Here is a 56,746-nt window from a genome sequence, read left to right as displayed (position 1 = left end):
GAGCCGGGGGCCGAAGCCCGCATCCACGCGGACCTCCGAGGTCACCCCGGCTTCACCGACCAGAACCGGAACGCCCTGCCGTCGGTGCCGCGCACCCCAGGTCCGAGAAGTCGGACGCCCGTCGAAAGCCGCCCGTCACCGACCTCACCGCCCCGTGAAGAAGTCCCGCACCCGCCGCGCCCGGCGGCCGTTCTCGTACGTGTCGTCCGGCTCGTCCGAGTCGTCGGGGCCGTGCAGGACCGTCCAGCTCACCGCCGAGACCGTGGGCTCCAGGGAGAGGCGGCTGACCGCTTCCTCCAGGAGGCTGTCGTCACGGCGCTCGGTGGTGAGTTCGGCGGCGACGGTGACCTTGCCGGCGGCCTCCGCGTCGACGCTGTGGACCGAGCGGAGACGGAAGCCGGGGCGGGCCAGGGACTGGACGACGAGGGTGCGGACGTGGGCTTCCTCGGGTGCGGTGCAGACCACCTCGAAGTAGTAGTCGGTGGCCACCTCCGAGCCGCCGCGCGGCTTGCGGTCGAGGCCGCGGGCCAGGGGGCGCAGCAGGGTGTTGGCGCCGACGACGCCCGCCGTGCCGAGCCCCGCGACCACGTACAGGCCCGTGCCGGCGAGGGCGCCGATCGCGGCCGAACACCACAGCGTGGCCGCGGTGTTGAGGCCGCGGACGCTCAGCCCGTCGCGCATGATGACGCCCGCGCCGAGGAAGCCGATGCCGGAGACGATCTGTGCGGCGACCCGCGAGCCGTCATAACCGGCAGTACTCGTCGCGTCGGCGAAGCCGTACTGGGAGAGCAGCACGAAGAGGGCTGAGCCGGCCGCGACCAGCGCGTTCGTACGGAGACCCGCCATCCTGGAGCGCCACTGGCGTTCCAGGCCGATGATCGCGCCGAATCCCAGTCCGGCCGCGATGTTGGCCGCCATGTGCCATTCGTTGACGATGACCATGTTTCACACCCTCCTCTTCACTGTCCTATCGGCTGCTCACAGCCAGGTGCTGAACCGCCGGATGTACCACGTCTTCACCGCCTGCGTGAGCACGCAGTACGTCAGCAGGATCCCGATCAGCCACGGGAAGTAGCCCATCGGCAGCGGCTCCATCGACAGCGCGGACGCCAGCGGCGAGAACGGCAGGAAGATGCCGAGCGCCATCACCAGACCGGTCATGACCAGCACGGGAGCCGAGGCCCGGGACTGGATGAACGGGATTCTACGGGTGCGGATCATGTGCACGATCAGGGTCTGGGACAGCAGGCCCTCGATGAACCAGCCCGACTGGAAGAGCGTCTGATGTGCCTCGCTGTTCGCCCCGAAGACATTCCACATCACCAGGAAGGTGATGATGTCGAAGAGGGAGCTGATCGGGCCGACGCAGAGCATGAAGCGGGCGATGCCCTTGGCGTCCCAGGTGCGCGGCTCGCGCAGGTACTCGGGGTCCATCCGGTCCCAGGGCGTGGCGAGCTGCGAGATGTCGTAGGCGAGGTTCTGCACCAGCAGGTGGATCGCCAGCATCGGCTGGAAGGGAATGAAGGCACTCGCGACCAGCACCGAGAAGACATTGCCGAAGTTCGAGCTTGCCGTCATCTTGATGTACTTGATGGTGTTGCCGAACGTGGTCCGGCCCTGCTCGACGCCCTGCTCCAGGACCATCAGGTCCTTCTCCAGCAGGATGATGTCCGCGGACTCCTTGGCGATGTCGACGGCCGAGTCGACGGAGATACCGACGTCGGCGTCGTGCAGCGCGGCGGCGTCGTTGATGCCGTCGCCGAGGAAGCCGACGGTGTGGCCCTCGGCCTGGAGCGCCCGTACGATACGGGCCTTCTGGACGGGGTTGGTCTTGGCGAAGACCGTGGTCGTGCGGGCCAGGACGCGCAGCTCCCGCTCGTCCATGGCGTCGATCTCGCGGCCGGTGACGACGACTCCCACGTCGATGCCGACATCGGCGCAGACCCGGGCGGCGACGAGTTCGTTGTCGCCCGTGACGACCTTGACGGCGACGCCCTTGTCGGCGAGGGCTCCGAGGGCGGCCGCGGCGTCGGCCTTCGGCGGGTCGAGGAAGGCGAGGAAGCCGATGAGAGTGAGGCCCGTCTCGTCGTCGACGGTGTAGGCACTCCGCTCTCCGGTGAGCCTGCGGGTCGCGACGGCGAGGACGCGCAGGCCCTGCCGGTTGTTGTCCTCGGCCGTGCGGGTCACCTCGCGGCGCAGCTCGCGGGTGAGTTCCACCGTCCTGCCCTGCTCGGTCATGTGCGTGCACAGGGCGAGGACTTCCTCCACCGCGCCCTTGGTGATGAGGATGTGCTCGTCTGCTCGGCCGGTCGCCCCGAGGCTGTTGCGGCCGAGGACGACGGACATCCGTCGGCGCGCGAAGTCGAAGGGGATCTCGTCGACCTTCGTGAAACGGGCGTCGACGACAACCTCCTCGGCCTCGAGCACCCGGTCGATGACCGCCTGGTCCATGAGATTGCGCAGCCCCGTCTGGAAGTGGCTGTTGAGGTAGGCGTGCTCCAGGACCTCGCTGTCCTCCTGGCCGCGCACGTCGAGGTAGCGGTCGAGGACGATGCGGTCCTCGGTCAGCGTCCCCGTCTTGTCCGTGCACAGCACGTCCATGGCGCCGAGGTTCTGGATGGCGTTGAGCCGCTTGACGACGACCTTGCGCCGGGACATGGCGACCGCGCCGCGCGCCAGGTTGGTGGTGACCACCATGGGCAGCATTTCGGGGGTGAGCCCGACGGCGACGGCGAGCGCGAACATGAAGGCCTCGTCCCAGTCGCCCTTCGTGAAGCCGTTGACGGCGAAGACGACGGGGACCATGACGAGCATGAAGCGGATCAGCAGGAAGCTGACCTTGCGAACGCCGGTGTCGAAGCCGGTCTGCGGGCGCTCACCGGTCAGGGAGCCGGCCATCGAGCCGAAGTAGGTGTCCTGGCCGGTCGCGACGACGACGCCGGTGGCTGCCCCGGAGGTGACGGAGGTGCCCATCAGGGCGAGGTTGTCGGCCTCCACCGGGTCGCTCGTCAGGGTCTGGCCGTAGTCGTGCAGCCGGGTGTCGGCCTTGGCGACGGGCAGCGACTCGCCGGACAGCGCGGCCTGGCTGACCATGAGGTCCTTGGCGGTCAGCAGCCGCAGATCGGCGGGGACGAGGTCACCGGCCGCGAGCCGGACGACGTCGCCGGGGACGACCTGGTCCATGGGGATCTCGACGGTGGCCGGCGCGTCACCGCGGCCCTCTCGGCGCGCCACGGCGCAGGTCGTGGTGACCAGGGCCCGCAGGGCGGCGGCGGAGCGGCCCGAGCGGTACTCCTGCCAGAACCGCAGCAGCCCGCTGACCAGCACCATCGTGCCGAGGATGGCGATGCCGGGGTCGAAGGGCTCCTCATCGGCGACCTGGAGCCACTGCCAGAGCATGACGGCGTCCAGGACGACGAGGACGAGGATGAAGGGGTTCCAATAGGCCTTCGCGAGCTGGACGAACCAGCGCGGGGCGCGCTCGTGCGCGACGACGTTGGCGCCGTGCCGCTCCAGACGGTCGGCGGCCTCGTCGTTCCGCAGCCCCTGGGCGGTGGCGTGTACGTCCTGCAGGACCCGGGCGGCCGGGCGGCTGCTGACGTCGGCGAGGTGCTCGCCGACGAGGCGGGTACGCGCCTCCATTTCGGCGGCCTTGCGGTCGCGGCGGGTACGGCCCGGCGGTGCGAGCTTCTGGGGGGTGAGGGTGCTGTTGGTCATGCCGAAACCTCTCTCCGGGCACACGGGCACGAGGGCATGGCGACATGTCGGGACGCCGGACATGACCGCATGACGGCATGCCGAATTCGCGGCATGGCACAGCCCGGCCGTGGCACGGAAAAGTGCGGGTGAACGCGCAGCGGAACGCGCGGGAAGGATTTCCGGCAGGCGGGGCGGAATTACCCCGGAGTGCCGGTGAAAGGAAATGGCGAAACGCCGGAAAGGCCGGTAGAGGGAGTTACCACGCGACAGCGCCCGCGGCAAGGGCCGAAGGGCGGCGGTTCACCGAAGGGCCCGGACGGCCGGGCCGGTCCGCACGATCGGTGCTCAAGTCAGCAGGTCCGAAGTCAGCGGTTCGGGGACGCGAACGGCATTCTGTGGCGAGGACTTCCCTCGGGACTCCGACTGGTCATCCCGATCACCTCCTCGCTCGTACGGACACAGCGCAGGTGCCGCGGCGGATATCCACGCGAATTACGGCCGGGGCGGCACCTTCGGCACCCAGCTTGCCATACGTCACGGGTGTTCTGTCCATGGGGAAGTAATAGGAGGGCAAATTCCGGCCGAACGGCCGGGGGATACCGAGGGACACGGAGCGGGGAATGCGACGGGGCGGCATCGGTCACCGCCGTAGCGGTGACCGATGCCGCCCCTGGGGCAGGAAGGCCGGGCTCAGGGAGTGAGCAGCGGGTTCCAGGTGCCGAGGGCCGAGCCCGTGGTGTTGTCGTAGAGCGAGGACTCGCCGTCGGACCAGCGGACGACGAGGTCGTCCCGGCGACCGCCGGTCGTGAAGTCACCGGCGGCCATGACGGCGGGCTGCCAGGAGGCGTTGGGGGCCTGGAGGCGGGTGCCCGAGAGCGCGGAGCCGGAGAGGGCGAAGCTGCCCAGCGAGCCGTCGGCCCAGCGGACCATCAGGTTCGAGCGGTCCTGGCCGGAGGGCTGGGCGCTCGTGAGGGCGATGGAGTTCCGCCAGAACGAGCCCTTCTCCGCGAGGCGGCGCTCGGTGCCGAGACCGGAGGAGCTCACGCCCGAGTAGAGGCTGAGTCCGCCGTCGGCCCAGCGGACCACGAGATCCGAGGCCTTGGCCGTGGAGTTGAACTTGCCCGCGGTGATCTGGGTGGCGTTCTTCCAGGTGGAGGAGCCGGCCGCGGCGAGGGTGTACTCCTTGCCGAAGCCCGCCGGGTCGCCGTCCGCGAAGAGGCTGACCTTGCCGTTGCTCCAGCGCACCACCAGGTCGGAGCGGTTCGAGCCGGTGAAGTCACCGCCGGTGACGGCCTCGGCGCGGCTCCAGAAGCTGCCCGCCTTGGCGAGCGTCTTCTCGGAGCCGAAGCCGCCCTTGCCGTCGCCGGGGTAGAGGCTGACCTCGCCGTCGCTCCACAGCGTCAGCAGGTCGTCGCGCCCGTCGCCGGTGTAGTCGCCGGAAGCGAGGTGCTTGGCGTGCCGCCAGGTGGAGGCGGCACCGGGCAGCCGGTTGGCCGTGGACTGCGGCCGGTAGGCGCCGCCGTCACGGACGGGCGTACGGTCGGCGACCGCGTCCTGGTAGAGGGCCTGGATCTGGCGGTCGTAGACCGGGGAGTAATTGACCCAGTCGTCGCCGTTGATGTTGCCGCCGCCGTTGTAGCCGCCGAGGTTGCCGATGACGTCGCCGGTACGGGACTTGGCGTCGTAGTTGGCGATCCACGGGCTGCCGGAGACGCCGCTGTAGAAGCCGCCGCACCGCATCTCGACCTGGCGGTAGCCCGCGAGCCGCTTGGTCGGCACGGTGCAGCTGATGGCCCGCTGGTCGGGGTTGTTCGAGACGGGATAGCCCGTGACCGTGACCGTGCTGTTCCAGCGGGGCGTGGGGGTCAGCCGGAGGGCGCCGGTGAGATCCTGCACCCGTGCGCCCTTGGCGTTGGTGCCGACGCGGATGATGCCGAAGTCGAGGTCGGAGTCGGCGCCGGTGCTGTTACGGCTGTAGCGCGGGTCGGTGAAGACGCGCTCCACCGGGAAGACGCCGAACGGCTGGTGGGCGGCGTCCTTGCCCTTGCGGTACTGCGGGATGAAGATGCTCTTGTCTTGCACCCTCTTGCCCAGGGCGCAGTGCCCGGCGGTCAGGACGAGGTTGCGGCCGGCGCTCTGGACGACGCTCGCGGTGCAGTAGGTGTTGCCGCTCGGGCCACCGGCGGCGAAGAACGTGCCGACCATGGGTATGCCGTCGCCGTACTTGCCCTGGGGGGTGCCGGAGGGGGCCGCGGCCGTGAGGCCGGGCGCGCTGAGCGCGGGGGCGGAGGACCGGGGAGCGCCCGCGATCTTGCCGGCGGAGCCTGCCGCCTTGCGACCCGTCTCGACGGGCTGTGCGGCGGCCAGCCGCTCGGCGGTCCAGTAGTTCTCGACGCTCGTGTCACGAGGGGCCGGAGCCGCGGTCGCCGCGGTCGCGACGGCGGTCGTTCCGCACGCGGCCATGCACAGGGCCACGGCGAGGGTCCGGGACCATCTGGAAGATGACAAAGTGACTCTCTGGGATAGAGGAACGAAAGGTGTGGGGCATGTTTTCACACGTCCCACACACTCCGCTCCGCCGGTCCCGGAACCCTTAATTCCGATCCAGGAACCGGCCGGGAGCGCCTTTCGGCCACACCCGAGCCATGCATGACTTCTCGTCAGTTCCGTTGCGCAGGGCGCTTTCAGGCCACCGAATCCAGCCGCTCCGGCCCGCTCCGCGGTTCGTGGTGGATGGGGGTGTGCGCGCCGGTGAGCGGCACGCCGGAGCCGCCCCGGCGGCTCGCGACGATCTCGGCGGCGATGGACAGGGCCGTCTCCTCGGGCGTGCGCGCCCCGAGGTCGAGCCCGATCGGCGAGCGCAGCCGGTCCAGCTCCCGCTCGCCCATGCCCACCGCGCGCAGCCGGTCGAGCCGGTCCTCGTGGGTGCGCCGCGAGCCCATCGCCCCGACGTAGGCGACGGGCAGCCGGAGCGCCCGCTCCAGCAGCGGTACGTCGAACTTCGCGTCGTGCGTCAGGACGCACAGGACGGTACGGGCGTCGAGTTCCTGCGCGTCGAGGTAGCGGTGCGGCCACTCGACGACGACCTCGTCCGCCGCGGGGAACCGCCCGGCGGTGGCGAAAACCGGTCGGGCGTCGCACACCGTGACGTGATAGCCGAGGAACTTCCCGATCCCGGCCAGGGCGGCGGCGAAGTCGATGGCGCCGAAGACAATCATGCGGGGCGGCGGCACGCTGGACTCGACCAGCAGGACCACCGGCTCCCCGCAGCGCGAGCCGTCCGTGCCGATCTCGACCGTGCCGGTGCGGCCCGCGTCGAGCAGGGCGGCCGCCTCCTCGGCGGCGGTGCGGTCCAGCATCGCGTGGCCGCCGAGGGTGCCGGTGCGGGTGCCGTCGGACCGTACGAGCAGCGCCCGGCCGACCATCGCGGCCGGACCCGCGACCACGCGCGCGAGAGCAGCCGTCTCACCACGGGCGGCGGCGGCCAGCGCGGCGCCGAGCGTACCGACGACACTCTCCGCGGCGCTCCCCTCTTCGGCGCACACACCGGACGACCGGACCGGGGTGATGAGGATGTCGATGACACCACCACAGGTCAGGCCCACGGCGAAGGCGTCCTCGTCCGAATAGCCGAAGCTGCTGAGGACGCTCTCACCACTCACCAATGCCTCCTGGCACAGTTCGTAGACCGCGCCCTCCACGCACCCGCCGGAGACCGACCCGATCGCCTCGCCGTCGGCGTCGACGGCGAGGGCGGCGCCGGGCGGCCGGGGTGCGCTGCCGTGAGTGGCGACCACGGTGGCGACGGCGAAGTCGCGGCCCCGCTCGCACCACCGGTGCAGCTCCTCGGCGATGTCCAGCATGGCGGTCTCCTTACGGGGTGCGGGTCACGGGCGTTATTTCACACCCAGCCAGTGCTCGATGGGGTGGAGGGCGAAGTATCCGACGAAGACGACGGTCAGTGCCCACATGAAGGCACCGGGCTCGCGCCACTTGCCCTGGGCGGCCTTGATGGCGGTGTAGGCGATGACGCCCGCCCCGACCCCGGCGGTGATGGAGTAGGTGAAGGGCATCAGCACCACGGTGAGGAAGACCGGGATCGCCACCGCCCGGTCGTTCCAGTCGATGTGTCTGGCGTTGCTCATCATCATCGCCCCGATGACCACCAGAGCCGCGGCAGCGACTTCACCGGGAACGACACGGGTCACCGGTGTGAAGAACAGGCAGGCGGCGAAGAAGAGGCCGGTCACCACGGACGACAGCCCGGTCCGGGCGCCCTCGCCGACCCCGGTGGCCGACTCGATGAAGACGGTCTGGCCCGACGCCCCGGAGACCCCGCCGATGGCGCCGCCCGCGCCGTCGACGAACAGTGCCCTGCTGAGGCCCGGCATCCGGCCCCGGTCGTCGGCGAGCTTCGCCTCGGTGCCCACGCCGATGATGGTGGCCATCGCGTCGAAGAAGCCGGCCAGCACCAGCGTGAAGACGACCATGGTGACGGTCATGGCGCCCGCCGAACCCCAGCCGCCGAACTCCACCCGCCCGAAGAGGGAGAAGTCCGGCATGGACACCGCGCTGCCCTTCAGCTCGGGCGGGCCGCTCCGCCAGGCCTTGGGACCGAGGTCCACGGTGGCGTTGACGACGACCGCGAGGACCGTGCCGGAGACGATGCCGATGAGGATCGCGCCGGGCACCTCGCGGGCCTGCAGCATGAAGACGATCAGGAGCGTGACGCAGAAGATCAGCACGGGCCAGCCGGCGAGCTCTCCAGCCGGGCCCAGCGTCACCGGACCGCCGCCCGTGGAGGCATGCACGAAACCGGCCTTCACCAGGCCGATCAGGGCGATGAACATGCCGATGCCCATGGTGATGGCGTGCTTGAGCGCCAACGGGATGGCGTTCATGATCAGCTCACGCAGACCGGTGACGACCAGGAGCACGATCACCACCCCGTACAGCACACACATGCCCATCGCCTGCGGCCACGTCATGTGGGGCGCGACCTGGGTGGAGAGCACGCCCGACACACCGAGCCCGGCGGCCAGCGCGAGCGGCACCTTGCCCACGAAGCCCATGAGCAGGGTGGACAGCGCCGCGGCGAAGGCGGTGGCGGTGATGAGGCCCGCATGGCTCAGCGTGTGGTTCGAGGCGTCCGGGCCGGAGAGGATCAGCGGGTTGAGCAGCAGGATGTAACACATCGCCATGAAGGTCGTGATGCCGCCGCGTATCTCGCGGGCGACGGTGGACCCCCGATGGCTGATGTGGAAGTACCGGTCGAGCCAGGACCGTCCGGCGGAGGGCCGCGAGCCCGCGCCCGCGTCCTCCGCCGTGGTCACCGGCTCCAGGGATGACTGGGTCATGAATGCCTACTCCCAAGGTTCAAAGGGGCACCCGCTGAAGGCCCAAGGGGCGATCACGGGATTTGGGATGTTCATGGCTGCACGACCCGGGGGACGGCCCGAGACGAACGGGACACCGCGGCGGCCCCCGGGGGGCGCGGGGCCGAGGCGGTGGAGGTGCTGGTCGAGAGGTGCCGTGCCCGCCGCACACCGATGTGCGGCGGGCACGGCGGATGTGTCAGGTCCCGGTGAGGTGTTCGGGACGTACCGGGACCCGGTTCAGCGCCAGGCCCGTCGCCGCGCGGATCGCGGAGACGACGGCAGGCGTCGAGGACAGGGTGGGCGCCTCGCCGACTCCGCGCAGCCCGTAGGGGGCGTGGTCGTCGGCCAGTTCGAGCATGTCGACCGGGATGGTCGGAGTGTCGAGGATGGTGGGGATCAGATAGTCGGTGAAGGAGGGGTTGCGCACCTTTCCGTCCTTCGAGACGACGATCTCCTCCATGACCGCGAGGCCGAGGCCCTGGGTGGTGCCGCCCTGGATCTGGCCGACGACGGACTGCGGGTTGAGCGCCTTCCCGACGTCCTGGGCGCAGGCCAGCTCGACGACCTTGACCAGGCCCAGCTCGGTGTCGACCTCGACGACCGCGCGGTGGGCGGCGAACGAGTACTGCACATGACCGAAACCCTGGCCGGTGACCAGGTCGAAGGGCTGAGTGGGGCGGTGGCGCCACTCGAGCTCGATGTCGACGGCCTCGTCCCCGAGGACGTCGACGAGGTCGGCGAGGACCTCGCCGCCGTCGGTGACGACCTTGCCGCCCTCCAGGAGGAGTTCGGCGGAGGCCCACGCCGGGTGGTACGTGCCGAATTTGGCCCTGCCCAGTTCCAGGGCACCGGCCCGCACCGCCTCGCAGGCGTGTTTGACCGCGCCACCGGTCACATACGTCTGGCGGGAGGCGGAGGTGGAGCCCGCCGAGCCGACACGGGTGTCGGCCGGCTGGATGGTCACCTGGCTGACGCCCAGTTCGGTACGGGCGATCTGGGCGTGCACAGTGACGCCGCCCTGGCCGACCTCGGCCATCGCGGTGTGCACGACCGCGACGGGCTGGCCCGCGACGACCTCCAGACGGACCCGGGCGGTGGAGTAGTCGTCGAAGCCCTCCGAGAAGCCGACGTTCTTTATCCCGACGGCGTAGCCGACACCCCGGACGACGCCCTCGCCGTGCGTGGTGTTGGACAGCCCGCCGGGCAGCGCCCGTACATCGACGGAGCCGGCCGGGCTGTCCGCGGAGCCCGCGCTGAGCCACTGCCGCTCCGGTGGCAGCGGCATCGCCTTGACCCGGCGCAGCAGTTCGGCGACCGGGGCCGGGGAGTCGACGATCTGGCCGGTGGGCATGACCGCGCCTTGTTCCATGGCGTTGCGGCGGCGGAACTCGACGGGGTCCAGGCCCAGTTCGGCGGCGAGCTTGTCCATCTGTGCCTCGTAGGCGAAGCACGCCTGGACCGCCCCGAAGCCGCGCATCGCGCCGCAGGGCGGGTTGTTGGTGTAGAGCGCTATGGCTTCGATGTCGACGTTGTCCACGACGTACGGGCCGGCGGAGAGCGAGGAGGCGTTGCCGACGACGGCCGGGGAGGAGGAGGCGTACGCGCCGCCGTCCAGCACGATGCGGCAGGTCATGTAGAGGAGCTTGCCGTCCCTGGTCGCCCCGTGCTCGTAGTGGAGCTTGGCGGGGTGGCGGTGGACGTGGCCGAAGAAGGACTCGAAGCGGTTGTAGACGATCTTGACGGGTTTGCCGGTGCGCAGCGCGAGCAGACACGCGTGGGCCTGCATGGACAGGTCCTCGCGGCCGCCGAAGGCGCCGCCGACGCCGGAGAGCGTCATCCGCACCTTGTCCTCGGGCAGGCCGAGGACGGGGGCGAGTTGACGGAGGTCGGCGTGCAGCCACTGGGTGGCGATGTAGAGGTCGACGCCGCCGTCCTCGGCGGGCACGGCGAGCCCGGACTCGGGCCCCAGGAACGCCTGGTCCTGCATGCCCACCTCGTAGTCGCCGGAGACGACGACGTCCGCGCGGGCCTTCGCGGCGGCGACGTCGCCGCGGACGATGGGCTGCCGGTGGACGATGTTGGGATGCGGGACATGACGGGCGTGGTCGTCGTCGCGGCCGGGGTGGAGCAGCGGGGCGCCGGGGCCGGTGGCGCTCTCCTCGTCGGCGACGACGGGGAGTTCGGCGTACTCGACCTTGATCTTGGCGGCGGCGCGGCGTGCGGTCTCGGGGTGGTCGGCGGCGACGAGGGCGACGGGCTCGCCGTGGTAGCGGACGACACCGTCGGCGAGGACGGGGGTGTCCTTGATCTCCAGTCCGTAGCGGGTCTCGGCGGGCAGGTCGGCGTGGGTCATGACGGTCTCGACACCGGCGGTGGCGAGCGCTTCGGCGATGTCGACGGAGACGATCCGCGCGTGGGCGTGGGGGCTGCGGAGGGTGAAGCCCCAGAGCATGTCCTCGTGCCACAGGTCGGAGGCGTAGGCGAACTCGCCGGTCACCTTGAGGGTGCCGTCGGGGCGGAGGGTGGACTCGCCGATGCCGCCTTTGGTGCGGCTGCCCTGGGTGAGGCTGGTGGGGGTGCGCGTGACGGACATCCTCAGACCGCCTCTTCGGTGCGGTCGGCGCGGGCCGCCGCGAGGCGTACCGCGTCGAGGATCTTCTCGTAGCCGGTGCAGCGGCACAGATTGCCCGAGAGGGCCTCGCGGATGTCGGCGTCGGAGGGCTCGGCGTTGCGCTCCAGCAGTTCGTCGGCGGCGACGAGGAGACCCGGGGTGCAGAACCCGCACTGGACCGCGCCCGCGTCGATGAAGGCCTGCTGTACGGGCGAGAGTTCGGCGGTGCGCGCGCCCGGCGGCCGGGCCTGCCAGCGCCGGTCCTCGTCGAGGCTCGTGCCCTGTGCGGTGCCCTCCCGGTCCCCTGCCGAGCGCCGCTCGGCGTAGCCGGCGAGCCCTTCGACGGTGTCGACGACGCGGCCCTCCACCTGCCCGGCCGCCACCAGACACGCACAGACCGGGAGACCGTCGAGGCGGACCGTACAGGACCCGCACTCGCCCTGCTCGCAGGCGTTCTTGGAGCCCGGCAGGCCCAGCCGCTCGCGCAGGACGTACAGGAGGCTCTCGCCCTCCCAGACGTCGTCGGCCTCCTGCGGCCGGCCGTTGACCGTGAAATTCACGCGCATGATGCGCTCCTCTCGTTTCCACGGTACGCGTCCCAGGTCCAGCCGAGGGTGCGGCGGGCCATGACGGCCACCGCGTGCCTGCGGTACTCGGCGCTGCCGCGCACGTCGTCGATCGGGTTGCAGGCGCCGGCGGCGAGTTGGGCGAACTGCCGGGCGACGGACGGGGTGATGATCCGTCCGGAGTCCCAGAAGCCGCCCTCGGCGAGCGCCGCCTGGAGGAAGTCCTCCGCCGCCCGGGCCCGGACGGGTGTGGGCGCGGCCGAGCCGATGCCGGTCCTGACCGTGCGGGTCTCGGGGTGCAGGGCGAGGCCGAAGGCGCAGACGGCGATGACCATGGCGTTGCGGGTGCCGACCTTGGAGAAGGCCTGCGGTCCGTCGGCCTTGCGGATACGTACGGCCCGGATCAGTTCGTCGGGCTCCAGTGCGTTGCGCTTGACCCCGGTGTAGAAGTCCTCGACCGGGACGAGACGGGTGCCGCGCACGGACGCCACCTCGACGTCGGCGCCCGCGGCCAGCAGCGCGGGGTGCGCGTCGCCCGCCGGGGAGGCGGCACCGAGGTTGCCGCCGACGCTGCCGCGGTTGCGGATCTGCGGGGAGCCGACGGTGTGCGAGGCGAGCGCGAGGCCGGGCAGCTCCGCGCGCAGGTGGTCCATGATCTGTGCGTAGGGCACGGCGGCGCCGAGACGGACGTCGCGGTCGCCGACCTGCCATTCGTAGAGTTCGCCGATGCGGTTGAGATCCAGCAGGTACTCCGGCCGGCGGTGGTCGAAGTTGATCTCGACCATCACGTCCGTGCCACCCGCGATGGGCACAGCCGTGGGGTGCTCCGCCTTCGCGGCGAGAGCCTCCTCCCAGCTGGCAGGGCGCAGGAAGTCCATGGATGTTCTCTTCTCGAGTCTCGAGGGCGCTGCGAGGGGGGTGGCGCTGGGGAGCAATTCATGTCCTGTTCACGCGGAGTGGGCCAAGTACACAGAGGTGCGGGGGCCCGGGTGCAGTCACCGAAACCATGAAGCGGTTGGCTGGCCGTGGCCCATGTCTTGTAGATTCGAACGAAAGACGGGGTTCGGAAACCTCACGGCATTCCACTGGATACAACAAGACAGATCGGCGGCGACCACGATGCGGCTGCGCGCACTGCTGGAGACGGATGCGCTGGGCCTTCGGCTGCTCGGCGGCGAGGACGAGCTGGACCGCACCGTGCGCGGCGTGATGACCACCGACCTGCGGGACCCGAGCCGGTATCTGTCCGGCGGCGAGCTGGTGCTCACCGGGCTGGCCTGGCGGCGCGAGCCGGAGGACTCCGAGCGGTTCGTCCGGATCCTGGCGGCGGCCGGGGTGGCGGGGCTCGCGGCGGGCGAGGCGGAAATGGCCTCCACCCCCGACGACCTGGTGCTGGCCTGCGCGCGGCACCGGATGCCGCTGTTCTCCGTGGACGAGGACGTGTCCTTCGCGTCCATCACCGAGCACGTCGTGCGGCAGGTCTCCGGCGAGCGGGCCGGTGATCTGGCGGCGGTCGTGGACCGGCACCGCCGGCTGATGACGGCGGGCCCGGCGGGCGGCGGCCCCGAGGTCGTCCTCGACCTGCTCGGCTCCGACCTGGACCTGCGGGCGTGGGTCCTCTCCCCCACCGGCCGCCCCATCGCGGGCTCCTCGCTGGCGGGGGCCGGGCCCGCGCTGCCCGCCGCGGTCAGCGCCACCCTCGCGGGCGAGCACCTGGCCGCCTCGCGCACGGGCCGGCGCGGCCCGCACCGCATCACCGCCGCCGGTGCCACGTACTCGCTGTTCCCCATTCGCAGCAGTGGCCGTGATCTGCGCGAGACGGTCCTCTCCGACTGGCTGCTGGCCGTCGAGGCGGACGCCGGGGACTGGCCGGATGAGCGGCTGGACCTGCTGCACGGCGTCACCCAGCTGATCGCCGTCGAGCGCGACCGGCGGGAGGCGGCCCGTACGGTACGGCGCCGGCTCGCGCAGGAAGTGCTCGAACTGGTCCAGACGGGTGCCGCCCCGGCGGAGATCGCGGCCCGGCTGCGGGTGGCCGCGCCGGTGCTGCTGCCCGGGCTGGGCACGGCCCCGCACTGGCAGATCGTCGTGGCCCGGGTCGAGTGGGAAGGCGGCGACATCCCCGGCGGACCGGTCGCCCAGGCCCTGCTGGAGGAGATGCTGGTCGACCCCGACGCCATCGGCCCCGACCCCTCCGACCGCATCGCCGTCGCCCACACGGGTGACGAGGCGGTCGCCCTGGTGCCGCTTCCCTCGGTCCCCTCGGTGTCCCCCGTGTCCTCCGTGCCCTCGGGCGCCGACGCGGAGGGCGCGGCGGACGTCACCGGTCTGCACGCCGACGCGCTCCTCGCCGCCGTCCGCGAGCCCCTCTCCCGGGGCCTGGCCGACGACGGCCGGCTGACGCTGGGCGTCAGCGCGGCCGTGCACTCCGCGGAGGGGCTGCGCGGCGCCCTGGAGGAGGCCCGTCACGCCCGCCGCGTGGCGGCGGCCCGCCCCGGCCGCGTCTGCGCCGCGGGCCACCAGGAGCTGGCCTCCCACGTCCTGCTCCTCCCCTTCGTCCCCGACGACGTCCGCCGCGCCTTCACCGCCCGCCTGCTGGACCCGCTGCGCGACTACGACCGCCGTCACCGGGCCGAGCTGATCCCCACCCTGGAGGCGTTCCTCGACTGCGACGGTTCCTGGACCCGCTGCGCGACGCGTCTGCACCTGCATGTGAACACCCTGCGCTACCGGGTGGGCCGGATCGAGCAACTGACGGGCCGCGATCTGTCGCGCCTGGAGGACAAGCTGGACTTCTTCCTGGCCCTGCGGATGAGCTGACGCGCCTCGGCACGGCCGTCACACCCGGCCGAGGTGCCGCAGGTACTCCGCCCTGTTGAGGGGGTCGGCACCGGTGCGAGGGCGCGCCGGGGGTTCACCCGGGTGGGGGCGGTCGGTGGTGGGGGCCGTCCACCAGGTGGCCTCGCCCCGGGTGAGGGCCGGCAGGCGGCGTTCGACCTCGGCCGCGCGGGCCGCCGGGACGACGCCCGTCACCAGCCATGAGTCCGTGCCGCCCGAGGTGGCACGGATCTCCGCCCCGACCGCGGCCAGCACGGCCGTCACCGCGCTCAAGGTATCGAGCGGCAGCTCCAGTTCATAGGCGAGGCACGGTTCGTACACCCGGGTGCCGGCCGCCGCGAGGGCGCGCATCAGGACCAGCGGGGTCAGGGAGCGGAAGTCGGCGGCGGTGCTCACGGGGCCGATGAAGCCGGAGCGGGTCAGGGTGACGACGCAGTCGGTGACCTGCCAGCCGTGCAGCCCCTGGGTGAGGGTGCGGGTGACCGTCTCCTCGATGGCACGGTCGAAGGCGAGCGGCAGGGCACCGAGCTCGGTGTCGCGGCGGAACGCCGTGCCCGAGCCCGGCGCGCCCGGCGCGACGCGCAGCCCGACCGTGGCCCAGAAGACATGGCCGCCGTGCCGGTCGATCTCCTCCTGCGCCTCCCCGGTCCCCGCCGGCCGCTCCCGGTACACCGCGCGGCTCGGCTCGAACAGGGCGTCGACACCGAACTCCGTGCTCAGCGTCGCCGCGACGATCTCCTTCTGCACCTCGCCGTAGAGCAGCACCGAGGTGCCACCGCCCGGCAGGGCGCGGGTGCCGATCAGCGGATCCTGGTCGGCGAGGGCGGTCAGCGCGGAGTGCAGCCGGGCGGCGTCGCCCGGGCGGACGGGCCGGACGACGGTCTCCAGGCTCGGCGGCGCGAAGTGCGGCTCCGCGTCCCCTGGGGGCACGGCCCCGAGCCGGTCCCCGACGCGGACCCGCGGCAGGCCCCGGATCCGTGCGATGCCGCCCGCGGTGAGCGGCTCCGCGGCCGGGGCTCCGACGACCTCCAGTGCGGTGATCCGGCCGGTGTGCTCCCCCGGCGTCCCGTCCGCCTCCCGCCGGCGCAGGGTGACGCGCTCCCGCTCGGACAGCTCGCCCGCGAACAGCCGCAGATACGCGGTCTTCTCCCCGCCCGCGCCGCGCTCGACGGCGAACACCGTGCCGCTCGCCCCGGCGCTCCGGTCGACTGCGGGCGCGGGCGGCAGCAGGGACGCGATGCCGTCGAGCAGCGCGGCGACGCCCTGGCCGGACAGCGCCGAGCCGAAGAAGACCGGGGACGCCAGGCCGCGCCCGGTGCGGTCGGCCAGGGCGGACGCCAGCTCGCGCGCGGTGGGGACGCGCCCGGCGACGAGGTCCGCGAGGAGCGCGTCGTCGCCCTCGGCCAGGGCTTCCGCCACCAGCTCACGGAAGTCCGGGTCGGTGAGCGAGCCCGGGATCGTGCGGGCGGCGGGCGTGCCGAGGTCGCGGACCGTGCCCATGGGGACGATGTGCGGGGTGAGCCGGTGGCGGACGTCGGCCAGCAGCCCAGCGGCGCGGGCGCCCGCGCGGTCGGTCTTGTTGACGAACACCAGCGTCGGCAGCCGCAACCGTCGCAGGGTCTTCATCAGCACGCGCGTCTGCGCCTGCACGCCCTCCACGGCGGACAGCACGAGCACCGCGCCGTCGAGCACGCCGAGGGCGCGCTCCACCTCGGCGATGAAGTCGCTGTGGCCGGGGGTGTCGATGAGGTTGACCCGTAGATCGCCGAGGGCGAAGGGGGCGACGGCGGTGCGGATGGTGATGCCGCGGCGGCGTTCGAGCTCGCCGGTGTCGGTGCGGGTGCTGCCTGCGTCGACACTGCCGAGCCGGTCGATGGCGCCGGTGTCGAACAGCAGGCGCTCGGTGAGACTGGTCTTACCGGCGTCGACGTGCGCCAGGATGCCGATGTTGAGCGTGCGGTGCTGCGGAGTACGCATGGGCGGAGAAGTCCTCGGGAACAGTCGTCCGGTCAGGGCGCTGGGGGTTTCCGAGGCTTCGGCGCATGTAGTGACTCCCGTGTCGTGTGCGGTGGGACGCCGCCGGCATGCTGTGCGGCGGCGCGCCGTCATCCTGCCAGCGGCACGACACCGGAATCGAGGCATTTTCCGTCCGGCCCGGCCGGAACCCACCCCGGCGGCGGATGCCCGCCGACGCAGCCGCCGTCGGCTGTCCGCCCGGCATTCGAACACCCCGCCGCCGCACCCACGACGGGGCTATGGCCTGCGATCTCTTCGGTAATCTGCCGCTACCGCAGGGAGGCGCGGGACACGAGGGTGCGACAACCCTCTTCGGACGCAACGGACTTCGGCCGCCGCGCGAGGGCGCAGGACGGCCGTGGACCGTCCACGGGTTTGTGAACTGGTTCACACCTGACCCTTGGCCGCGCCCGGGTCCGCGTGCTGAGATGCGGGCACGGCTTCCAGCTCGACGGCGCGCTTGGGGAGGGCACTGTGGCGGATACCGCCATGCGGAATTCTGGGTTGTCGGAGCCATGGGGACCACAAGGACCGGATCCACAAGGGAACGATCCACTCGAACGAGCCGTGTGGCGGCTGCGGTCGCGCGCCTGCTGGGAGGACGCCGCCGCGCTCCTCGCCCCGCGCGCCGCGGCGGAGGCGGGGGTGGCGCTGCGGCGCACGGCGGTGCTGATCGAGCGGTGCGTGTTCACGGCGCGGGGGTGGGGAGACGCCGAGGACGCGCTGCGGTCGGCGGAAGCCCTGGCCACGGACGACGAGGAACGCGGGGCGGCGGCCTGCGAGCGGGGTCATCTCGCGTACGCGTCCACCCTTTTGGGGGTACGCGACCGGGCCGACGAGGCACGCGCCGCGCTGGGCCGGGCGGCCGCGCTGCTCGGGCCCGGCTCGCCGACCCGCCCGCAGCTGGACTTCCGCCGGGGACTCATCGCCCAGCATCTGTCCGACAACCCGTCGGACGCCACGGCCGCCTTCCAGCGGGCCCACGCGGGGGCGACCGCGCACGGTCACCGGCTGCTGCTCTCCTTCACCTGGCGGCATGTGGCGGCCATGGCCGAGCACGACGGCAAGCTCACCGAGGCACGGCACGGCTTCGCCGAATCGCTGCGCATCCGGGAGGAGTTGGGCTATCTGATCGGCATCGCACCGGCGTTGGCGTCCCTGGCCGCGGTGGTCCCCGACGCGGGCGAGGCGGACCGGCTGCGCGCGGAGGCCACCCGGCTGGTCCACCTCCTCGGCGGCGTCCCGGCCTGGCTGGCGGACCGCCTCACGTCCCCGCGGGCCGCGACCGTACCGCCCCAGGCCGGCCCGGACCCGGCCGTCTAGGCCTCTCGCCGCGGTGGCGGGTGCACCTCCGCTGCGCCGCGGTGTCCTCAAGCGCCGGACGGGCTGATGTCAGCCTGTCCGGCGCTTGAGGACAAGACACAGCAGCCCGGTCAGGCCGCGCCGGTGAAGTGCCGCGTCATCAAGGACTCGACGCCGGCGAGGTCCTGCGCGGCGAGGGCGTCGAGGAGGGTCAGGTGCTCGGCCGCGTCGGCGACGAGGTCGGCGGTGCGGCGCACCGGGCCGTGGGGGGTCGGCCACTGGGCGCGGCGGTGCAGTTCGTCGGCGACCATGACCAGCTGGCGGTTGCCCGTGAGGCCGAGGAGGGCCCGGTGGAAGGCCCGGTCCGCCTCGGCGTAGCCGGCGCGGTCGCCGCTCGCCGCCACGGCGGCGGCGGTCTCGGCCAGTGGCAGCAGCTCGGACCAGGTCCGCGCCGGGAGCGTGCGGGCGAGCCGCAGCATGGCGGGGAGTTCGAGGAGGGTCCGTACCTCGGCGAGCTCGGCGAGATCGCGCGCGGTGCGGCTGGCGACCCGGAAGCCGCGGTTGGGCACGACCTCGACCGCGCCTTCGAGCACGAGCTGCTGCATGGCTTCCCGCACGGGCGTCGCGGACACCCCGAAGCGCTCGCCGAGCGCGGGGCCGGAGTAGACCTCGCCGGGGATCAGCTCACCGCTGACCAGCGCCTTGCGCAGCGCGTCGAGCACCTGGCCCCGGACGGAATAGCGCTGCGGCATCCTGCGCGCGGGGCGCTCGCCCCGCGCGGGCTCCTCGGTGCGCTCGGGCCGCTCCGGCCGGGTGGTGTCCCGGCGGGCGCCGGGCACCGGGTGGCCGTAGCCGTGCTCCCGCTCGTCGTGGACGTGCTCACCGCGTGCGGGCCCGGCCTGCGCCGGCACACCGGCGCCCGTCAGCGGCGCCGCGGTACGGGGTCTGCCCTGCTCCATGGGGGTCCTCCTGGGTGTCCATAACGAACCATAGGCGGCACCTGCGACAGTTCAAACCCCGAACGATTACCGGTAAGGTAAGGCTTACCTGACATCGATCGCGATTCGGTGGTCCCCGCATGCACCCCGCCCCGGCCGCCCCGCCTCCGCGCGACTCCCTCTCCTCCCTTGTCCCCGCCCCTTCCCCGTCCATGGACGCCGGGCTCGCCGGGGTCTCCCCCATGGCCGACGCGTACGCCCGCCTGACCGAGGTCTTCCCCTCCCTGACCGTCCTGACGGAGGCCCCGCGCCACGGCGACGGCTGGGTCACGGCCGCCGGGCTCGCGGCGGGCGGCGCGGACCTCGACGCCTACCTCGCGTGGGACGACGAACAGATCCGGCGCGACTACGGGCAGCCCGCCCGCCCGGACGTGGTGGCCGGCTTCGGCCTGCACCGCTACGCCTGGCCGGTCTGCCTGCTCGTCACCGTCCCCTGGTTCCTGCGGCGCCGCGTGCCGCGACTGCCGGTCGACGCCGTCTCCTTCCACCGGGTGCTGGGGCGGATGACGGCCGACGTCACCCACTTCGCCTGCCTGCCGGACGACCCGGCCGCCACCGACCCGGGCGCCCGGGTCGTTCCCGACGAGGAAGCGCTGCGCGCGGAGGTGCGGGCGGCCGTCGCCGAGCACCTGGCACCGGTACTGGACGGCTTCCGGCCGCGCATGCGGCGCGGGCCGCGCGCCCTGTGGGGCATGGCGACCGACGAGGTGACCGAGGGGCTCTGGCATCTGGGCCGGCTGCTCGGCGAGGAACAGCGGGCGCTGCGGGAGCTGGCCCTGCTCCTGCCGGGGGCCACGGCGCCCTACGTCGGCGGCTCGGACTTCCGTGAGCTGACCGTGCCGAGAGCCCACGGGGCGGGGACGCTGCCGACCCGGGACCGGGTGAGTTGCTGCTTCTTCTACACCCTGCGCCCCGACGACACCTGTCTCACCTGTCCACGCACCTGCGATGCGGACCGAATCGATCGACTTTCCGCAAGCTGATGGGCTTCATTCCACCCGGTCGAGTGGTTTGACGGGAACACAATTCCCGGTCACCTGAACGATGTTCGACCTACTTCGCACCTATCCGTATTCCCTTGGCCTCCATTGGCGTTCACTTGCTCCAAAACCCTTGGGCGAACGGTCCGATTCCGACAGGATGGCGCGCGAAACGCAGTACCGCAAAGCAAGGGAAGCAAGATGAGAGTGACCGACATACCGCTGAATTGGGTGCTGCCCTGTGGGGTGGCGCTCACGGGGGCCCTGGTGGCGGTGGCGGTGCTCACGCGCGGGCGGCGGGGCAGCCCGGAGGACGCGGCGGGCACCACGGATTCCTGGGAACGCACCGAGGAGCGCAGGCGCCGCAAGGAGACCGTCTACGGCATCGCCTCGTACGTACTCCTCTTCTGCTGTGCCGCCGTCGCCGCCGCGCTCTCCTTCCACGGCCTGGTCGGCTTCGGACAGCAGAACCTGGGCCTGACGGACGGCTGGGAGTACCTGGTCCCCTTCGGCCTCGACGGCGCGGCGATGTTCTGCTCCGTCCTCGCCGTCCGCGAGGCCAGCCACGGCGACGCGGCCCTCGGCTCGCGGCTGCTGGTGTGGACGTTCGCCGGCGCCGCCGCCTGGTTCAACTGGGTGCACGCGCCGCGCGGGATAGACCACGCGGGCGCCCCGCAGTTCTTCGCGGGGATGTCGCTGTCGGCGGCGGTGCTCTTCGACCGCGCGCTCAAACAGACCCGCCGGGCCGCGCTGCGTGAACAGGGCCTGGTGCCCCGCCCGTTGCCGCAGATCCGCATAGTGCGGTGGCTGCGGGCTCCGCGGGAGACCTTCGGCGCCTGGTCGCTGATGCTGCTCGAGGGCGTACGGACGCTGGACGAAGCCGTCGAGGAGGTCCGCGAGGACAAACGGCAGCGGGAACAGCACCGCATCCGCCAGCGGGAGGCGGGCAGGCTGGAGCGGGCCCGTCTCAAGGCCTACAACCGGCAGCACCGGGCGTGGGGCCTCGGCCGCGGCGGCCAGCAAGTGGACGTACGTCCGCCCGGGCCCTCGGGACCGGCCGCCGTACCCGCCGCCGCGCAGCCCGCACAGATCGGTTCGGAGCCTTCCATAGTCGAGCAGGGACACCTTCCCGTTCGTTCCCGTCCACTTCAGGCGGTCGGCGGCGGTCCTGAGCCGATCGACCTCACCGCGGAGGACGACACCCAGGCCATCCCGCGACTCGACTCGCTGGAGGCCAAACTCGCCCAGATCGAGCGTCAGTTCGGCTGACTGACAACCGGCCGCCCTGGGCCGCCGCGCGGCCCGGGGCGCGCGTGGCGAACCGCACCCATACTACCCGGCCGCCCGACTGGTACCGACACGGTGACCACGGGTCACCGCGCCTTCGCAGGCGTCAACTGGCCTTGGACCGGCCCCACTCGGAGCGGTCACAGACCGAACCACCCGCCACGGCCGCGCCGTCGGCCGTCATGGCTCCTGGGCCTCCAGCTCGAACCACACGGACTTGCCGACAGCATGGGCCCGTACGCCCCACGCGTCCGCCAGGGAGTGCACCAGCAACAGCCCGCGGCCCGAGGTGGCGGCACCGGCTATGACGGACTCCGGATCACCGTCCGGTCCGGCCCGGTGCAGGGTCGGGTGCCGCGCGACGAAGTCCCGCACCTCCACCCGCAGTCGCCCTTTGACCTCGGCGGCATCACCACCGTCCAGCGTGACGGTGACCACCGCCCCGCCGTCGGTGTGCACCAGGGCGTTGGTGACGAGCTCGCTCGCCAGGAGCCGGGCCGTGTCCGCCCGCCCCGGAGCCCCCCACCGCGCCAGCAGTTCGCGCAGGGCGGCCCGTACGTCAGCGACCGCCGTCAGATCCTTTTGCCGGAGCCGTCTTTCCCAGCAAGGCCCGGAATCCCCTTTTCCGTCCCCCTCCCCGTCCGACGTCATGCCGTCCGCGGCCCCTTCCCGACCCGCGTCGCTCTCCGCGGCCACCCAGTTCGCAGTTCGCCGTTTCATCCCTCGCCGCCCCGACCCCTCCCCGGCGTCCCGGATCGAACACGCTCACGGCAATGCATGCCCCACTCGTAAGGGAACGACGCCTGTTGACGCATCAACAGGGTTATATGACTGGAATACGGGAGTGTCTGCGAACGGTGTGAATAGCCGCCCCGGTGGTGCCCGCGATCACCGGACCGATTGTCAGTGCCCCATGCCACACTCCCCGCATGACCGAGATTCCGACGAAGACCCCGGCCCAGCTGCCGACCGCCGCCTACTCCCAGCCCTGGTCGGGCGCGGACCGGGCCCAGCTCCCTCGCGTCGGCGGGGAGCGCGAGGTGCTGACCGCCTTCCTCGACTGGCACCGGGCGACGTTCGAGGCCAAGTGTTCCGGCATCCCGCCGGAGCGGCTCTCCGAGAAGGGGGTCGCCCCCTCCGGATTGAGCCTGCACGGCCTTCTCCGCCACCTTTCCGGGGTGGAGCGGTGGTGGTTCCGCATGCAGTTCGCCGGTGAGGACCTGCCCCATCTGTACTACTCGGACGACGACCCGGACCAGGATTTCGAGTCGTTGGACGGCGATGTCGAGGAAGCCTTCGCGGTGTGGCGGGCCGAGTGCGAGCGCTCGCGCGAGATCGTGGCCGGCGCGCCCTCCCTGGACGCCACCGGCCGGGAGCGGCTGAGCGGCGAGCCGGTCTCGCTGCGCGTGATCCTGGTGAAGCTGATCGCGGAGTACGCCCGGCACAACGGCCACGCCGATCTGCTCCGCGAGCGGATAGACGGCTCCACCGGCTTCTAGGGCCCTGCCGAGGAGGCCCGCTAAGGCCGCGGCACATTGCGGAGGTTGGAGCGGGCCATCTGCAGCATCCGGCCCACTCCTCCGTCCAGCACGATCTTGCCTGCGGAGAGCGCGAAGCCACTGACCATCTCCGCGCGGATCTTCGGGGGGATGGACAGGGCGTTCGGGTCGGTGACGATGTCCACCAGTGCGGGGCCCTTGTGCTTGAAGGCGTCCCGCAGCGCGCCGCGCACGTGCTTGGGCTTCTCGACCCGTACGCCGTGTGCTCCCGCCGCCCGGGCGATGGCCGCGAAGTCGGGGTTGTGGTTGGTGGTGCCGTACGCCGGCAGTCCGCCGACCATCATCTCCAGCTCGACCATGCCGAGGGAGGAGTTGTTGAAGAGTACGACCTTCACCGGAAGGTCGTACTGCACGAGCGTGAGGAAGTCGCCCATCAGCATGGTGAAGCCGCCGTCGCCCGACATGGCGACGACCTGCCGGTCACGGTCGAGGAACTGAGCGCCGATCGCCTGCGGCAAGGCGTTGGCCATCGATCCATGGGTGAAGGAACCGATCACACGGCGACGGCCGTTGGGGGTGAGGTAGCGGGCGGCCCAGACGTTGTTCATCCCGGTGTCCACGGTGAAGACCGCGTCGTCGGCGGCCTCCTCGTCGAGGATCGAGGCGACGTACTCGGGGTGGATCGGCGTGTGCTTCTCGACCTTGCGCGTATAGGCCTTGACCACCCCTTCGAGGGCGTCGGCGTGCTTCTTCAGCATCTTGTCGAGGAACTTGCGGCTGCTCTTGACCTGCACCTTCGGGGTGAGGCAGCGCAGCGTCTCGCGCACGTCGCCCCACACCGCGAGGTCGAGCTTGGACCGGCGGCCCAGGTGCTGGGGGCGCACATCGACCTGGGCGATCTTCACATCGTCGGGAAGGAAGGCGTTGTACGGGAAATCGGTGCCCAGCAGGATCAGCAGATCGCACTCGTGCGTGGCCTCGTAGGCGGCGCCGTAGCCGAGCAGGCCGCTCATCCCCACGTCGTACGGATTGTCGTACTGGATCCATTCCTTGCCGCGCAGCGCGTGCCCGACCGGCGCCTTCACCCGTTCCGCGAAGCGCATCACCTCTTCGTGCGCGCCCGCCGTGCCGCTGCCGCAGAACAGCGTCACCTTGCCCGCCTCGTCCACCATCCGGGCCAGCGCCTCGATCTCCGCGTCACCCGGCCGCACGGTGGGGCGCGTGGTGACCAGGGCGTGCTCGATGCTGCGCTCGGGGGCCTGCTGGTCCGCGATGTCGCCCGGCAGGACGATGACGCTGACACCGCCCTGGCCGATCGCGTTCTGTACGGCGGTCTGGAGCACCCGGGGCATCTGCTGCGGGTTGGAGATCAGCTCGCAGTAGTGGCTGCACTCGCGGAAGAGCTGGTCCGGGTGGGTCTCCTGGAAGAAGCCGGTGCCGATCTCGCTGCTCGGGATGTGCGAGGCCAGGGCGAGCACCGGCGCCATCGAGCGGTGCGCGTCGTAGAGGCCGTTGATCAGGTGCAGATTGCCGGGGCCGCAGGAGCCCGCGCAGGCGGCGAGCTTCCCCGTCAGCTGCGCCTCCGCCCCGGCGGCGAACGCGGCGACCTCCTCGTGGCGGACCTGGATCCAGTCGATGGCGGCGTTGCGGCGGATCGCGTCCACGACGGGGTTCAGGCTGTCGCCCACGACCCCGTAGAGCCGCCGCACCCCGGCTCGTACGAGGATGTCCACCGTCTGCTCCGCCACGGTCTGCTTCGCCATCGGGCCGGTCCTCTCGGGTCGGGTCGGGACACGTCCGCACGCGTCCCCTGACAGTGCGCTCCTGCCCCCATCAACCCATGGAACTCCTGGCTATGCCTCCCAGACCGCGCACGCGGTGCGGTCGTCGGCGTATCCCTTCACCCGCAGCTGTCCGTCCGCGAGGAACGCGGCCAGCCCGGGCGGCCGCTGGCCGGTCCACCGTTCGGCGAGCCGGTCGCCCAGCGCGGGCTCGCCGCGCATCGGGTCGGCGAGGCCCGCGCTGCACAGCAGCAGGACATCACCCGGCCGGGCGACGGACGCACGGAACCGGAAGGGCTCGCTCGGCACCTCGACGGGGTCGATGACCCGGGCGGTGCCGGGGGTGGCGATGCCGAGGTCCACGGTGATCCGGTCGGCGGGCCCGCTGCCCCGGCCGACGATCGGGTCGACGTTCCCGTCCGCCTCGCGCGGGGCGGGGTCCAGGTCCTGCCACGCGCCCTCCCGCAGCCGGAAGAGCCCGCCCGCGCCCACCCCGAAGAAGACGCGCGTACGGCACCGGGCGTCGGCGGGCAGCAGCAGACAGCGCACGGCGGCGGTGTACTCGGCGGGCCGCAGGCCGAGGTCGGCCGCCCGGCCGCGCAGTCGCCCGTACGAGCGGTCGGTGAGCCGGTGCAGCCCCGACCTCAGCTCGCCCCGGCGGCCACGGCGGATGTCCTCCACCAGCCGGGGGTGGCTGCGCCCGACCGCGTCGGCCAGCCACGCGCAGGCGTCCCGGGCCGCCCGGTGGGAGCCTTCCGCGGCGCGTCCGCCGCTCGCGACGGCGACCAGCAGCAGGGCGTCGTCACCGTCCCCGAAGCGGGCGGTGAGCAGCGCGTCCCGCCGCGGTTCGCCGCGGTAGCGGGCCGAGTCCCCGCGCAGGGACAGGGCGCGCAGCGTCAGCACGCCGTACCGGGCGCCGTCGACCACGGTGTCGGGCACGAGGTCGTCCAGTGCGCCGGGGGCGGCGGGGGGCCAGGCGGTGGGCTCGGCGTCGTAGGTGGGCGGCCCCTGGCCGACGAATTCGGCCGCGCGGTTGGCCGTGCGGACCGTCTGGCGGGGGACGGAGGACAGCCGGGTGGTCGGCTCGGGCCCGCTGCCCGCGTCGAGTTCCCCTGCGGTCCGGCCCGGCTCGATCGCCACCCGCGTCGGTGCCGGCGGGGCGGCGGGGGCGGGTGGTGCGGACGGGGCGGCGGGGAGGGGCCGTGCGGGGGGCTCGGCGGGCGCGGAGCGCTTCTGCGGGAGGGGGAGGCGCGGTGGCGGTACCTGCGCCCTCGGGTCGGTGCGCGGGGGCTTGCGCGGCCGGTCCGGCCCGGCGTTCGAAGGACGGGCGGGCGAGGGCAGTTGGGGCGGCACCGGCAGGGCGCCGGCCTGGGGCGATCCCCAGCTCTTCGGCACGGGGAGCAGGCCTCGTCCGGGTGGGGTCTGCGGGGGTGGCCCGGCGGAGTCCGCCGCGGCGGGCGGGGCGGGCGGGTCCGGAGGGGCCTCAGGGCCGGTGACGTCGGCGGGGGCCGGTGGTCCGGACGTATCGGTGAGGCGGGCGGAGGCCTGGGGAGCGGGGGGCCGGGGCGCGGGGGCGGGCGGGGCGGGTTCGGACGGGCGTACGGGTTTCGCGGCTTCCGCCGGCCCCGGGCGGCTCCCGGGGCCGGAGCGCCTGACCGGCTCCGATCGGCTCACCGCCTCGGTACGGCGGGGTGGTTGGGGCGGGCGCGGGCCGGGTGGTGCGGGTGGCTCGGCGCCTCGCAGCGCCCGCGGTTCGGCCCTCACCACCGCCGCGGCCGAGATGAATCGATCATCGAGGCTGTCGTCCTCGGCGGCCGAGCCCGGATCGGGTTCGCTCCTGCCGTACAACTCGCCCCACCAGGCGTCCTCTTGGTCGGCGTACCGATCCCCCTGCTGGTTCATGCCCTTATTGTCCACACTGTGTGGCTTACGGGAAGAGTGCACGGCGGACACCACCCGGGGATGATGGCCCGAGTCGGATCGCGGTTTGGGGAGGGGTTCGCGTGCTCGGTGCCATAGGACTGGACGCCATGAGGGAGACGGCGCCCCGGGATCAGGGGGCTGAACGGCTCGCGGGCCCCGGTGCGGTGGAGGTGGTGACCGGGGCGCGCGCTGTCGCACAGCGACTTTCGCGGATGCGTCTTGGCGCGGGCGAAGAAGTGTGCGCGCTGTTGACGGGGAGACCCTGGGGCGCCCCGGGTGCGGAGAGCGGGGTGCCCCACCGGGCGGTCGTGGAGCGGGCCGCGTTGGCCGGGGCGCGGGGGCGGGAGGGGGCCACGGCCGTCCTCGGCGGGGTCGAACCCGCGCGGCTGCGGGCCGTCGAACGGGTACCGGCCGAGCTGGTCATCGCCGACCGCCGGATCGCGCTGCTGCCGCTCGCCTCGCACACCGCCGAGTCCGCCGCGCTGGTCGTCCACGGTGGTGCGCTGCTGGAGTCCCTGGTGAACCTCTTCGAGGACGTATGGCACGAGGCGCTGCCGGTCCGGGCGGCCGGTGCGGACCCGGGCAGGGCCGGTCATCTGCCTGGGGCCCGTATATCCGGGCCCGGGGCTGCCGGGCCCGATGAGGTGGACCTGGAGGTCCTCTCCCTGCTGCTGGTCGGGCTCACGGACGCGAGCGTCGCGAAGCAGCTCGGCCTGGGGTTGCGGACGGTGCAGCGGCGGGTGAAGCGGCTGATGGAGCTGGCGGGGGTGACGACCCGCTTGCAGCTGGGCTGGCACGCGGCGGAGCGCGGCTGGACGGCCCGCGGCTGAGCTGGTTCAGGCGTCTTCGCACGTCAGGTGCAGTGCGGGGGCGCTGGCGGCGGCATTTTGGGAACCTGGGTCCATGGGGACGTGGCAGCTGGTCCTGGTGGGGCTGGTGATGCTGCTCGGCCTGTTCGGCGTCGTGACGCCGGGGCTGCCCGGACCGTCGATCGTGTGGGCGGGGGTGCTCTGGTGGTCGATGACCGAGCGGTCCGCGTCGGCCTGGGCGGTCCTGGCCGTAGCCACGGGGGTGCTGCTGCTGAACCGGGCCGTCATCTGGCTGTTGCCGCCACGGCGGCCGAGGGGCGCGGGCATCACGCGGCGCGCCTTCCTGGTGGCGGGCGCGTCGGGCGTCGTGGGCTTCTTCGTCCTGCCCGTGATCGGTGCCGTGCCGGGCTTTCTCGCCGGGCTCTACGCGATGGAGCGGCGGCGGCTGGGCGGGCACGGCGAGGCGTGGGCGTCGACGCGGACGGTGATGCGGGCGCTGGGGGCCAGCGTGCTCGTCGAACTGTTCGCCTGCCTGCTGGTCGTGGGCGGGTGGATCGGGGCGGTGCTCCGGGGGTGACGGGGCCGGGCCCGTGCGGGCCGTGCTCTCAGTGCCCGCTTTCGAGGGCCAGCAACAGGCGCTTGCGGTCCAGCCCGCCCGCGTAGCCGGTGAGCGAGCCGTCGGCCCCGATCACGCGGTGGCAGGGGCGCAGCACGAGCAGCGGGTTGGCTCCGACCGCGCCGCCGACCGCGCGCACGGCGGCGCGCGGGGCTCCGACGCGGGCGGCCAGCTCGCCGTAGCTGGTGGTGGCGCCGTAGGGGACGGCGTCCAGGGCGGCCCAGACGCGTTGCCGGAATTCCGTGCCCTGGGGGGCGAGCGTGAGCGTGAAGTCCTTGCTCTCGCCCGCGAAGTAGGCGGTGAGCTGCCGTTCGGCCTCGGCGAAGGCGGCGGGGTCGCGGTGCCAGTCCGGCTGCGCGAGGAGACCGTTCTTCTGGCCGGGTACGGACAGCGAGAGAAGGGCGGTGCCGCCGGGTGCGCCGGCGGCGGGGCGGCCGGTGAGGAGCAGCCGCCCGAGCGGGCTGTCGATTTCGGTGTAGAGCATCGTCAGGCGTCCTTCGGTTCGCGGGGCGGCGTGTGGTTCCAGAGGTGGTGCAGGGCGTAGGAGCGCCAAGGGCGCCAGGTGTCGCAGGCGTCGGCGGGTGCGCCGAGGGCGGCGAGCCCGTGCCGGGCACCGGCGTCGCCCGCCAGGAAGACATCGGGGTCGCCGAGGGCCCGCATGCGGATGTAGCCGGCGGTCCAGGGGCCGATACCGGGCAGATCGAGCAGGGCGCGCTCGGTGGCGTCCCGGTCGACGCCGGGGTCGAGCCGGACGCGGCCGTCCGCGAGGGCGGTGGCGACGGTGCGCAGGGCGCGTCGCCGGGAGTCCGGCATGCCGAGCTCCTCGAGGGTGGCGTCGGCCAGGGTGGCGGGCTCGGGGAAGACGTGGGTGAGCCCGCCGTCCGGCGCGGCGAGCGGTTTGCCGTAGGCGGCGACCAGGGTGCCCGCGAGCCGTGCGGCGGCGGCCACGGTGACCTGCTGGCCCAGGACGGCCCGTACCGCCAGCTCCTCCCCGTCCGCCGCCCCGGGTGACCGCAGTCCGGGGCGGTCGGCGACGAGGGGCGCCAGGTGGGGGTCGGCGCCGAGCCGCTCGTCGACGGCGTACGGGTCGGCGTCGAGGTCGAAGAGCCGCCGGACGCGCTGCACGGCGGTGGACAGGTCCCGGGGGTCGGTGAGGTGGAGGCGGCAGTCGAGCCAGTGGCCGCGGCGCGGCCCGGCGGGGCGCGGTTCGTGGACCTCGGCGATGCCGGTGCCGTACGGCAGGCGCAGGGTGCGGCGGTAGGTGCGGGCGCCGACCGCGCCGAGGGTCTCCTCGATGCCGGGGACGGCGCGCCGCTGGAGGAAGTCGAAGATCTCCCGGGCGGCGTACGGGCCCCGGTGCGCGAGCCGCAGGGGGATGCCGGCGGCGGCACGGCCGCGCGTGCCGGGCGCCTGGGCGCGCAGCGCGCTCGGGGTACGGGCGTAGGTCTCGCGGATGGTGTCGTTGAACTGCCGCACGCTGCTGAAGCCGGACGCGAACGCGAGTTGGGTGACCGGCAGGTCGGTGGTCTGCAGCAGGACCCGTGCGGTGTGGGCCCGCTGGGCCCGGGCGAGGGCGACGGGGCCGGCGCCCAGTTCCTCGGTGAGCTGGCGGTGCACCTGCCGGGAACTGTACCCGAGCCGGTCGGCGAGCCCGGCGACCCCTTCGCGGTCGACGACACCGTCACCGATCAGCCGCATCGCGCGCCCGACCAGGTCGGCCCGTACGTTCCACTCGGCCGACCCGGGCGCGGCGTCCGGCCGACAGCGCCGACAGGCCCGGAACCCGGCCCGCTGGGCGGCGGCGGCCGACGGGTAGAAGCGCACGTTCGCCCGCTTCGGGGTCACCGCCGGGCAGCTCGGGCGGCAGTAGATGCCGGTGGTCACCACGGCGAAGAAGAACACTCCGTCGAAGCGGGCATCACGACTGCTCACTGCCTCGTACCTGGTCTCTTCGTCCATCACGCCTTCCAGTCTGCGCCATGCGAGGCCGCGGGACTGGCGGAAATCGGACGCGACGGTGGCCCTCCGGGCGGGGGCGCGTGGGCCTACGGCCTACGGCCCCGGCCGCAGGCCCGGACCGGCCGCAGGCCCGGACCGGCCGCAGGCCCGGACCGGCCGCAGACCCGGACCGGCCGCAGACCCGGCGCCTCGGGGGCGTGCCCCCTTCGGGGGATGCCCTCGTCGGCGCCGGGCACCGGAACCCGCTTCGCCCAGCGGCTAACGCCCCCGCTTGCGGGCCATCATTTCGCGCCCCAGTGCCTGCTTCTTCTTCCAGTCGCGGCGGATCTCCGCGCGCAGGCGGGCGTCCGTGCGGGCCGCTATGCGCTGGTTCTCGCGCAGGAGCTTGCGGTAGCTGTCCAGGCGGCGTTGGCGCAGCTCTCCCGTCGCGAGGGCTTCCAGGACCGCGCAGCCCGGTTCCGCCTCGTGGCCGCAGTCGTGGAAGCGGCAGCGGGCCGCCAGGGACTCGATCTCGGAGAACGTCTGCGCGACGCCGCCCTCGGCGTCCCAGAGGCCGACGCCCCGCAGGCCCGGGGTGTCGATCAGGACGCCGCCGCCGGGCAGCGCCAGCAGATTGCGGGTCGTCGTGGTGTGGCGGCCCTTGCCGTCCCGGTCGCGGGCGGCCTGGACGGTCTGGACGTCCTCGCCGAGGAGCGCGTTGGCGAGGGTGGACTTGCCGGCACCGGACTGGCCGAGGAGCACCGATGTCCCCCCGGCCAGCGCGGCGGCCAGGATGTCGACGCCCTCACCGGTCGTGGCGCTGACCGCCAGGACCGGCACGCCGGGCGCCGACGCCTCCGTGTCGGCGACGAGGTGGCCGAGCACCTCCGGCCCGGCCGTCTCCGTGACCAGGTCGGCCTTGGTGAGGACGACGACGGGCGCGGCGCCGCTCTCCCAGGCCAGGGCCAGGAACCGCTCGATCCGGCCGAGGTCCAGCTCGACGGCGAGGGAGACGGCGATCACGGCGTGGTCGACGTTGGCCGCGAGGATCTGGCCCTCGGACCGCTGCGAGGAGGTGGAGCGCACGAAGGCCGTGCGGCGCGGCAACAGGGCGCGGACGAACCTCTGGGCGAGGTCGACGGCCGCCCAGTCGCCGGTGCACATGATGCGCAGGGGGTCGCCCGTGGTGACGAGGGCCGTGTCGGCGTGGACCGTCCGTACACCGTCGCCGTCAGGGACGACGAGATCGCAGCGGCCGCGGTCGACGCGAACGATCCGCCCGGGCGCGAGGCCCTCCGCGGCATACGGGGTGAAGCTGTCAGCGAACCCTTCGTCCCAGCCGTAGCCGGTGAGCGGGTGTGACGCAGCGAGCTCGAACAAGGAAGTGATCCTTCAGGAAAGAGGAAGTGTGAACCGACTTCTGAGTGCGGGCAACGCCCGTCGCAATGACAGTCATCACGGTCCTCACCTCCTGGTTTCCTGTGTCTCGCCGCGTGGTCAGCGCGGTGTGTGGCGAGCGTAGGCGCTCGCCCGACCACCGCGCCAACGATTTTCTAGCCGCGCCCGTCCGGCTTCGCGTGCCGGCCGTGCTTCGCGTGCTTCGGCTGGTGTTCGGGCTTGAGGTGGTGCAGCCGGGCCCGGACGTCCTCGGGGGGCAGGAACTGCGCCCAGCGCTCGGGGAACTCCGACGGCGGCTCCCGGTCCTGGCCCATGACACCGTCCTCCTCGTCGATGTCGTCGGGAGGGTACGCCCGGGCGGCGCGTTCGGCCGCCGCCCGCGCCGCCGCGGCCTCGCGCACCCGGTCCACCTCGGCGCGCGCCGCGGCGGTGGCGACGGACGGCCACACCCGGTCTATCGCGGCGTTCACCGCGGCGCCGACGAGGACCGCGAAGGCCGAGACGCCGATCCACAGCAGCACGGCGACGGGTGCGGCGAGCGAGCCGTAGATGGTGGGGCCCTCGACGGTGTGGGTGAGGTAGATGCGCAGCAGGAAGCTGCCCAGCACCCACATGCCGAGGGCGACGAGCGCCCCGGGGATGTCCTCCTGCCAGGGCGAACGGACGGGCACGGACACGTGGTACAGCGTCGTCAGGAAGACGACGGAGAGCAGCGTGACGACGGGCCAGTACAGCGCCCGGACGACGTCCGCGCTCCAGGGCACGATGTCCAGCACGGCGTCCGGCCCGGCGACCATCAGCGGAAGCACCACCGCCCCGATGAGGAGGGCGACGATATAGAGGAGGAAGGCCAGCAGCCGGGTCTTGACGATGCCGCGCTTGCCCTCCAGCCCGTACATGATCGTGATGGTGTCCACGAAGACGTTCACGGCGCGCGAGCCGGACCACAGGGCGATGGCGAAGCCGACCGAGATGATGTCCGGGCGGCCGCGTTTGGTGACGTCCTGGAGGAGGGGCCGCGCGATCTCGTTGACGCCCTTGTCCGACAGGACGGTCGCGGAGGCGTTGAGGATGTTGTTCTGGATGCTCTCGATGGTCTTGGTGCCGGTCCAGGCGTCCAGGTAGCCGAGCAGGCCGAGGAGACCGAGGAGCAGGGGCGGCAGCGAGAGCAGCGTGAAGAAGGCGGCCTCGGCGGCGAGCCCGGTGACGCGGTACTCCACGCAGGAGTTGACCGTGTCCTTCAGGAGGAGCCACGCCATCCTGCGTTTGGAGACATTTCGGTACAGGACGCGAGCCCTGTGGAGTCGGCCGACCGACCGCCCCGGTGGTTCATTTGCTGCCTGCACGCCCTTACCGTATCCGCCGAATGGCCCTTGGCCTGCACGGTGGCCGGATGGGTGGGGGTACCGGAGCCGGGGTGAGGCGGAGCGGGGCGGGTGACGGCCGCGACGGCGGCGGGAGTCGAGGCGGAGGGTGATGCTGCGCCGACTCGGCACCACCCTCCGACCGCTCCCTGTCACCTTGCGCCCGCACCGGCGCCACCCGCAACGGTTGCACTGCGTTGCAATCTTGCCGATGCCCCGACGCGACGGGCCTCGCGGCGGCACCATTGCAGCGTGAACCGCAGACCATTCGAGGCGGGCCTGCTGCCCGCCGTCCGGGAGGCGTGGCTCGCTGATCCGTCGCCCGCCGGTACGGAGCCTGCCCGGCGGGCCGGAGCCGTGCTGCCGCGCCAGGTGATCGGGCAGTCGTGGCGTCGCGTGCGGCGCCACGGCATCGACCCGGACGTGGGCCGGGCCGCACCGGCCCTGTCGGCCGAGGAGGTGGAGCACCGGCGGCACACCTCTCCGCTGGGCGGGCTGCTGCCGCAGTTGCGCGAGGGGCTGGGCGAGGTGGCTGACACCGTGCAGCATCTGATGGCCGTCGCGGACGCCGACGGCCGGGTGCTGTGGCGGGAGGGCAGCCCGGGGGTGATCCGGAACGCCACCCGGCTGGGCTTCGACGTGGGGGCCTCCTGGACGGAGGAGCTGGTCGGCACGAACGGCCTCGGCACCTCGCTGGTGGAGCGCCGCCCGGTGCAGGTGCACTCCGCCGAGCACTTCGTCCGGACCCATCACGCCTGGACCTGCGCGGCGGCCCCACTGCACGACCCGCGGGACGGGCGGCTGGTGGGCGTGCTGAATGTCAGCGGGCCCGCCGGCGCGTTCAATCCGGCCTCGCTGGCCCTCGTCACCGCCGTGGCCAAGGTGGCCGAGGCGGAGCTGCGTGCCCGGCACTGGGAGTCCGTCGACCGGCTGCGTTCGGTCGCCACGCCCATGCTGGCCCGGATCGGCGGCCGGGCGCTGGCGGTCGACCGGGACGGCTGGACGGCGGCGGTGACGGGCATGGGCCCGGTGGGGCGGGTGGTGCTGCCCAAGTCGGTGGCACCGGGGCGGGCGTGGCTGCCGTCCCTCGGGCTGTGCCGGCTCGAACCCCTGCCGGACGGCTGGCTGGTGCGCGTCGAGGAGCCCGACGCGGGGGCGGGCCGGGACGGCACGCCGAGCCGGGTGGTGCTGGATCTGCGCCGGCCCCGGAGCTGGACGGTGACGGTCTCCGGCGAGTCGGGGCAGTGGTCGCAGGAGCTGAGCCCGCGCCACGCCGAGCTGTTGTACGTACTGGCCCGCCACCCCGCGGGGCGCACGGCCGCGGAGCTGGCGGCGGACCTCTTCGGCGACGCCACCCGCACAGTGACGGTACGGGCGGAGATGTCCCGAATGCGGCGCACGCTGGCGGGGGTGCTCAGCCACCGCCCGTATCGCTTCACGGACGGCATCGACGTCCGGCTGCTGACGCCGCTGCACGCGGAGGACCTGCTGCCGGCGTCCCGGGCCCCGGTCGTGCTGGCCGCCCGCCGCGGTCTGCCGGCGCACTGACCACCGCCCCCGTCCGGGCTCCGGCGATGCCCGTCCGAGCGCGTGGTTGGCTGGGGCTTATGAGTAACAGCGTGATTTCTGTGACGACCTGGTCCCTGGAACAGACGTCGCCGGCCGACCTCGCGCCGGTGCCCGAACCGGACACGCCGGACGGTCTGCGGATCGAGCGGGCCGAGGTGCCCTCGCCGGAGCTGAGCCGTTTCCTCTACACGGCGGTGGGCGGCAGCGTCAGCTGGACCGACCGGCTGCCGTGGTCGTACGAGCGGTGGCAGGCCTATCTGGAACGGCCGGGCGTGGAGACCTGGGTGGCGTACGACCGGGGTACCCCGGCGGGTTACATGGAGCTGGAGCCCCAGGACGAGGGCACCGTCGAGATCGCCTACTTCGGGCTGCTCCCGGCGTTCCAGGGGCGTCGCCTCGGCGGGCGGCTGCTGTCGTTCGGCACCGCCCGGGCGTGGGACCTGGCCGAGCGGTGGCCGGAGCTGACGCCGACGAAACGGGTGTGGCTGCACACCTGCGACAAGGACGGCCCGCACGCCCTCGCCAACTACGAGCGGCGCGGCTTCCGGGTCTTCGACACCAAGACGGAGGACGAGCCGGCGGTCCCGCCGCCGGGCCCCTGGCCCGGGGCGTAACGCCTGGCCGGCCGGTTCGATCGCCGGACGGGCTGCATTGGCAGCCCGTCCGGCGCTTGAGGACGCGCCCGCAGGGCGCCCGCCGCCGCGGGCGGCACAGACAGCCATCCCGGCATCCGAGACGATACAGTCCGCATCGCGGACAACGCTTTACTGGCCGGAGACCGCCGTGCCACGCTTCCGTCATGTCTCGAGCTGGAGTTGCCTTGGTGAGTCGACGCCACGTCGACCTGGGCCGCATGTCCAGCGCCATCTGTCCGGCGCGCTGAGAGTCTCAGCACCACCGTTCTTCCGCGGCGCCCTCCCGCCGCCCCCGCCGTCCCCATCGTCGCGGACGAGCCACCCCGAGCCGCCCCACCTCGCACCGCCGTGCCCGCGCACGTCGCACCACCCGTGACCGCCGTTTCGCGCCTGCCCGGGTCGATCCGGCGTATGCGCAGGTCACAGGTGGCGGCTCGGCGTGAACAGCCCTCCTCAGAGCCGCCCCCAGAAGGACATATCGCCATGGCTGCCACCTCGGAAAGCGCCGCCGACGCCACGACCCGCCGCAAGGCCGGCCGCCATCGCGGCGAGGGCCAGTGGGCCGTCGGCCATCACACGCCGCTCAACGGCAACGAGCAGTTCAAGAAGGACGACGACGGTCTCAATGTGCGGACACGCATTGAGACGATCTACTCCAAGGCCGGTTTCGACTCGATCGACCCCAACGACCTGCGCGGCCGCATGCGTTGGTGGGGCCTGTACACCCAGCGCAAGCCCGGGATCGACGGCGGCAAGACCGCGATCCTGGCGCCGGAGGAGCTGGACGACCGCTACTTCATGCTGCGGGTCCGCATCGACGGCGGCCGGCTGACCACCGGGCAGCTGCGCGTCATCGGCGAGATATCCCAGGAGTTCGCCCGGGGCACCGCGGACCTGACCGACCGGCAGAACGTGCAGTACCACTGGATCCGGATCGAGGACGTCCCCGAGATCTGGCGGCGGCTGGAGGCCGTGGGCCTGTCGACGACCGAGGCCTGCGGTGACACGCCCCGCGTGATCCTCGGCTCGCCCGTCGCCGGTATCGCCGAGGACGAGATCATCGACGGCACGCCCGCCATCGACGAGATCCACCGCCGGTTCATCGGCAACAAGGACTTCTCCAATCTGCCGCGCAAGTTCAAGTCGGCGGTCTCCGGTTCGCCGTTGCTGGACGTGGTGCACGAGATCAACGACATCGCGTTCGTCGGCGTCGACCACCCCGAACACGGCCCCGGCTTCGATCTGTGGGTCGGCGGCGGGCTGTCCACCAACCCGAGGATCGGGGTCCGGCTCGGCGCCTGGGTGCCGCTGGACGAGGTGCCCGACGTGTACGGCGGTGTGATCGGCATCTTCCGCGACTACGGGTACCGGCGGCTGCGCAACCGCGCCCGGCTGAAGTTCCTCCTCGCCGACTGGGGCGCGGAGAAGTTCCGCCGGGTGCTGGAGGAGGAGTATCTGCGGCGCCCGCTCCTCGACGGCCCCGCGCCCGCCGCGCCCGTCGAGCAGTGGCGCGACCACGTCGGCGTCCACCGCCAGAAGGACGGCGCGTTCTACGTCGGTTTCGCGCCGCGCGTCGGCCGGGTCGACGGCACGCTCCTGGTGAAGGTCGCCGCGTTGGCGGAGGCCCACGGCTCGGGCCGGCTGCGCACCACCGCCGAGCAGAAGATGCTGGTGCTCGATGTGCCCGAGGAGCAAGTGGAGTCCCTGGTCGCCGGGTTGGAGGCGCTGGATCTGCGGGTCAGCCCGTCGCCCTTCCGGCGCGGCACGATGGCCTGCACGGGCATCGAGTTCTGCAAGCTCGCCATCGTCGAGACCAAGGGCCGCGGCCAGAGCCTGATCGACGAACTGGAACGCCGGATGCCGGACTTCGACCAGCCGGTCACCATCAACATCAACGGCTGCCCGAACGCGTGCGCCCGCATCCAGGTCGCGGACATCGGCCTCAAGGGCCAGCTCGTCGTCGACGACGCCGGCAACCAGGTCGAGGGCTTCCAGGTGCATCTGGGCGGCGCGTTGGGCCTGGAGGCCGGTTTCGGCCGCAAGGTCCGCGGTCTGAAGGTCACTTCGGCCGAGCTCCCGGACTACATCGAGCGCGTCCTCACCCGGTTCTCCGAGCAGCGCGAGGACGGTGAGCGGTTCGCGACCTGGGCGGCCCGCGCCACGCAGGAGGACCTGTCATGAGCGGGCGGGCGGCCCCCTTCTACTGCCCGTACTGCGGGGACGAGGATCTGCGCCCCTCCGAGGAGGGGCACGGCAGCTGGGAATGCGGCGCCTGCAATCGCGCGTTCCGGCTCTCGTTCCTCGGGTTGCTGGCCAAGGGCCTGCGGCACGACATACGCGAAGGGGGCCCCGCAACACCATGACCCACGACGACTTGACCGACCGTCATGCATCGCTGGAGGCGCTGGCCGAGCGGGCCGGGCGGGAGCTGGAGGACGCCCCGGCGCTCGACATCCTGCGCTGGGCGGCCGAGACGTTCGGACCGCGGTTCTGCGTCACCTCCTCCATGGAGGACGCGGTCGTCGCCCATCTCGCCTCCCGCGTCCTGCCCGGCGTGGACGTGGTCTTCCTGGACACCGGGTACCACTTCCCGGAGACCATCGGCACCCGCGACGCGGTCGCCGCGGTGATGGACGTCAATGTCATCACCCTCACCCCGCGCCGGTCCGTGGCCGAACAGGACGCCGAGCACGGGCCACGGCTGCACGACCGCGACCCTGACCTGTGCTGCGCCCTGCGCAAGGTCCAGCCTCTGGAGGAGGGACTCGGCGCGTACGACGCCTGGGCGACCGGGCTGCGCCGCGACGAGTCACCGACCCGCGCGCACACTCCCGTCGTCGGCTGGGACGGCCGGCGGCGGAAGGTGAAGGTCTCGCCGATCGCCCGCTGGACGCAGACCGACGTGGACGCGTACGTCGAGGAGCACGGCGTGCTGACCAACCCGCTGCTGACGGAGGGCTACGCCTCCATCGGGTGTGCTCCCTGCACCCGCCGAACCGGCGCGGGTGAGGACGCCCGAGCCGGCCGGTGGGCGGGGCGCGGAAAGACGGAATGCGGGCTTCACGGATGACACGGGACGGAGTGCAAGAGATGAGCGGAGCCACCGTGTGGCTCACCGGACTGCCCAGCGCGGGCAAGACGACCATCGCCTACGCGCTGGCGGGGCGGTTGCGTGCCGAGGGGCACCGGGTGGAGGTGCTGGACGGCGACGAGATCCGGGAGTTCCTCTCCGCGGGGCTCGGGTTCTCCCGGGCGGACCGCGACACCAACGTGCAGCGCATCGGGTTCGTCGCCCAGCTGCTGGCCACGCACGGCGTGACCGTCCTCGTGCCCGTCATCGCGCCCTACGCGGACTCCCGCGAGGCCGTCCGCAAGCGCCACCAGGAGCACGGCACCGGCTATGTGGAGGTGCACGTCGCGACGCCGGTGGAGGTGTGCTCGGTACGGGACGTGAAGGGCCTGTACGCCAAGCAGGCGGCGGGCGAGATATCCGGGCTGACGGGGGTGGACGACCCGTACGAGGCGCCCCTGGAGCCGGACCTGCGGATCGAGGCGCACCGGTCGGGCGTCGAGGAGTCGGCAGCGGAACTGCACGCGCTGCTGACGGAGAGGGGAATGCTGTGAGCGTGGACGAGACCCCCTACGCCCTGACGCATCTGGACGCGCTGGAGTCGGAGGCGGTGCACATCTTCCGTGAGGTGGCGGGGGAGTTCGAGCGGCCGGTGATCCTCTTCTCCGGTGGCAAGGACTCGATCGTCATGCTGCATCTGGCGCTGAAGGCGTTCGCCCCGGCGGCGGTGCCGTTCTCGCTGCTGCACGTGGACACCGGTCACAACTTCCCCGAGGTCCTCGCCTACCGCGACCGCACGGTCGCCGAGCACGGCCTGCGGCTGCACGTGGCGTCCGTGCAGGACTTCATCGACGACGGGCGGCTGCGCGAGCGCCCCGACGGCACCCGCAACCCCCTGCAGACCGTGCCCCTGCTGGAGGCGATCGGCGCGCACCGCTTCGACGCCGTCTTCGGCGGCGGCCGTCGCGACGAGGAGAAGGCGCGCGCGAAGGAGCGGGTGTTCTCGCTGCGCGACGAGTTCGGCGGCTGGGACCCGCGCCGGCAGCGCCCGGAGCTGTGGCAGCTGTACAACGGCCGGCACTCCCCCGGTGAGCACGTGCGGGTCTTCCCGCTGTCGAACTGGACCGAGCTGGACGTGTGGCAGTACATCGCCCGGGAGAAGATCGAGCTCCCGGCCATCTACTACGCCCACGAGCGCGAGGTGTTCGCCCGGGACGGCATGTGGCTGGCGCCGGGTGACTGGGGCGGCCCCAAGGACGGGGAGCGGGTCGTCAGACGGCTGGTGCGTTACCGCACGGTCGGTGACATGTCCTGCACCGGTGCCGTCGACTCCTCGGCGGTGACGATCACGGACGTGATCGCGGAGATCGCCGCGTCCCGGCTCACCGAGCGGGGTGCGACGAGGGCCGACGACAAGCTGTCGGAGGCCGCGATGGAGGACCGCAAGCGCGAGGGGTACTTCTAGCCATGAGCACATCGATCGACCCGGCGGCGACCTCGCTGCTGCGTTTCGCCACCGCCGGCTCGGTGGACGACGGCAAGTCCACGCTGGTGGGGCGGCTGCTGCACGACTCCAAGTCGGTGCTGGCCGACCAGCTGGAGGCCGTCGAGCGGGCCTCGCTGGGCCGCGGACAGCAGGCGCCCGACCTGGCGCTGCTGACGGACGGGCTGCGGGCGGAGCGCGAGCAGGGCATCACCATCGACGTCGCGTACCGCTATTTCGCCACCCCGCGCCGCCGGTTCATCCTCGCCGACACCCCCGGGCATGTGCAGTACACCCGCAACATGGTCACCGGCGCCTCCACCGCCGAGCTCGCCGTGGTGCTGGTCGACGCCCGCAACGGCGTCGTCGAGCAGACCCGCCGACACGCCGCGGTCGCCGCGCTGCTGCGCGTCCCGCACGTCGTACTGGCGGTCAACAAGATGGACCTCGTCGACTACGCGGAGCCCGTCTTCGCGGACATCGCCGAGGAGTTCACCGCGTACGCCGCCTCGCTCGGCGTGCCGGACGTCACCGCGGTGCCGATCTCCGCGCTGGCCGGTGACAACGTGGTGACGCCGTCGGCGCACATGGACTGGTACGGCGGACCGACCGTCCTGGAGCACCTGGAGAGCGTCCCCGTCGTCGCCGACCCCACCGGTGACCCGGCCCGCTTCCCCGTCCAGTACGTCATCCGCCCGCAGACGCCCGAACACCGCGACTACCGCGGCTACGCGGGACAGCTCGCCTCCGGAGTGCTGCGTGTCGGCGAGGACGTCACCGTGCTGCCGTCGGGGCGGCGCAGCACCATCGCCGGAATCGACGCGCTGGGTTCGCAGGTCGACGTGGCCTGGGCCCCGCAGTCCGTGACCCTGCGCCTCGCCGACGACCTGGACGTCTCCCGGGGTGACCTCATCGCCCCCACCACCGGCGTGCCCGCCCTCACCCGGGACGTCGAGGCGACCGTCTGCCATGTGGCGGACCGGCCGCTGCGCGTCGGTGACCGGGTGCTGCTCAAGCACACCACGCGCACGGTCAAGGCGATCGTCAAGGACATCCCGTCACGGCTGACGCTGGGCGACCTCTCCCAGCACCCCGCGCCCGGCGAGCTGGCCGCCAATGACATCGGGCGCGTGGTGCTGCGCACCGCCGAGCCGCTGGCGCTCGACGCCTACGCCGACTCCCGCCGTACGGGTTCCTTCCTGCTCGTCGACCCCGCCGACGGTACGACGCTGACGGCGGGCATGGCGGGCGCGGCCTTCGCGGCGAAGGCGACGGACGAGGCCGCTCCGGTGGCCGACGACGAGGGATGGGACTTCTGATCATGACCTCGGCGGGCAGGGACTTCTTCTCGACCTTCGACAAGGAGGGCGGCCGGATCGGCAGCGGCGCCCTCGGCAGCGGACAGGGCGGGGTCGGGCGATGTGTGTGCTGACGCCCGTACCGCCGCCGTACCTCCCCCACCCCCGAAGACCCCAGCCGACGCCGGGCGTGCCCTAGCCGTACGCCCGGACCACCGAGAGGAACCCCCCTCGTGCCTGCCGCCCGCCCCGCCCGCCGCGCCCTCGCGGCCGCCGTCGCCCTCCCCCTGCTGATCGGCGTCCTGGGCGCCTGCGGCTACGGCTCGGCGAAGAAGGACGACAAGAGCAACACCGCCGCCGTGGGCGCGAAACTGTCCGTCGACACGGTGCGGATCGGCTACTTCCCCAACATCACCCACGCCACCCCGCTGGTCGGTGACCACGAGGGGATCCTCCAGAAGGAACTGGGCGGCACCAAGCTCCGCGCCACGACCTTCAACGCGGGGCCGACCGAGATCGAGGCCCTCAACGCCGGGTCCATCGACATCGGCTGGATCGGCCCGTCGCCCGCCATCAACGGCTATGTGAAGTCCAAGGGCAAGAACCTGCGCATCATCTCGGGTGCCGCCTCCGGCGGTGTGAAGCTCGTCGTGAACCCGGACCGGATCTCCTCCCTCGACGACGTCAAGGGCAAGAAGATCGCGACGCCGCAGAAGGGCAACACCCAGGACGTGGCGTTCCTCAACTGGATCGCCGAGAAGGGCTGGAAGGTCGATCCGCAGAGCGGCAAGGGTGATGTGTCCGTCGTCCGCACGGACAACAAGGTGACTCCCGATGCCTACAAGTCCGGTTCCGTCGACGGCGCCTGGGTGCCGGAGCCGACCGCCTCGAAGCTGGTCGCCGAGGGCGGAAAGGTCCTGCTGGACGAGAGCACGCTGTGGCCGGACAAGAAGTTCGTGATCACCAATGTGATCGTGTCGCAGAAGTTCCTCGACGCCCACCCGGATGTGGTCGAGGCCGTGCTGCGCGGCTCGGTGAAGACCAACGCGTGGATCACGGCGAACCCGGACAAGGCGAAGGCCTCAGCCAACGCGGCCCTCAAGGGCCTCACCGGCAAGGAACTGCCCGCCAAGGTGCTCGACCCGGCGTGGCGGAGCATCGCGGTCACCGACGACCCGCTGGCCTCGACCCTGCAGGCCGAGGCGGACCACGCCGTCAAGGCCGGTCTGCTGGAGAAGCCGGACCTGTCCGGCATCTACGACCTGGCCCCGCTGAACAAGGTCCTGAAGGCCCAGGGCAAGCCGGCGGTCGACGCCGCGAACCTCGGCAAGCGTTAGCGCCCGGCGCGGCGCGCATCGCGCAATCGCGCCTCGCATCCCATCAAGCAGCGACCGCCGACCCGTCGGCGCCCAGACCTCAGGAGGTGACCGGATGGCCCCGGCACTGTCCACCGAGAAGACCGGCACGGCCGTCGTCGTCCCCCAGGATGCCCCGGCAGCCGTCCGGCTCCACCACGTCCACAAGAGCTTCGGCCGTCCCGGGGCGGCCCAGCCCGTCCTGGACGACATCACCCTTGATGTCCGGCCCGGTGAATTCGTCTGTCTGCTGGGCGCCTCGGGCTGCGGCAAGTCCACGCTGCTCAATCTGGTCGCCGGGCTGGACCGGCCCACGGCCGGCACGATCGAGGTGCCCGGCGGCAGGCCGGCGCTGATGTTCCAGGAGCACGCGCTCTTCCCCTGGCTGACCGCGGGCCGGAACATCGAGCTCGCCCTGCGGCTGCGCGGGGTGCCGAGGGCCGAGCGACGGCCGGAGGCCGAGCGGCTGCTGGAGCTGGTGCGGCTCGGCGGCTCGTACCGCAAGCGGGTGCACGAGCTGTCCGGCGGGATGCGGCAGCGCGTCGCCCTCGCCCGCGCCCTGGCGCAGGACAGCCAACTGCTGCTGATGGACGAGCCGTTCGCCGCGCTCGACGCCATCACCCGGGACGTGCTGCACCACGAGCTGACCCGGATCTGGTCCGAGACCTCGCTGTCGGTGCTGTTCGTGACGCACAACGTCCGCGAGGCGGTCCGGCTCGCCCAGCGCGTGGTGCTGCTGTCCTCGCGGCCCGGCCGGGTGGCCCGGGAGTGGGAGGTCGACATCCCGCAGCCGCGGCGGATCGAGGACGCGGCCGTCGCGGACCTGTCCGTCGAGATAACCGAAGAACTGCGTGGGGAGATCCGCCGCCATGGCCAGCACTGACACCGCCGGGAAGACGAAGCCCGACGGCCACGACCTCTCGGGACTGGAGGCCGGGCTCGACGCGCTGGACGCGGTGCAGGTCAAGCGGACGCCCTTCACCGAGGTCCTGCTGCACAAGGTCCTGCCGCCCGTGAGCGCCGTCGTCCTGGTGCTCGTCGTCTGGAAGCTCCTGGTCCTGGCGGAGGTCACCGACGACTACAAGCTGCCCGACCCCTCCGCCGTCTGGCACAGCCTCACCGAGCTGTGGGTGCAGGGCACCCTGCTCGACATCGTCTGGACCAGCGTCTCGCGCGGCCTGCTCGGCTTCGCCGCCGCCTTGGCCCTCGGCACCCCGCTGGGGCTGCTGGTCGCCCGGGTGCGGTTCGTACGGGCCGCCCTCGGCCCGATCCTCTCGGGCCTCCAGTCGCTGCCGTCCGTCGCCTGGGTACCGGCCGCGGTCATCTGGCTCGGCATCACGGACTCGGCGATGTACGCGGTGATCCTGCTGGGCGCGGTGCCGTCCATCGCCAACGGCCTTGTCTCCGGCATCGACCAGGTGCCGCCGCTGTATCTGCGGGCCGGACGCACCATCGGCGCCACCGGGGCGCGCGGCGCCTGGCACATCCTGCTGCCGGCCGCCCTGCCCGGCTATCTCGCCGGGCTCAAGCAGGGCTGGGCCTTCTCCTGGCGCTCACTGATGGCGGCCGAACTCATCGCCTCTTCCCCCGACCTGGGCCTCGGGCTCGGCCAGTTCCTGGAGAACGCCCGCACCGACTCCGACATGCCGGGGGTGCTGCTCGGCATCCTCCTCATCCTCTTCGTCGGCATCGCCATCGACCTGATCGTCTTCAGCCCGTTGGAGCGCCGCGTGCTGCGCACCCGCGGTCTGGCGACGCGCCAGGGGTGAGCGCATGGTGGTGTTGATCGTCGCCCACGGCAGCCGCGACCCCCGTCACGCGGCGACGGTGACGACGCTCCGGGACCGTCTGGCGGCACTGCGCCCGGGGCTCCGCGTCGAGGTGGGCTTCCTCGACTTCTGCGCGCCGAGCGTGCCCCGGGTGCTGGAACGGCTGTCGGCGGAGGGCGTACGGGACGTCGTCGCCCTCCCCCTGCTGCTGACCCGTGCCTTCCACGCCAAGGCCGACATCCCGGCCGTGCTGCGTGAGGCGGCGGCCCGGCTGCCGTGGCTGCGGGTGCGGCAGGCCGCCGTCCTCGGCCCTTCCCCCCTGCTGACGGCCGCCCTGGAACGGCGGCTGTACGAGGCCGGGCTGCGGCCCGGCGACCGGAGCCGGACCGGGGTCGTCCTGGCCTCGGCGGGCTCCACCGACCCGGAGGCGAGCGCGGTGATCGCTGAAATCGCGCGGGAGTGGCGGCACACCGGTTGGTGCGCCGTGCGACCCGCGTTCGCCTCCGCTTCCCTGCCGCGCACGGAGGACGCGATCCGTTCCCTGCGCGCGGAGGGCGTCCGCCGCATCGCGGTCGCCCCGTACGTCCTCGCCCCGGGCCGCCTGCCGGACCGCATCGCCGCCGGCGCCCGGGAGGCGGGCGCGGATGTCCTGGCGGACGTCCTGGGCCCGGCGCCGGAGGTCGTCTCGCTGCTGCTGCGACGGTACGAGGAGGCGGCGCGGGCCGTCGCGGTCACTCCGGGGGTGCGGCTGCGGGCCTAGGAGGGGTGCCCGAGGCCCCGTTTGACTCGTTCCACGGCGGAAGCGCACGCTGAGAATACGAGGAACACATCGGGCGTAGGCCTGGGCACCACGAAGGTACGCGCCCGCACGTCCACTCGTTCACTCGTCGCGAGCGCGCCGTCCCCCGGCCGGGCCGGCAGGGCCGATCCGAGTTCGACGGCGCCCGAGAGGGGCCCGTCATGTCCAACGAGTACACCACCCTGCGTGTCCGCGTCACGGCCAAGGATGCCGACACCCTGCGCGCCCTGCTGCGCGACTCCCGCCCCGATGTCGGCGGCAGGGTCCGCCGGAACGAGGACGGCAGCCTCACCATGGACGCCTATGTCTCCCCCGAGCAGGGCGAAGCCCTGGCTCGTGAGGGCGTGTCGGTCGAGACCGTCGAGGACGCCACCGCCACCGGACGTGCCCGCCAGACCGAGGTGGGCGAAGGAGACCGGTTCGCCCCCGAGGACGCGGTCCCGCAGGGACTCGCCCTCAAGGTGCGGGACTAGGAGGGGCGCCATGCCGTACCTGAACATCACCGAAGTCGAATCCGGCGTGGCCAGCCTGGCCGCCGCGTTCCCCACGGCGGACCTCATCGAGCTGCCCGAGCCGACCTTCGAGGGCCGGACCTGTCACGCCCTGCGGATCGGCACAGAACGCCGGGAGCCGAAGCCCGCCGTCGTCCTTATCGGCGGCGCACACGCCCGCGAGTGGGGCAGCTGCGAGATCCTGGTCGACTTCGCCGCCGACCTGTTGCACGCCCACACCGGCGGCACGGGCCTTGCCTACGGCGGTACGAGCTTCACCTCCGCCCAGGTGCGCAGGATCCTGGAGGAGCTCGACGTCGTCGTCTTCCCGCTCGTCAACCCGGACGGCCGGCACTACAGCCAGACCGTCGACGCCATGTGGCGGCGGAACCGCAATCCGGCCCAGTCCGGCGGCGATCCGGCCGCGATCGGCGTCGACCTCAACCGCAACTACGACCACCTCTTCGACTACCGGACCGCCTTCCACCCCCTCGCCCCGGTCCGGGTCTCGGACGACCCGGCCGACCCGAACCAGGTCTACCAGGGCCCCGAGCCCTTCTCCGAGGCGGAGACCCGCAATGTGCGCTGGCTGATCGACCGCTTCACCCGCACCCGTTGGTTCGTCGACGTCCACAGCTACACCCAGAAGGTGCTCTACGTCTGGGGCGACGACCAGAACCAGTCCGTCGACCCGGCCAAGAACTTCCACAACCCACTCTTCGACGGCAAGCGCGGACTGAAGGACGGTCTGGTCTACGCCGAGTTCATCGAGGAAGACGACGCCGACGACTCCGCCGTGCTCGCCGAGCGGTTCTGCGACGCCCTCAAGGGCGTACGCGGCAAGGAATACACCCCCGAGCCGGCCTTCGACCTGTACCCGACCTGCGGAACCAGCGACGACTACCTCTACGCGCGCCACATCCTCTCGGGCCAGGAGGAGGAGAAGATCCTCGCCTTCACGGTCGAGTGGGGCATGGCCTTCGCGCCGCCGTGGCCGGAGATGGAGAAGATCGTCCTCGACGTCGACGCCGGCCTGGTGCAGTTCTGCCTGACGGCTCTGGCCTAGGACGCCCCCGCTTAGACCAGTACTTTATGTGCGAGGGCCAGGATCGCGGTGAGGACGGTGAGCGCTCCGCCGAAGGCCGCGCCCGCACGCGTCAACGCGGCAGGCCGGCTGGCACCGTCCATGCGGGCCAACACCCCGGCCACCGCGCCGAGAGCGGCGGCGGACAGAACGGCGACGGCGATTGTCAGCAGCACGAGGGCGATGACAGCCGGTCGGTGATCCATGGGGTCCTCCTGAGTCCATGGTGGGTCCGGTGCCAGGAATCTCCCCGGTTCCATGTTCAGCGGCGTTCGGCCGTACCAAAATGAACGCGGTCACGGACGAGGCGGCGGCGGGGCTGGGGAGAGCGTGGGAGACGAAGAGACGGGCGCGCGAGCCGAGTTGGCCGCGAGGCTCCGGTTGCTGCGCGCCGAGCGCAGGCTGTCGGTCACCGCGTTGGAGCGGCGGTGCGGGCTGGGGCGCACGACGATCAGCCAGGCGCTCAACGGGCGGAAGGTACCGAGCGAAGCCACGGTGATCGCGCTGGCGAAGGCGCTGGGAGCGGCACCGCCCGCTCTCCTGGAACTGCGTTCACGGGCGGTTGCCCCGACGCCTGCGGCGATTCGCGAACAGAGCGACGAGGACGTGGTCTTTGAACGCCGGTACCGGGACTATGTCATCGACCGCTACAGCCGGCTGACGGTCGTGGGGCTGGACCTCACGAGGCCGGAGGGCGCTTGCTGGCCGTTGGACACGGCCTATCTCAGCCTGGAGCTGGCGGCTCGCGACGAGCGGTCGGGGATGCCTTCCGCGTGGCCGGAGGGGCACGCATCCCCGATGACGGTGGAACGGGCCGAGCAGGCTCTGGCAGGCCGGCAGCGCACGGTGATCCGTGGACTGGCGGGAAGCGGCAAGACGACGCTGCTCCACTGGCTGGCGGTGATGTCGGCACGGCAGAACCCGCCGAGCGAGATGGACCACCTGCGGCATCTCATGCCCTTCGTGCTGCCCTTGCGCACCCTCGACCGCCAGAGCGCTCTGCCGGGCCCGCACTCCTTCCTCGAAGCGACGGGGAGCATGCTCGCGGCCGCCCAACCGACGGGATGGGCGGATCGGGTCCTCACGGCAGGACGCGGTCTGCTGCTCATCGACGGCATTGACGAAGTGCCGCAGCAACGCCGCGAACACACCAGAGCGTGGCTGCGGGAACTCCTCGCGGCCTATCCGCAGGCGTACGTCCTCGTCACCACGCGCCCCACGGCCGTACCGGAACAATGGCTCAACGGCTCAGGCTTCACGGAGCTGACCGTACGGCCGATGAACAGGCGCGATGTGCTGGTCTTCGTCACCCGCTGGCACTGTGCGGCCAAGGCCGCCCCCGGGCTGGAGGAGAGCTTCACGGAGGCGGTACGCGGGCAGCGTGATCTGGCGCAGCTGGCGACCACTCCCCTGATGTGCGCGCTGATGTGCGCACTCCACCGGGACCGACGCGGCCACCTTCCCCGGGGCCGCATGGAGCTGTACGAGGCAGCACTCTCGATGCTGCTGGTCCGACGCGACCATGAACGCGGCATCGACGCGCCGGAAGGCATCAGCCTGACCCGGCACCAGTCCATCCAGTTGCTCCAACGGCTCGCCTACTGGCTCATCCGCAACGGCCAGGCAGAAATGGAGGAGGAGTCGGCGCTCGCGGTCATCGAGGAGGCACTGCCTGCCATGCCTGCGGTGTCGGCGCAGGGCGACGCCCGGCAGGTGCTCACCCACCTGGTTGGCCGTAGCGGTCTGCTGCGCAAGCCGACGGCCGACACCATTGACTTCGTCCACCGCACCTTCCAGGACTACCTCGGCGCGAAGGCGGCGGTGGAGGCGCGGGACCTGGGCCTCTTGGTACGGCACGCGCACGACGACCAGTGGGAGGACGTCCTACGGATGGCCGTCGCCCATGCCCGGCCCACCGAGCGAGCCACGCTGCTGCGTCGGCTCGTGGCGCGCGGTGACCGTACGGCAAAGCACCGGACGCGGCTGCATCTGCTGGCCATGGCTTGTCTGGAGCAGGCAACGGAGTTGGAGCCCGGGGTTCGGGAGGCGGTGGAGAGCCGGGCGGGGGCGTTGCTGCCGCCGTGGAGTTATGCGGAGGCCAAGGAGCTGGCGTCGGTCGGGCCGGTGATCGTCGAACTGCTTCCAGGGCCGGAAGGTCTGGAAGACGAGGAAGCCAGCGCCGTCGTGGAGACGGCGGTCGCCGTGGGCGGTGATGCCGCCCTTCCCCTGCTCAAGCGGTATCGCGACAGCGCCGACCGAGGCATCCATAGCCTTCTGGGGAGGAGCTGGGGCTCATTCGATACGGAGGAGTATGCACGAGAGATCCTCGACCACCTCGCCGAAGACGTCACCGTCCAAGTGGCGACTGATGCCGAGCTCAAGGCGATCAGAGAGATCCGCAACAGGTCAGACGTCTCCTTCCACGGAAACTTCTCGGCGTCCAAGCTGATGTCCGGCATCGAGCGAAGCCAGCTCCGCAGGCTTTGCATTTCCGGTAACCTGAAGCTGCGCGACATCGGCTTCATCCGGCAGTTGCCTGGGCTACGCGATCTGACTCTGATAGGTAACGGCGATCTCTTCGACCTGGCACCCCTGGATGGCTTGCCGATCAACAAGTTGGCCCTGTGGGGAGCTCTGCCCAGAGATCTGACTACCGTCGGTCGGCTGCCGACCCTGGAACGTCTCAATCTCAACACTCCCCTGGACCAGCCCTCCGTCTCCGCCTTTCCTGAGCTCCCGCACCTGCGAGAGCTCTACCTCTGGGACGCGACGTGCTCGTCAACGGCGCTCAGCGGCATCTCCGAACTCAGCGGTCTGAAGTTCCTCAGTTTCGTCCCCCCGGTCACGTTGGATGCCTGGCAGGAGCTCACACTGCTCCCCGCCTTGACCGGTATGCAGATCGTCGATCAGAAGGTGGCCGCACTCGGCGCCTGTCCGCCCCTGCCCCAGGTGACCCATCTTTTCCTCAACAACCCCTCCTCACACGCGGACCTGACCCCCGTGATGGACACCTTCCCCAACGTCCGAGAGCTGTCCATCTACTGCCGGTCAGACTCCGACCCCACAGTTGATCTCACCCCGCTCGCCGGCATCGAGGGCCTGACAGTCCACATCACCGACGCCGAAACCGTCACCGGCCCCCACCTCTTCCCTCCGGGTGCCATCACCCGCTCCCCCCGCCCTCGCCCCCGCGCATAACCCGCACCAGCACACCCGTTTGGTGACCATGAGACACCACCACATCGGGCGATATTCCTGTTGTGCAAGCGTTCATCCCGGCACCGACGGAATACCGACGTTTCATCGGCGAATGCTCGGAGTCCTCCTCAATCCTCCACCCCCACCTGCTTCGATGGCTCGCAGTACACGACCCGCTACCGCACACCGGAAGGGGAACAGTGTGACTGCTGCATCGGACTGGGTTCAGCGTGCGACGGACCGGACCTACTGGGCGTGGGACTCGGACCGCTGGGAGACCAAGGGCCCCGGCTGGCAGGACGTGCCGGGGGCGAAGATCGGTCTCAAGGTCGGCGGATCGACCTCGCCCTCGTACGGGGCGATCTTTGTGGTGACCTTCAGCGCGGAGACGCTGGTGAGCTCCTCGGACAACAACAGCGTCCTCTGGCTCGACGTGCTGTTCGGCGGCGAGAGCCCGAACCCGGTCAGTGACAACCACCGTTTCTCGTCGGCGGCCTCATCGGCGGAATGGTCCTCGCACACCGCGCTGCGGATCATCAGGTTCGAGCCGCAGTTCAACCAGAAGGACGTCACCGCTCAGGTGCGGGTGAGCCCGAGCGACAACATCGGCACCGCCGGACTGCAGAACTGGCTCCTGAAGATCGAGCGCTACAACCTGTAACAGCCGGCTTGACCACACGGCCGTGCGGGAGCGCCGCCTTCAGGCGCCTCCCGCACGGCACCCACACGTCAGGGCCGCGAGCGCTCTGCGGGCACAGCACAGGCCGCCGTTCCGCCCGGCATCCGCTGCCGGTTGTTCGCGATCAGCCGGTAGATGCCGTGGGCAGCCCAACGCACCGGTGGCAGCATGAGCACCGCTCCCGGCACGGCCCAGCCGCCACGCGCGCTGAGCAGGAGTTTGGCGACGGCCTGGGCTCCGCCGTAGACCGTCCCGCCGGGGGTGATCCACAACAGCTCGTACTCGGCCCTGTCCTGTGTCACGCCCAGGGCATTCAATTCCGCGGACTGCCATGCGGTGACATCACAGCGGGGCCGGATACGTCTCTCGGCGAACCTCACCGAGGTCGTGCAGAAGCCGCAGTCACCGTCGTACACGAGCACAGGCCGGGTTCGCATGATGCTCATGATGCCGCGCTCCGCCCTGGCGGGGGCCGGGATGACCGTCCCGTCGTGTGACCCACATCATGGGAACTCCTACCTCCCATCGGACATATCCAGACGTGACGTCAATACACACCCGCATCAGGGACGGCGACCCGGACTCCTTCCGCCGTCTCTTCCGCTCGCACGCCCAGCTCGTCCACCGCTACGCCATCCGTGCCACCGGCGACTGGGCCACCGCCGAGGACGTCGTTTCGCTCACGTTCCTGGAGGCCTGGCGCCTGCGTGACAGGCTTCCCGAGGAGCCGGACGGCGCGAAGGCCTGGCTGATGGGCATCGCGGTGAACGTCCAGCGCAACACCAACCGTGCCGCCCGCCGCCATCAGAAGGCCCTGGCCCGCATGCCCGCCAAGGAAGCCGTGCCGGACATCGCGGGTGAAGTGGTGGGCAGGATGGCGGACGCCGAACAGCTCACCGCCGCGAAGAACGCCCTGGAGAAGCTGCGCCGGCCGGAGCGCGAGGTCGTCACCCTCTGCGTGTGGTCCGGCCTGAGCTACGCGGAAGCGGCCGAGGCCCTGGGCGTGGCCGTCGGCACCGTACGGTCGCGGCTGTTCCGGGCCCGCGAGCGGCTGCGCAAGCTCGCCGAACAAGAGCTCCGGCAGCGCGCCGACGAGACGGCGTCCCGGCGTCCCGAGCGCCTCCATCTGCATCTGAACCGTCCGAACGAGAAGTGGAACCGATAATGCGCATCTCCCGGCGAACCCAAGAGCCGCTCGACCTCCGTGACTTCGACCTCCTGCTCCCGCGGCAGGCCGAGACCGCCCTGCCCAAGGCGCGGCAGGACCTGCTCGAAGAGGCCCTGTGGGCCGAGGCGCGCCGAACCGCCCCGTGCGCACCGCGCTCCCGTGCGCACCGCACGGCCTGGATCGCGCTCCCGGCCGCCGCGGCCGTGGTGGCGGGTGCCGTGCTCGTGGCCCCGGACGGCTCGGGGGCGTCGGGTACGGACACCCGCCCGCCGAAGGCCGGTGCGAAGCTGGAGTCCGGCACCACCGGTGGACTGTCGACGGCCGTCGACCGCATCTCCCTCGTGGCAGCACGGCAGCCGGCCCTGGAACCCCGGCAGGACCAGTACATCTACGTGGAAAGCAAGGTCAGGGGCGGGCGGGTCGACAGGGCGGGCGGCAAGGAGAAGCTCGTGGTGACTCCGCTGCGCTCGCGCCAGGTCTGGCACTCGCCCGACGGCCTCAAGAATTTCATCTACGAGCCCGGCCATGAATTCATGGACAAGAACGGCGAGGACCTCGACCTCGACCGTCCCGATGACGTCACCGACCGGGGCTCCTACAACAGCGTCAAGGCGCTTCCCACCGACCCCGACGCCCTCCTCAAGCGCCTCTACCGGGTGGGCAGGATGGGCGACCCGGAGGCCGACCGGACGGCGTTCGAGGAGATAGGTCAGCTGTTGGAGGAGCAGATCGCGGCACCGGACATCAGCGCCGCGCTGTTCAAAGCGGCTGCCAAGATCCCGGGCGTCAGGCTCGTGGACAACATCGTCGACGCGACCGGCCGGACCGCTGTCGCGATCACTCACACCGGCCCGGTCAGCCGTCAGGAGTGGATCTTCGACAGGAACACCTATGGGTACCTCGGCCAGCGCGACGTGCTGGTCAAGCCCTATCGGGGCCTCGAACCCGGCGCCATCACCCACGAGACCGTGGTCATCAAGCGGGCCGTGGTCAACGCGAAGAAGGAGCTCCCCGACGGCACGACGCTCTGAGCGTGGTGCGGGGAGCGCCTTCGTCGACATGGTCCGCTGGGAGCCCCCCGCGCACACACAGGTCGGCGGCCCTTTCAGCCCGGACAGGACCGGGCAAGAGGGGCCGCCGGCCCATGTCTTTCAGGGTGCGGGCGCCCCTCGGGGGCTGTGCGGCAGAGGCGCAGCCACAGCTGCACGACGGCCGTACCGATGCGACGGTGGCGCACATGAGCACCGTGTGGGAGCGCCCGTTCGGTGGCTCGAGTCGGCCGTTAGGGTGATCTGATCATCCCTGATGAAAGGCCACGTAGCCCACAGTGACCGAGTCGCGCCCCCACACCCTGTTCTCCTTCGGCACGCTGTTGGACGAGCGGGTCCAGACCGCTCTCTTCGGCGAAGCGGTGCCCAGTTCTCCGGAGTCGCTGACCGGCTACACGGCCAGGCCCCTGCCGATCACCGACGAGTCCGTGATCGCCGCCAGCGGCCTCGACGTGCACCTGACCCTGGAGCGCAAGTACGGCGCCGTGGTCGAGGGTGCCGTCCTGCACCTCACCGACCGGGACCTCGCCGCAGCCGATGCCTACGAAGTCGACGACTACGCCCGCCGTCGGGTGCTCCTCACTTCCGGGGAAAGCGCCTGGGCCTACCTGGATGCGAAGCCGCTGCGCCCGGCCGCACGCATCCTGATCGTGGGCGACAGCATCGCCTACGGACGCTGTGATCCGCAGGGAGGATGGGCGGCCCGCCTGGCGGCCACCCACATCGCCGGGAACGAGGCCGAACACCGGGTCTTCAATCTGGCCATCCCCGGCAGCACCCTGGCCGATGTCAGCCGGCAGACACCCACGGTGCTGGCTCCTCGCCTGCCCGACACCGTCCTTGTCGCCGCCGGCATCAACGACTCCGCCCTGCCGCTCGCCACGTCGCAGTCTCCTCGCGACGGACTGGCGCACATCGCGGACAGTCTGGGCGCGTTGGCCGCCACCGCCCTGAGTCACAACGCGCGACTTGTCGTCGTGGGACCGACCTGGGTCGATGAAGAACGCACCCGCGACTACGAGGGCCTGCGATTCACCCAGGCGCGAGCGCTGGCCCTGCGCGAGTCCATACGGGCCTGGTGCGAAGCGAACCACGTCGACTACCTCGACATGTGGGAGCCACTGCGGGAGAGGGCCGAGCTCCTCGTCGACGGCGTGCACCCCACCCCCGAAGGACATCAGGTGCTCCATCGGCACCTCGACGCCCTCGGTCGCTAGTCCGTCGGCCGGCATCGCGGCCATCACGCAGGTCAGCTGAAGTCCAAACCGCCCGTCCGAGTGCGCTTCAGCTCGAAGAAGTCGGGGTACGAGGCCAGCGCGCGGGCGCCGTCGAAGATGCGGGCCGCCGTCTCGCCCCGGGGTATCGACGTCAGGATCGGGCCGAAGAAGGCGACGCCGTCGATGTGCAGGGTCGGGGTGCCGACCTCCTCGCCGACCGGGTCCATGCCCTCGTGGTGGCTCTTGCGCAACGCGTCGTCGTGCTCGGTGGTGTGCGCGGCCTCGGCCAGCTCGGCGGGCAGGCCCACCTCGGCGAGCGCCTCCTTGATCACGTCGTCGTCGATGTCCTTGCCCTGGTTGTGGGCACGGGTGCCGAGGGCGGTGTAGAGGTCGCGGAGCACATGCTCGCCGTGCCGGCGGGCAGCGGCCGTGCAGACGCGGACCGGGCCCCAGGCCGTGTCGAGCATTTCGCGATAGCGCTCGGGGAGGTCCTCGCGTCCCTCGTTGAGGACGGACAGGCTCATGACGCGGAAGCGGAGCTCGATGTCACGCAGTCGCTCGACCTCGAGGATCCAGCGCGAGGTGATCCAGGCGAAGGGGCAGACGGGGTCGAAGTAGAAATCGACCTTGCCGGTCTCGCCATCCGGGAGGGAAGGGGCGGCAGTTACGGGGGACGTCTCGAAAGTCATGGCCGGAGCCTAACGCCGAGTGGTCGACCGTCGCGCCCCCGTGGGGGAGGGGCGCGACGGCCGACCGGGAATGCAACTCACCGACAGTCGATGACGATGTCCGTCACGATGTCGTCAGTACGGTGCCTACTCCACGACCTTGAGCAGCTTGTTCGGCGTGCCCGCGCTCGGGTTGGAGACCTTGTCCGGGGTGGCACCCTTGGTCAGCGCACCGGCGACCTGCTCGGGCGTCGCGTCCTTGTGACCGCCGAGGTAGACCGCGGCCGCGCCCGCGACATGCGGAGTGGCCATGGACGTACCGGAGATGGTCTTGGTGCCCGAGTCGCTGTCGTTCCACGCGGACGTGATGTCCGAGCCGGGGGCGTAGAGGTCGACCACGCTCCCGTAGTTGGAGAAGTCGGACTGCTGGTCGTCCTTGGTGGTGGAGGCGACGGTGATCGCCTCCGGAACCCGGGACGGGGAGCCCTGGCCCGCGTCGGAGGACTCGTTGCCCGCGGCGACGGCGAACGTGACGCCGGCGGCGACGGCCCGCTTGACGGCCGCGTCGAGGGCCTCGTCGGCGCCGCCGCCGAGGCTCATGTTGGCGACGGACGGGCCCTTGTGGTTCTTGACGACCCAGTCGATGCCCGCGACGACCTGCTCGGTGCTGCCGGAGCCGTTCGCGTCGAGCACCCGGACGGCCACGATCTTGGCCTTCTTGGCGACGCCGTGCGCGTCACCGGCGATGGTGCCCGCGACGTGCGTGCCGTGGCCGTTGCCGTCGTCCGCGTTGTCGTCGTTGTCGATGGCGTCGAAGCCGGACGAGGCGCGCCCGCCGAAGTCCTTGTGGCTGATGCGCACGCCGGTGTCGATGACGTACGCGGTGACGCCCTCACCCGCCCCGTCGGGGTAGGCGTACTTGCCGTCGCCCTTGGTGTCCGCCTGGTCGATGCGGTCCAGACCCCAGGAGGGTGGGGCCTCCTGGGTGCCGGTGGCGGTGAAGCGGTGGTTCTGCACGACCTTGGCGACGGAGGGGTCGGCGGCGAGCCGCTTCGCCTCCGTCTCGTCCAGGCCGCTGGCGGAGAAGCCGCGCAGCGCCGAGTCGTACGTGCGGTTCAGCTTGCCGCCGTACCGCTTGGCGAGGTCCTTGCCTGCTGCCGTGACGGCCTTGGCGCCGACGGATTCGGCACTCTTTCCGTCCTTCAGCATGACGATGTAGCTGCCGTCGATCGCGCCCTTGGCATTCGCGCCGTAGACGGTTCCTTCGGCGGGAGCGGCGCCGGCGGGCAGAGCCAGCAGGGTGGCTCCGGCGGTGACGGCGGTCATGGCGGATATCGCCAGTACGAGCCGCCGCTTGCCGACGCGCTTATGGGTTGCCATACGAGGGTTCCTCCTCGTGAGGATGTGGGGGGGAAATTGAGCGTTCATCAAACGTCACCCGGAGCGTGGAAGGGATTGCTCCGGGTGACTCGAAACCCTGTCGGATTTACCGTGCTCATTTCAAGATCCACACGAAGGTGTGACATACGCAACGCTCTTGCGTAATTTCAAACCCCGCTGAACGGCGCCAAATTGGACAGCCGATTGACAACCACTGTCAGGTTTTACCGTTGGGACACATTCCAACTGGCGCCCGCGTGAAGGGACTTCGGAGCGGCGCGGTGCTCACTTGCGCAGTTCCGCCTCGATGAGATCGGCCGCATAGGGCGTCCCGCCCTCCGCCGCCAGCTCGGCCCGCAGCTGCGCCGAACGGGACGCCACGGCTGGGTCGTTCACGAGCTCCAGGACCGCCGCGCGCAGCGTCGCCGCGTCCGCCTGCTCCATCGGTACGTGTTTGCCGACGCCCAGTTCCTCGATCAGCGCCGCGTTGCCGAACTGGTCGACCGCCTGCGGCACGGCGACCATCGGCACTCCACAGGCCAGGCCCTCCTGCGAGCCACCCATGCCGGCGTGCGTGATGAAGGCGTCGGCCTTCTGGAGCACCGCCAACTGCGGTATCCACGAGCGCACCTCGAAGTTGGCCGGGATCGTGCCCAGTTCGCGGACGTCGACCTGCTTGCCGATCTGGAGCAGGACATGCCAGCCCGGCAGGTCGCCGAAGGCCTCGATGCACGCGCGGTAGAAGCCGGGCTGCTTGGTGAAGGTGGAGCCGAGCGAGATGAGCAGGACCTTTTCCGCGTCGGCGGGCCGCTCCCAGTCGCCCTGGTCGGC

At 71.8% G+C, this 56,746-nt stretch carries 49 protein-coding genes and 1 pseudogene (1 of these 50 cut by a window edge); 28 read left to right on the top strand and 22 right to left on the bottom strand.

The features are described from left to right. Positions 1–144: 144 nt before the first annotated feature. From AB8O64_RS28210 to AB8O64_RS28175, 8 genes are all read right to left on the bottom strand, one after another. Positions 145–942: an MgtC/SapB family protein gene (locus AB8O64_RS28210; RefSeq protein WP_370422095.1), complete on the bottom strand. Its 798-nt coding sequence runs from the start codon at positions 940–942 to the stop codon at positions 145–147. A gap of 36 nt (positions 943–978) precedes the next feature. Continuing rightward, entirely contained in the window at positions 979–3,717 is a 2,739-nt protein-coding gene (gene mgtA, locus AB8O64_RS28205) for a magnesium-translocating P-type ATPase (RefSeq protein ID WP_370422094.1), read from the bottom strand. A 672-nt stretch (positions 3,718–4,389) separates the two neighbouring features. Then, positions 4,390–6,207 (bottom strand): serine protease, encoded by a 1,818-nt coding sequence (locus AB8O64_RS28200; RefSeq protein WP_370422093.1) that lies wholly within the window; start codon positions 6,205–6,207, stop codon positions 4,390–4,392. Between the two features lie 176 nt (positions 6,208–6,383). After that, positions 6,384–7,562 carry an XdhC family protein gene (locus tag AB8O64_RS28195; RefSeq protein ID WP_370422092.1) on the bottom strand — a complete coding sequence of 393 codons (1,179 nt, stop codon included), beginning with the start codon at positions 7,560–7,562 and terminating at the stop codon, positions 6,384–6,386. Between the two features lie 33 nt (positions 7,563–7,595). Beyond that, entirely contained in the window at positions 7,596–9,056 is a 1,461-nt protein-coding gene (locus AB8O64_RS28190; protein ID WP_370422091.1) for an NCS2 family permease, read from the bottom strand. Between the two features lie 217 nt (positions 9,057–9,273). Next, a complete protein-coding gene (gene pucD / locus AB8O64_RS28185) occupies positions 9,274–11,670 on the bottom strand; it encodes a xanthine dehydrogenase subunit D (RefSeq protein ID WP_370422090.1) in 2,397 nt (798 codons plus the stop codon). A gap of 2 nt (positions 11,671–11,672) precedes the next feature. Then, entirely contained in the window at positions 11,673–12,254 is a 582-nt protein-coding gene (locus AB8O64_RS28180) for a (2Fe-2S)-binding protein (RefSeq protein WP_370422089.1), read from the bottom strand. Continuing rightward, complete coding sequence (locus AB8O64_RS28175) at positions 12,245–13,132, bottom strand: xanthine dehydrogenase family protein subunit M (protein ID WP_370422087.1); 888 nt, start codon at positions 13,130–13,132, stop codon at positions 12,245–12,247. The genes AB8O64_RS28180 and AB8O64_RS28175 overlap by 10 nt, the downstream gene beginning before the upstream one ends. Before the next feature lie 241 nt (positions 13,133–13,373). Between AB8O64_RS28175 and AB8O64_RS28170 the strand changes: the two genes are divergently transcribed. Then, positions 13,374–15,074: a PucR family transcriptional regulator gene (locus AB8O64_RS28170; RefSeq protein ID WP_370422086.1), complete on the top strand. Its 1,701-nt coding sequence runs from the start codon at positions 13,374–13,376 to the stop codon at positions 15,072–15,074. An 18-nt stretch (positions 15,075–15,092) separates the two neighbouring features. Here the strand turns inward: AB8O64_RS28170 and otr(A) are convergent, their stop codons facing one another. Then, positions 15,093–17,069: a tetracycline resistance ribosomal protection protein Otr(A) gene (gene otr(A), locus AB8O64_RS28165; protein WP_370422085.1), complete on the bottom strand. Its 1,977-nt coding sequence runs from the start codon at positions 17,067–17,069 to the stop codon at positions 15,093–15,095. 528 nt (positions 17,070–17,597) lie between these two features. Between otr(A) and AB8O64_RS28160 the strand changes: the two genes are divergently transcribed. Beyond that, positions 17,598–18,431, top strand: coding sequence for a hypothetical protein (locus tag AB8O64_RS28160; RefSeq protein ID WP_370422083.1), 834 nt, complete (start codon positions 17,598–17,600; stop codon positions 18,429–18,431). A 110-nt stretch (positions 18,432–18,541) separates the two neighbouring features. Here AB8O64_RS28160 and AB8O64_RS28155 read toward each other — a convergent pair whose 3' ends face one another. Continuing rightward, positions 18,542–19,369, bottom strand: a complete 828-nt coding sequence (locus tag AB8O64_RS28155; protein ID WP_370422082.1) for a GntR family transcriptional regulator — start codon at positions 19,367–19,369, stop codon at positions 18,542–18,544. Positions 19,370–19,560: 191 nt separating this feature from the next. On the opposite strand from AB8O64_RS28155, the gene AB8O64_RS28150 reads away from it, so the two are divergent. Both AB8O64_RS28150 and AB8O64_RS28145 read left to right on the top strand, forming a co-directional pair. Further along, on the top strand, positions 19,561–20,391 hold the full coding sequence (locus AB8O64_RS28150; protein WP_370423989.1) for a (2Fe-2S)-binding protein: 831 nt from the start codon (positions 19,561–19,563) through the stop codon (positions 20,389–20,391). Positions 20,392–20,589: 198 nt separating this feature from the next. Beyond that, complete coding sequence (locus AB8O64_RS28145; protein ID WP_130881636.1) at positions 20,590–21,657, top strand: DUF2637 domain-containing protein; 1,068 nt, start codon at positions 20,590–20,592, stop codon at positions 21,655–21,657. 198 nt (positions 21,658–21,855) lie between these two features. Here the strand turns inward: AB8O64_RS28145 and AB8O64_RS28140 are convergent, their stop codons facing one another. Beyond that, on the bottom strand, positions 21,856–22,326 hold the full coding sequence (locus AB8O64_RS28140) for an ATP-binding protein (protein ID WP_370422080.1): 471 nt from the start codon (positions 22,324–22,326) through the stop codon (positions 21,856–21,858). 278 nt (positions 22,327–22,604) lie between these two features. On the opposite strand from AB8O64_RS28140, the gene AB8O64_RS28135 reads away from it, so the two are divergent. Next, on the top strand, positions 22,605–23,174 hold the full coding sequence (locus AB8O64_RS28135; RefSeq protein ID WP_370422079.1) for a DinB family protein: 570 nt from the start codon (positions 22,605–22,607) through the stop codon (positions 23,172–23,174). A 20-nt stretch (positions 23,175–23,194) separates the two neighbouring features. Here the strand turns inward: AB8O64_RS28135 and AB8O64_RS28130 are convergent, their stop codons facing one another. Both AB8O64_RS28130 and AB8O64_RS28125 read right to left on the bottom strand, forming a co-directional pair. After that, a complete protein-coding gene (locus tag AB8O64_RS28130; protein WP_370422078.1) occupies positions 23,195–24,937 on the bottom strand; it encodes a pyruvate dehydrogenase in 1,743 nt (580 codons plus the stop codon). Between the two features lie 90 nt (positions 24,938–25,027). Next, entirely contained in the window at positions 25,028–26,857 is a 1,830-nt protein-coding gene (locus AB8O64_RS28125) for a protein phosphatase 2C domain-containing protein (RefSeq protein WP_370422076.1), read from the bottom strand. A 185-nt stretch (positions 26,858–27,042) separates the two neighbouring features. Here AB8O64_RS28125 and AB8O64_RS28120 point away from each other — a divergent pair. Continuing rightward, positions 27,043–27,708, top strand: a pseudogene (locus tag AB8O64_RS28120) (hypothetical protein); the annotation flags it as partial. Positions 27,709–27,781: 73 nt separating this feature from the next. Beyond that, on the top strand, positions 27,782–28,264 hold the full coding sequence (locus AB8O64_RS28115; protein WP_370422075.1) for a DUF456 domain-containing protein: 483 nt from the start codon (positions 27,782–27,784) through the stop codon (positions 28,262–28,264). Positions 28,265–28,292: 28 nt separating this feature from the next. On the opposite strand, the gene AB8O64_RS28110 is transcribed toward AB8O64_RS28115, so the two are convergent. The 4 genes from AB8O64_RS28110 to AB8O64_RS28095 form a co-directional block, all read right to left on the bottom strand. Beyond that, entirely contained in the window at positions 28,293–28,787 is a 495-nt protein-coding gene (locus tag AB8O64_RS28110; protein WP_370422074.1) for a methylated-DNA--[protein]-cysteine S-methyltransferase, read from the bottom strand. Between the two features lie 2 nt (positions 28,788–28,789). Then, a complete protein-coding gene (locus tag AB8O64_RS28105) occupies positions 28,790–30,262 on the bottom strand; it encodes a DNA-3-methyladenine glycosylase 2 family protein (RefSeq protein WP_370423988.1) in 1,473 nt (490 codons plus the stop codon). Between the two features lie 258 nt (positions 30,263–30,520). Next, positions 30,521–31,630, bottom strand: coding sequence for a ribosome small subunit-dependent GTPase A (gene rsgA / locus AB8O64_RS28100; RefSeq protein WP_370423987.1), 1,110 nt, complete (start codon positions 31,628–31,630; stop codon positions 30,521–30,523). A 164-nt stretch (positions 31,631–31,794) separates the two neighbouring features. Further along, positions 31,795–32,985, bottom strand: coding sequence for a YihY/virulence factor BrkB family protein (locus AB8O64_RS28095; protein ID WP_370422073.1), 1,191 nt, complete (start codon positions 32,983–32,985; stop codon positions 31,795–31,797). A gap of 270 nt (positions 32,986–33,255) precedes the next feature. On the opposite strand from AB8O64_RS28095, the gene AB8O64_RS28090 reads away from it, so the two are divergent. The 16 genes from AB8O64_RS28090 to AB8O64_RS28015 all read left to right on the top strand — a co-directional run bounded on the left by AB8O64_RS28090 (position 33,256) and on the right by AB8O64_RS28015 (position 46,538). Continuing rightward, positions 33,256–34,551, top strand: coding sequence for a GAF domain-containing protein (locus tag AB8O64_RS28090; RefSeq protein ID WP_370422072.1), 1,296 nt, complete (start codon positions 33,256–33,258; stop codon positions 34,549–34,551). Positions 34,552–34,610: 59 nt separating this feature from the next. Continuing rightward, complete coding sequence (locus AB8O64_RS28085; RefSeq protein ID WP_370422070.1) at positions 34,611–35,186, top strand: GNAT family N-acetyltransferase; 576 nt, start codon at positions 34,611–34,613, stop codon at positions 35,184–35,186. A 185-nt stretch (positions 35,187–35,371) separates the two neighbouring features. After that, on the top strand, positions 35,372–35,455 hold the full coding sequence (locus AB8O64_RS28080; RefSeq protein ID WP_356458947.1) for a putative leader peptide: 84 nt from the start codon (positions 35,372–35,374) through the stop codon (positions 35,453–35,455). Positions 35,456–35,690: 235 nt separating this feature from the next. Next, a complete protein-coding gene (locus AB8O64_RS28075; RefSeq protein ID WP_356458943.1) occupies positions 35,691–37,388 on the top strand; it encodes a nitrite/sulfite reductase in 1,698 nt (565 codons plus the stop codon). Beyond that, positions 37,385–37,570, top strand: a complete 186-nt coding sequence (locus tag AB8O64_RS28070) for a hypothetical protein (protein WP_370422069.1) — start codon at positions 37,385–37,387, stop codon at positions 37,568–37,570. Before AB8O64_RS28075 ends, AB8O64_RS28070 begins: the two co-directional genes overlap by 4 nt. Continuing rightward, positions 37,567–38,277, top strand: a complete 711-nt coding sequence (locus AB8O64_RS28065; protein ID WP_370422067.1) for a phosphoadenylyl-sulfate reductase — start codon at positions 37,567–37,569, stop codon at positions 38,275–38,277. Before AB8O64_RS28070 ends, AB8O64_RS28065 begins: the two co-directional genes overlap by 4 nt. Further along, a complete protein-coding gene (gene cysC, locus AB8O64_RS28060) occupies positions 38,259–38,831 on the top strand; it encodes an adenylyl-sulfate kinase (RefSeq protein ID WP_370422065.1) in 573 nt (190 codons plus the stop codon). The genes AB8O64_RS28065 and cysC overlap by 19 nt, the downstream gene beginning before the upstream one ends. Then, complete coding sequence (gene cysD, locus AB8O64_RS28055) at positions 38,828–39,742, top strand: sulfate adenylyltransferase subunit CysD (protein WP_370422064.1); 915 nt, start codon at positions 38,828–38,830, stop codon at positions 39,740–39,742. The genes cysC and cysD overlap by 4 nt, the downstream gene beginning before the upstream one ends. A gap of 2 nt (positions 39,743–39,744) precedes the next feature. Next, positions 39,745–41,079: a sulfate adenylyltransferase subunit 1 gene (locus AB8O64_RS28050; protein ID WP_370422062.1), complete on the top strand. Its 1,335-nt coding sequence runs from the start codon at positions 39,745–39,747 to the stop codon at positions 41,077–41,079. Continuing rightward, the gene (locus AB8O64_RS28045) at positions 41,067–41,192 is read left to right on the top strand and encodes a hypothetical protein (protein ID WP_365213112.1); all 126 of its coding nucleotides are present in this window, start codon (positions 41,067–41,069) and stop codon (positions 41,190–41,192) included. Before AB8O64_RS28050 ends, AB8O64_RS28045 begins: the two co-directional genes overlap by 13 nt. A 99-nt stretch (positions 41,193–41,291) precedes the next feature. Then, a complete protein-coding gene (locus AB8O64_RS28040; RefSeq protein WP_370422060.1) occupies positions 41,292–42,395 on the top strand; it encodes an aliphatic sulfonate ABC transporter substrate-binding protein in 1,104 nt (367 codons plus the stop codon). 94 nt (positions 42,396–42,489) lie between these two features. Further along, on the top strand, positions 42,490–43,296 hold the full coding sequence (locus tag AB8O64_RS28035) for an ABC transporter ATP-binding protein (RefSeq protein ID WP_370422058.1): 807 nt from the start codon (positions 42,490–42,492) through the stop codon (positions 43,294–43,296). Continuing rightward, on the top strand, positions 43,283–44,182 hold the full coding sequence (locus AB8O64_RS28030) for an ABC transporter permease (protein WP_365376495.1): 900 nt from the start codon (positions 43,283–43,285) through the stop codon (positions 44,180–44,182). Before AB8O64_RS28035 ends, AB8O64_RS28030 begins: the two co-directional genes overlap by 14 nt. Positions 44,183–44,186: 4 nt before the next feature. Next, a complete protein-coding gene (locus AB8O64_RS28025) occupies positions 44,187–44,942 on the top strand; it encodes a sirohydrochlorin chelatase (RefSeq protein ID WP_370422056.1) in 756 nt (251 codons plus the stop codon). A gap of 200 nt (positions 44,943–45,142) precedes the next feature. Further along, complete coding sequence (locus tag AB8O64_RS28020) at positions 45,143–45,454, top strand: hypothetical protein (RefSeq protein ID WP_370422055.1); 312 nt, start codon at positions 45,143–45,145, stop codon at positions 45,452–45,454. Between the two features lie 10 nt (positions 45,455–45,464). Then, positions 45,465–46,538, top strand: a complete 1,074-nt coding sequence (locus tag AB8O64_RS28015; protein WP_370422054.1) for a M14 family metallopeptidase — start codon at positions 45,465–45,467, stop codon at positions 46,536–46,538. An 11-nt stretch (positions 46,539–46,549) separates the two neighbouring features. Here AB8O64_RS28015 and AB8O64_RS28010 read toward each other — a convergent pair whose 3' ends face one another. After that, the gene (locus tag AB8O64_RS28010; protein ID WP_370422053.1) at positions 46,550–46,762 is read right to left on the bottom strand and encodes a hypothetical protein; all 213 of its coding nucleotides are present in this window, start codon (positions 46,760–46,762) and stop codon (positions 46,550–46,552) included. Positions 46,763–46,886: 124 nt separating this feature from the next. On the opposite strand from AB8O64_RS28010, the gene AB8O64_RS28005 reads away from it, so the two are divergent. Together AB8O64_RS28005 and AB8O64_RS28000 are read left to right on the top strand one after the other, a co-directional pair. Further along, on the top strand, positions 46,887–49,754 hold the full coding sequence (locus AB8O64_RS28005; protein ID WP_370422051.1) for an NACHT domain-containing protein: 2,868 nt from the start codon (positions 46,887–46,889) through the stop codon (positions 49,752–49,754). A 202-nt stretch (positions 49,755–49,956) separates the two neighbouring features. Then, on the top strand, positions 49,957–50,415 hold the full coding sequence (locus AB8O64_RS28000; RefSeq protein ID WP_370422050.1) for a hypothetical protein: 459 nt from the start codon (positions 49,957–49,959) through the stop codon (positions 50,413–50,415). Between the two features lie 68 nt (positions 50,416–50,483). Here the strand turns inward: AB8O64_RS28000 and AB8O64_RS27995 are convergent, their stop codons facing one another. After that, positions 50,484–50,870: a thiol-disulfide oxidoreductase DCC family protein gene (locus AB8O64_RS27995; protein WP_370422049.1), complete on the bottom strand. Its 387-nt coding sequence runs from the start codon at positions 50,868–50,870 to the stop codon at positions 50,484–50,486. A gap of 113 nt (positions 50,871–50,983) precedes the next feature. Between AB8O64_RS27995 and AB8O64_RS27990 the strand changes: the two genes are divergently transcribed. The 3 genes from AB8O64_RS27990 (at position 50,984) to AB8O64_RS27980 (ending at position 53,867) form a co-directional block, all read left to right on the top strand. Beyond that, positions 50,984–51,598, top strand: a complete 615-nt coding sequence (locus AB8O64_RS27990) for an RNA polymerase sigma factor (protein ID WP_370423985.1) — start codon at positions 50,984–50,986, stop codon at positions 51,596–51,598. Next, on the top strand, positions 51,598–52,632 hold the full coding sequence (locus AB8O64_RS27985) for a CU044_5270 family protein (protein WP_370422048.1): 1,035 nt from the start codon (positions 51,598–51,600) through the stop codon (positions 52,630–52,632). Before AB8O64_RS27990 ends, AB8O64_RS27985 begins: the two co-directional genes overlap by 1 nt. 296 nt (positions 52,633–52,928) lie before the next feature. Beyond that, positions 52,929–53,867 (top strand): GDSL-type esterase/lipase family protein, encoded by a 939-nt coding sequence (locus AB8O64_RS27980; RefSeq protein ID WP_370422047.1) that lies wholly within the window; start codon positions 52,929–52,931, stop codon positions 53,865–53,867. A 32-nt stretch (positions 53,868–53,899) separates the two neighbouring features. Here AB8O64_RS27980 and AB8O64_RS27975 read toward each other — a convergent pair whose 3' ends face one another. The 3 genes from AB8O64_RS27975 to mgt all read right to left on the bottom strand — a co-directional run. After that, entirely contained in the window at positions 53,900–54,556 is a 657-nt protein-coding gene (locus AB8O64_RS27975) for a DsbA family protein (RefSeq protein ID WP_370422046.1), read from the bottom strand. A 126-nt stretch (positions 54,557–54,682) separates the two neighbouring features. After that, a complete protein-coding gene (locus tag AB8O64_RS27970) occupies positions 54,683–55,915 on the bottom strand; it encodes a S8 family peptidase (RefSeq protein WP_370422045.1) in 1,233 nt (410 codons plus the stop codon). A gap of 285 nt (positions 55,916–56,200) precedes the next feature. Beyond that, positions 56,201–56,746, bottom strand: partial view of a macrolide-inactivating glycosyltransferase gene (gene mgt, locus AB8O64_RS27965; RefSeq protein ID WP_370422043.1) — the 3' end only. 651 nt of this gene lie beyond the right edge of the window; 546 of the gene's 1,197 nt are visible here — the last part of the coding sequence; its start codon lies beyond the right edge, outside the window — the gene reads right to left on this strand; the stop codon is at positions 56,201–56,203.

It is taken from the genome of Streptomyces sp. QH1-20 (assembly GCF_041283565.1).
Taxonomy (GTDB): domain Bacteria; phylum Actinomycetota; class Actinomycetes; order Streptomycetales; family Streptomycetaceae; genus Streptomyces; species Streptomyces syringius.
The sequence above is the reverse complement of the archived record's forward strand: the minus strand, read 5'-3'. Positions and strand labels throughout refer to the sequence as shown.

Excerpts from the sequence above, each read along its gene's own strand:
- AB8O64_RS28210 (WP_370422095.1), bottom strand. The coding sequence starts at position 942 with ATGGTCATCGTCAACGAATGGCACATGGCGGCCAACATCGCGGCCGGA.
- mgtA (WP_370422094.1), bottom strand. The coding sequence starts at position 3,717 with ATGACCAACAGCACCCTCACCCCCCAGAAGCTCGCACCGCCGGGCCGT.
- AB8O64_RS28195 (WP_370422092.1), bottom strand. The coding sequence starts at position 7,562 with ATGCTGGACATCGCCGAGGAGCTGCACCGGTGGTGCGAGCGGGGCCGC.
- AB8O64_RS28190 (WP_370422091.1), bottom strand. The coding sequence starts at position 9,056 with ATGACCCAGTCATCCCTGGAGCCGGTGACCACGGCGGAGGACGCGGGC.
- pucD (WP_370422090.1), bottom strand. The coding sequence starts at position 11,670 with ATGTCCGTCACGCGCACCCCCACCAGCCTCACCCAGGGCAGCCGCACC.
- AB8O64_RS28180 (WP_370422089.1), bottom strand. The coding sequence starts at position 12,254 with ATGCGCGTGAATTTCACGGTCAACGGCCGGCCGCAGGAGGCCGACGAC.
- AB8O64_RS28175 (WP_370422087.1), bottom strand. The coding sequence starts at position 13,132 with ATGGACTTCCTGCGCCCTGCCAGCTGGGAGGAGGCTCTCGCCGCGAAG.
- AB8O64_RS28170 (WP_370422086.1), top strand. The coding sequence starts at position 13,374 with ATGCGGCTGCGCGCACTGCTGGAGACGGATGCGCTGGGCCTTCGGCTG.
- AB8O64_RS28160 (WP_370422083.1), top strand. The coding sequence starts at position 17,598 with ATGCGGAATTCTGGGTTGTCGGAGCCATGGGGACCACAAGGACCGGAT.
- AB8O64_RS28155 (WP_370422082.1), bottom strand. The coding sequence starts at position 19,369 with ATGGAGCAGGGCAGACCCCGTACCGCGGCGCCGCTGACGGGCGCCGGT.
- AB8O64_RS28150 (WP_370423989.1), top strand. The coding sequence starts at position 19,561 with ATGGACGCCGGGCTCGCCGGGGTCTCCCCCATGGCCGACGCGTACGCC.
- AB8O64_RS28145 (WP_130881636.1), top strand. The coding sequence starts at position 20,590 with ATGAGAGTGACCGACATACCGCTGAATTGGGTGCTGCCCTGTGGGGTG.
- AB8O64_RS28140 (WP_370422080.1), bottom strand. The coding sequence starts at position 22,326 with ATGACGTCGGACGGGGAGGGGGACGGAAAAGGGGATTCCGGGCCTTGC.
- AB8O64_RS28135 (WP_370422079.1), top strand. The coding sequence starts at position 22,605 with ATGACCGAGATTCCGACGAAGACCCCGGCCCAGCTGCCGACCGCCGCC.
- AB8O64_RS28130 (WP_370422078.1), bottom strand. The coding sequence starts at position 24,937 with ATGGCGAAGCAGACCGTGGCGGAGCAGACGGTGGACATCCTCGTACGA.
- AB8O64_RS28125 (WP_370422076.1), bottom strand. The coding sequence starts at position 26,857 with ATGAACCAGCAGGGGGATCGGTACGCCGACCAAGAGGACGCCTGGTGG.
- AB8O64_RS28115 (WP_370422075.1), top strand. The coding sequence starts at position 27,782 with ATGGGGACGTGGCAGCTGGTCCTGGTGGGGCTGGTGATGCTGCTCGGC.
- AB8O64_RS28110 (WP_370422074.1), bottom strand. The coding sequence starts at position 28,787 with ATGCTCTACACCGAAATCGACAGCCCGCTCGGGCGGCTGCTCCTCACC.
- AB8O64_RS28105 (WP_370423988.1), bottom strand. The coding sequence starts at position 30,262 with ATGGACGAAGAGACCAGGTACGAGGCAGTGAGCAGTCGTGATGCCCGC.
- AB8O64_RS28085 (WP_370422070.1), top strand. The coding sequence starts at position 34,611 with ATGAGTAACAGCGTGATTTCTGTGACGACCTGGTCCCTGGAACAGACG.
- AB8O64_RS28080 (WP_356458947.1), top strand. The coding sequence starts at position 35,372 with ATGTCTCGAGCTGGAGTTGCCTTGGTGAGTCGACGCCACGTCGACCTG.
- AB8O64_RS28075 (WP_356458943.1), top strand. The coding sequence starts at position 35,691 with ATGGCTGCCACCTCGGAAAGCGCCGCCGACGCCACGACCCGCCGCAAG.
- AB8O64_RS28070 (WP_370422069.1), top strand. The coding sequence starts at position 37,385 with ATGAGCGGGCGGGCGGCCCCCTTCTACTGCCCGTACTGCGGGGACGAG.
- AB8O64_RS28065 (WP_370422067.1), top strand. The coding sequence starts at position 37,567 with ATGACCCACGACGACTTGACCGACCGTCATGCATCGCTGGAGGCGCTG.
- cysC (WP_370422065.1), top strand. The coding sequence starts at position 38,259 with ATGCGGGCTTCACGGATGACACGGGACGGAGTGCAAGAGATGAGCGGA.
- AB8O64_RS28050 (WP_370422062.1), top strand. The coding sequence starts at position 39,745 with ATGAGCACATCGATCGACCCGGCGGCGACCTCGCTGCTGCGTTTCGCC.
- AB8O64_RS28045 (WP_365213112.1), top strand. The coding sequence starts at position 41,067 with ATGGGACTTCTGATCATGACCTCGGCGGGCAGGGACTTCTTCTCGACC.
- AB8O64_RS28035 (WP_370422058.1), top strand. The coding sequence starts at position 42,490 with ATGGCCCCGGCACTGTCCACCGAGAAGACCGGCACGGCCGTCGTCGTC.
- AB8O64_RS28030 (WP_365376495.1), top strand. The coding sequence starts at position 43,283 with ATGGCCAGCACTGACACCGCCGGGAAGACGAAGCCCGACGGCCACGAC.
- AB8O64_RS28025 (WP_370422056.1), top strand. The coding sequence starts at position 44,187 with ATGGTGGTGTTGATCGTCGCCCACGGCAGCCGCGACCCCCGTCACGCG.
- AB8O64_RS28020 (WP_370422055.1), top strand. The coding sequence starts at position 45,143 with ATGTCCAACGAGTACACCACCCTGCGTGTCCGCGTCACGGCCAAGGAT.
- AB8O64_RS28015 (WP_370422054.1), top strand. The coding sequence starts at position 45,465 with ATGCCGTACCTGAACATCACCGAAGTCGAATCCGGCGTGGCCAGCCTG.
- AB8O64_RS28010 (WP_370422053.1), bottom strand. The coding sequence starts at position 46,762 with ATGGATCACCGACCGGCTGTCATCGCCCTCGTGCTGCTGACAATCGCC.
- AB8O64_RS27995 (WP_370422049.1), bottom strand. The coding sequence starts at position 50,870 with ATGCGAACCCGGCCTGTGCTCGTGTACGACGGTGACTGCGGCTTCTGC.
- AB8O64_RS27985 (WP_370422048.1), top strand. The coding sequence starts at position 51,598 with ATGCGCATCTCCCGGCGAACCCAAGAGCCGCTCGACCTCCGTGACTTC.
- AB8O64_RS27975 (WP_370422046.1), bottom strand. The coding sequence starts at position 54,556 with ATGACTTTCGAGACGTCCCCCGTAACTGCCGCCCCTTCCCTCCCGGAT.
- AB8O64_RS27970 (WP_370422045.1), bottom strand. The coding sequence starts at position 55,915 with ATGGCAACCCATAAGCGCGTCGGCAAGCGGCGGCTCGTACTGGCGATA.